The sequence below is a fragment of the Actinoplanes subglobosus genome (genome assembly GCF_042650585.1).
In the GTDB taxonomy this organism is placed as follows: domain Bacteria; phylum Actinomycetota; class Actinomycetes; order Mycobacteriales; family Micromonosporaceae; genus Actinoplanes; species Actinoplanes subglobosus.
Genome location: NZ_JBHSBL010000027.1, coordinates 103,459 through 160,457 on the forward strand (window position 1 = coordinate 103,459; position 56,999 = coordinate 160,457).

General features: G+C 70.5%; 50 protein-coding genes and 2 pseudogenes (1 of these 52 running past the window's edge). 28 read left to right on the forward strand and 24 right to left on the reverse strand.

The window, feature by feature from the left end:
- Positions 1-164: 164 nt before the first annotated feature.
- Positions 165-1,343, reverse strand: coding sequence for a fatty acid desaturase family protein (locus tag ACFO0C_RS40230; RefSeq protein ID WP_378072073.1), 1,179 nt, complete (start codon positions 1,341-1,343; stop codon positions 165-167).
- A gap of 175 nt (positions 1,344-1,518) precedes the next feature.
- On the reverse strand, positions 1,519-2,595 hold the full coding sequence (locus ACFO0C_RS40235; RefSeq protein ID WP_378072074.1) for a ferredoxin reductase: 1,077 nt from the start codon (positions 2,593-2,595) through the stop codon (positions 1,519-1,521).
- Positions 2,596-2,781: 186 nt separating this feature from the next.
- Between ACFO0C_RS40235 and ACFO0C_RS40240 the strand changes: the two genes are divergently transcribed.
- From ACFO0C_RS40240 to ACFO0C_RS40275, 8 genes and pseudogenes are all read left to right on the forward strand, one after another.
- The gene (locus ACFO0C_RS40240) at positions 2,782-3,987 is read left to right on the forward strand and encodes a PucR family transcriptional regulator (RefSeq protein ID WP_378072075.1); all 1,206 of its coding nucleotides are present in this window, start codon (positions 2,782-2,784) and stop codon (positions 3,985-3,987) included.
- Between the two features lie 106 nt (positions 3,988-4,093).
- Positions 4,094-4,792, forward strand: a complete 699-nt coding sequence (locus ACFO0C_RS40245; protein WP_378072076.1) for a YqeB family protein — start codon at positions 4,094-4,096, stop codon at positions 4,790-4,792.
- A 227-nt stretch (positions 4,793-5,019) separates the two neighbouring features.
- Complete coding sequence (locus ACFO0C_RS40250; RefSeq protein WP_378072077.1) at positions 5,020-6,873, forward strand: histidine kinase; 1,854 nt, start codon at positions 5,020-5,022, stop codon at positions 6,871-6,873.
- Positions 6,849-7,271: pseudogene (locus ACFO0C_RS40255) on the forward strand (response regulator); the annotation flags it as partial. The gene ACFO0C_RS40250 and the pseudogene ACFO0C_RS40255, both read left to right, overlap by 25 nt.
- 480 nt (positions 7,272-7,751) lie before the next feature.
- Positions 7,752-7,952: pseudogene (locus ACFO0C_RS49070) on the forward strand (response regulator transcription factor); the annotation flags it as partial.
- Between the two features lie 729 nt (positions 7,953-8,681).
- Positions 8,682-9,653: a methionine ABC transporter ATP-binding protein gene (locus ACFO0C_RS40265; protein WP_378072078.1), complete on the forward strand. Its 972-nt coding sequence runs from the start codon at positions 8,682-8,684 to the stop codon at positions 9,651-9,653.
- Complete coding sequence (locus tag ACFO0C_RS40270; protein ID WP_378072079.1) at positions 9,650-10,297, forward strand: methionine ABC transporter permease; 648 nt, start codon at positions 9,650-9,652, stop codon at positions 10,295-10,297. The genes ACFO0C_RS40265 and ACFO0C_RS40270 overlap by 4 nt, the downstream gene beginning before the upstream one ends.
- A 74-nt stretch (positions 10,298-10,371) precedes the next feature.
- A complete protein-coding gene (locus tag ACFO0C_RS40275; RefSeq protein ID WP_378072080.1) occupies positions 10,372-11,196 on the forward strand; it encodes a MetQ/NlpA family ABC transporter substrate-binding protein in 825 nt (274 codons plus the stop codon).
- 58 nt (positions 11,197-11,254) lie between these two features.
- Here ACFO0C_RS40275 and ACFO0C_RS40280 read toward each other — a convergent pair whose 3' ends face one another.
- Together ACFO0C_RS40280 and ald are read right to left on the reverse strand one after the other, a co-directional pair.
- Entirely contained in the window at positions 11,255-11,950 is a 696-nt protein-coding gene (locus tag ACFO0C_RS40280) for a lytic polysaccharide monooxygenase (protein WP_378072081.1), read from the reverse strand.
- Between the two features lie 133 nt (positions 11,951-12,083).
- Positions 12,084-13,199 carry an alanine dehydrogenase gene (gene ald / locus ACFO0C_RS40285; protein ID WP_378072082.1) on the reverse strand — a complete coding sequence of 372 codons (1,116 nt, stop codon included), beginning with the start codon at positions 13,197-13,199 and terminating at the stop codon, positions 12,084-12,086.
- A gap of 127 nt (positions 13,200-13,326) precedes the next feature.
- On the opposite strand from ald, the gene ACFO0C_RS40290 reads away from it, so the two are divergent.
- A complete protein-coding gene (locus ACFO0C_RS40290; protein WP_378072083.1) occupies positions 13,327-13,800 on the forward strand; it encodes an Lrp/AsnC family transcriptional regulator in 474 nt (157 codons plus the stop codon).
- A gap of 125 nt (positions 13,801-13,925) precedes the next feature.
- Positions 13,926-15,122 carry a hypothetical protein gene (locus ACFO0C_RS40295; protein WP_378072084.1) on the forward strand — a complete coding sequence of 399 codons (1,197 nt, stop codon included), beginning with the start codon at positions 13,926-13,928 and terminating at the stop codon, positions 15,120-15,122.
- Between the two features lie 273 nt (positions 15,123-15,395).
- Here ACFO0C_RS40295 and ACFO0C_RS40300 read toward each other — a convergent pair whose 3' ends face one another.
- The 5 genes from ACFO0C_RS40300 to ACFO0C_RS40320 are packed head-to-tail and all read right to left on the reverse strand — an operon-like array spanning position 15,396 to position 20,255.
- The gene (locus ACFO0C_RS40300; RefSeq protein WP_378072085.1) at positions 15,396-16,106 is read right to left on the reverse strand and encodes a hypothetical protein; all 711 of its coding nucleotides are present in this window, start codon (positions 16,104-16,106) and stop codon (positions 15,396-15,398) included.
- Positions 16,103-16,939, reverse strand: a complete 837-nt coding sequence (locus tag ACFO0C_RS40305; RefSeq protein WP_378072086.1) for a carbohydrate ABC transporter permease — start codon at positions 16,937-16,939, stop codon at positions 16,103-16,105. Before ACFO0C_RS40305 ends, ACFO0C_RS40300 begins: the two co-directional genes overlap by 4 nt.
- Positions 16,939-17,916 (reverse strand): carbohydrate ABC transporter permease, encoded by a 978-nt coding sequence (locus ACFO0C_RS40310; RefSeq protein WP_378072087.1) that lies wholly within the window; start codon positions 17,914-17,916, stop codon positions 16,939-16,941. The genes ACFO0C_RS40305 and ACFO0C_RS40310 overlap by 1 nt, the downstream gene beginning before the upstream one ends.
- A 5-nt stretch (positions 17,917-17,921) precedes the next feature.
- Positions 17,922-19,220 (reverse strand): ABC transporter substrate-binding protein, encoded by a 1,299-nt coding sequence (locus ACFO0C_RS40315; protein WP_378072088.1) that lies wholly within the window; start codon positions 19,218-19,220, stop codon positions 17,922-17,924.
- 9 nt (positions 19,221-19,229) lie between these two features.
- Positions 19,230-20,255 (reverse strand): LacI family DNA-binding transcriptional regulator, encoded by a 1,026-nt coding sequence (locus ACFO0C_RS40320; protein ID WP_378072133.1) that lies wholly within the window; start codon positions 20,253-20,255, stop codon positions 19,230-19,232.
- A gap of 217 nt (positions 20,256-20,472) precedes the next feature.
- Here ACFO0C_RS40320 and ACFO0C_RS40325 point away from each other — a divergent pair, with 217 nt between their 5' ends.
- The 8 genes from ACFO0C_RS40325 (at position 20,473) to ACFO0C_RS40360 (ending at position 30,064) form a co-directional block, all read left to right on the forward strand.
- Positions 20,473-21,792: a Gfo/Idh/MocA family protein gene (locus tag ACFO0C_RS40325; RefSeq protein WP_378072089.1), complete on the forward strand. Its 1,320-nt coding sequence runs from the start codon at positions 20,473-20,475 to the stop codon at positions 21,790-21,792.
- On the forward strand, positions 21,789-23,210 hold the full coding sequence (gene uxaC, locus ACFO0C_RS40330) for a glucuronate isomerase (protein WP_378072090.1): 1,422 nt from the start codon (positions 21,789-21,791) through the stop codon (positions 23,208-23,210). Before ACFO0C_RS40325 ends, uxaC begins: the two co-directional genes overlap by 4 nt.
- A gap of 64 nt (positions 23,211-23,274) precedes the next feature.
- Positions 23,275-24,738 carry a mannitol dehydrogenase family protein gene (locus ACFO0C_RS40335; protein WP_378072091.1) on the forward strand — a complete coding sequence of 488 codons (1,464 nt, stop codon included), beginning with the start codon at positions 23,275-23,277 and terminating at the stop codon, positions 24,736-24,738.
- Positions 24,735-25,853 carry a Gfo/Idh/MocA family protein gene (locus ACFO0C_RS40340; RefSeq protein WP_378072092.1) on the forward strand — a complete coding sequence of 373 codons (1,119 nt, stop codon included), beginning with the start codon at positions 24,735-24,737 and terminating at the stop codon, positions 25,851-25,853. Before ACFO0C_RS40335 ends, ACFO0C_RS40340 begins: the two co-directional genes overlap by 4 nt.
- A 197-nt stretch (positions 25,854-26,050) precedes the next feature.
- The gene (locus tag ACFO0C_RS40345; RefSeq protein ID WP_378072093.1) at positions 26,051-27,364 is read left to right on the forward strand and encodes a pectate lyase family protein; all 1,314 of its coding nucleotides are present in this window, start codon (positions 26,051-26,053) and stop codon (positions 27,362-27,364) included.
- A 137-nt stretch (positions 27,365-27,501) separates the two neighbouring features.
- Positions 27,502-28,113, forward strand: a complete 612-nt coding sequence (locus ACFO0C_RS40350; RefSeq protein WP_378072094.1) for a fascin domain-containing protein — start codon at positions 27,502-27,504, stop codon at positions 28,111-28,113.
- A 123-nt stretch (positions 28,114-28,236) separates the two neighbouring features.
- On the forward strand, positions 28,237-29,481 hold the full coding sequence (locus ACFO0C_RS40355) for a hypothetical protein (RefSeq protein WP_378072095.1): 1,245 nt from the start codon (positions 28,237-28,239) through the stop codon (positions 29,479-29,481).
- Positions 29,482-29,578: 97 nt separating this feature from the next.
- Complete coding sequence (locus ACFO0C_RS40360; protein WP_378072096.1) at positions 29,579-30,064, forward strand: DUF6584 family protein; 486 nt, start codon at positions 29,579-29,581, stop codon at positions 30,062-30,064.
- Between the two features lie 9 nt (positions 30,065-30,073).
- Here the strand turns inward: ACFO0C_RS40360 and ACFO0C_RS40365 are convergent, their stop codons facing one another.
- On the reverse strand, positions 30,074-30,703 hold the full coding sequence (locus ACFO0C_RS40365; RefSeq protein WP_378072097.1) for a hypothetical protein: 630 nt from the start codon (positions 30,701-30,703) through the stop codon (positions 30,074-30,076).
- Positions 30,704-30,919: 216 nt separating this feature from the next.
- Here ACFO0C_RS40365 and ACFO0C_RS40370 point away from each other — a divergent pair, with 216 nt between their 5' ends.
- Both ACFO0C_RS40370 and ACFO0C_RS40375 read left to right on the forward strand, forming a co-directional pair.
- Complete coding sequence (locus ACFO0C_RS40370; protein ID WP_378072098.1) at positions 30,920-31,354, forward strand: hypothetical protein; 435 nt, start codon at positions 30,920-30,922, stop codon at positions 31,352-31,354.
- The gene (locus ACFO0C_RS40375) at positions 31,351-33,537 is read left to right on the forward strand and encodes an MFS transporter (protein ID WP_378072099.1); all 2,187 of its coding nucleotides are present in this window, start codon (positions 31,351-31,353) and stop codon (positions 33,535-33,537) included. The genes ACFO0C_RS40370 and ACFO0C_RS40375 overlap by 4 nt, the downstream gene beginning before the upstream one ends.
- A gap of 434 nt (positions 33,538-33,971) precedes the next feature.
- On the opposite strand, the gene ACFO0C_RS40380 is transcribed toward ACFO0C_RS40375, so the two are convergent.
- Together ACFO0C_RS40380 and ACFO0C_RS40385 are read right to left on the reverse strand one after the other, a co-directional pair.
- On the reverse strand, positions 33,972-34,769 hold the full coding sequence (locus ACFO0C_RS40380; protein WP_378072100.1) for a class I SAM-dependent methyltransferase: 798 nt from the start codon (positions 34,767-34,769) through the stop codon (positions 33,972-33,974).
- Complete coding sequence (locus tag ACFO0C_RS40385; protein ID WP_378072101.1) at positions 34,721-34,948, reverse strand: hypothetical protein; 228 nt, start codon at positions 34,946-34,948, stop codon at positions 34,721-34,723. Before ACFO0C_RS40385 ends, ACFO0C_RS40380 begins: the two co-directional genes overlap by 49 nt.
- Positions 34,949-35,084: 136 nt before the next feature.
- Between ACFO0C_RS40385 and ACFO0C_RS40390 the strand changes: the two genes are divergently transcribed.
- Positions 35,085-35,651 (forward strand): helix-turn-helix domain-containing protein, encoded by a 567-nt coding sequence (locus ACFO0C_RS40390; protein ID WP_378072102.1) that lies wholly within the window; start codon positions 35,085-35,087, stop codon positions 35,649-35,651.
- 659 nt (positions 35,652-36,310) lie between these two features.
- Here the strand turns inward: ACFO0C_RS40390 and ACFO0C_RS40395 are convergent.
- Genes ACFO0C_RS40395 through ACFO0C_RS40405 form a run of 3 tightly spaced genes read right to left on the reverse strand, consistent with a single transcriptional unit; the run spans position 36,311 to position 39,309 of the window.
- A complete protein-coding gene (locus ACFO0C_RS40395) occupies positions 36,311-37,327 on the reverse strand; it encodes a LacI family DNA-binding transcriptional regulator (RefSeq protein WP_378072103.1) in 1,017 nt (338 codons plus the stop codon).
- 9 nt (positions 37,328-37,336) lie between these two features.
- Complete coding sequence (gene gap / locus ACFO0C_RS40400; RefSeq protein WP_378072104.1) at positions 37,337-38,308, reverse strand: type I glyceraldehyde-3-phosphate dehydrogenase; 972 nt, start codon at positions 38,306-38,308, stop codon at positions 37,337-37,339.
- Complete coding sequence (locus ACFO0C_RS40405) at positions 38,305-39,309, reverse strand: GlxA family transcriptional regulator (RefSeq protein ID WP_378072105.1); 1,005 nt, start codon at positions 39,307-39,309, stop codon at positions 38,305-38,307. The genes gap and ACFO0C_RS40405 overlap by 4 nt, the downstream gene beginning before the upstream one ends.
- Before the next feature lie 91 nt (positions 39,310-39,400).
- Between ACFO0C_RS40405 and ACFO0C_RS40410 the strand changes: the two genes are divergently transcribed.
- Entirely contained in the window at positions 39,401-40,411 is a 1,011-nt protein-coding gene (locus ACFO0C_RS40410; protein ID WP_378072106.1) for a LacI family DNA-binding transcriptional regulator, read from the forward strand.
- A 1,036-nt stretch (positions 40,412-41,447) separates the two neighbouring features.
- Here ACFO0C_RS40410 and ACFO0C_RS40415 read toward each other — a convergent pair.
- Positions 41,448-41,588 (reverse strand): hypothetical protein, encoded by a 141-nt coding sequence (locus tag ACFO0C_RS40415; protein ID WP_378072107.1) that lies wholly within the window; start codon positions 41,586-41,588, stop codon positions 41,448-41,450.
- 356 nt (positions 41,589-41,944) lie between these two features.
- Positions 41,945-43,360: a serine/threonine-protein kinase gene (locus ACFO0C_RS40420; RefSeq protein ID WP_378072108.1), complete on the reverse strand. Its 1,416-nt coding sequence runs from the start codon at positions 43,358-43,360 to the stop codon at positions 41,945-41,947.
- 174 nt (positions 43,361-43,534) lie between these two features.
- On the opposite strand from ACFO0C_RS40420, the gene ACFO0C_RS40425 reads away from it, so the two are divergent.
- The 6 genes from ACFO0C_RS40425 to ACFO0C_RS40450 all read left to right on the forward strand — a co-directional run bounded on the left by ACFO0C_RS40425 (position 43,535) and on the right by ACFO0C_RS40450 (position 50,609).
- Complete coding sequence (locus ACFO0C_RS40425; RefSeq protein ID WP_378072109.1) at positions 43,535-44,146, forward strand: hypothetical protein; 612 nt, start codon at positions 43,535-43,537, stop codon at positions 44,144-44,146.
- A gap of 134 nt (positions 44,147-44,280) precedes the next feature.
- Positions 44,281-46,119: a diguanylate cyclase domain-containing protein gene (locus tag ACFO0C_RS40430; RefSeq protein WP_378072110.1), complete on the forward strand. Its 1,839-nt coding sequence runs from the start codon at positions 44,281-44,283 to the stop codon at positions 46,117-46,119.
- The gene (locus tag ACFO0C_RS40435) at positions 46,116-48,398 is read left to right on the forward strand and encodes a putative bifunctional diguanylate cyclase/phosphodiesterase (protein WP_378072111.1); all 2,283 of its coding nucleotides are present in this window, start codon (positions 46,116-46,118) and stop codon (positions 48,396-48,398) included. The genes ACFO0C_RS40430 and ACFO0C_RS40435 overlap by 4 nt, the downstream gene beginning before the upstream one ends.
- A 20-nt stretch (positions 48,399-48,418) precedes the next feature.
- Positions 48,419-48,931, forward strand: coding sequence for a hypothetical protein (locus ACFO0C_RS40440; RefSeq protein WP_378072112.1), 513 nt, complete (start codon positions 48,419-48,421; stop codon positions 48,929-48,931).
- Positions 48,919-49,818 carry an SCO6745 family protein gene (locus ACFO0C_RS40445; RefSeq protein WP_378072113.1) on the forward strand — a complete coding sequence of 300 codons (900 nt, stop codon included), beginning with the start codon at positions 48,919-48,921 and terminating at the stop codon, positions 49,816-49,818. The genes ACFO0C_RS40440 and ACFO0C_RS40445 overlap by 13 nt, the downstream gene beginning before the upstream one ends.
- A gap of 14 nt (positions 49,819-49,832) precedes the next feature.
- Positions 49,833-50,609 carry a hypothetical protein gene (locus ACFO0C_RS40450; RefSeq protein WP_378072114.1) on the forward strand — a complete coding sequence of 259 codons (777 nt, stop codon included), beginning with the start codon at positions 49,833-49,835 and terminating at the stop codon, positions 50,607-50,609.
- 1 nt (position 50,610) lies between these two features.
- On the opposite strand, the gene ACFO0C_RS40455 is transcribed toward ACFO0C_RS40450, so the two are convergent.
- The 7 genes from ACFO0C_RS40455 to ACFO0C_RS40485 form a co-directional block, all read right to left on the reverse strand.
- Positions 50,611-51,708 carry an ABC transporter substrate-binding protein gene (locus ACFO0C_RS40455; protein ID WP_378072115.1) on the reverse strand — a complete coding sequence of 366 codons (1,098 nt, stop codon included), beginning with the start codon at positions 51,706-51,708 and terminating at the stop codon, positions 50,611-50,613.
- Positions 51,709-51,782: 74 nt separating this feature from the next.
- A complete protein-coding gene (locus tag ACFO0C_RS40460; RefSeq protein WP_378072116.1) occupies positions 51,783-52,538 on the reverse strand; it encodes an ABC transporter permease in 756 nt (251 codons plus the stop codon).
- Positions 52,535-53,293, reverse strand: a complete 759-nt coding sequence (locus tag ACFO0C_RS40465; RefSeq protein ID WP_378072117.1) for an ABC transporter ATP-binding protein — start codon at positions 53,291-53,293, stop codon at positions 52,535-52,537. The genes ACFO0C_RS40460 and ACFO0C_RS40465 overlap by 4 nt, the downstream gene beginning before the upstream one ends.
- Positions 53,290-54,132 (reverse strand): ABC transporter permease, encoded by an 843-nt coding sequence (locus ACFO0C_RS40470; RefSeq protein WP_378072118.1) that lies wholly within the window; start codon positions 54,130-54,132, stop codon positions 53,290-53,292. The genes ACFO0C_RS40465 and ACFO0C_RS40470 overlap by 4 nt, the downstream gene beginning before the upstream one ends.
- On the reverse strand, positions 54,129-55,136 hold the full coding sequence (locus ACFO0C_RS40475; RefSeq protein ID WP_449191792.1) for a TIGR03842 family LLM class F420-dependent oxidoreductase: 1,008 nt from the start codon (positions 55,134-55,136) through the stop codon (positions 54,129-54,131). Before ACFO0C_RS40475 ends, ACFO0C_RS40470 begins: the two co-directional genes overlap by 4 nt.
- 6 nt (positions 55,137-55,142) lie before the next feature.
- Positions 55,143-56,543 (reverse strand): dihydropyrimidinase, encoded by a 1,401-nt coding sequence (gene hydA / locus ACFO0C_RS40480; RefSeq protein ID WP_378072120.1) that lies wholly within the window; start codon positions 56,541-56,543, stop codon positions 55,143-55,145.
- Positions 56,540-56,999, reverse strand: the 3' portion of a protein-coding gene (locus ACFO0C_RS40485; RefSeq protein ID WP_378072121.1) for a nitrilase-related carbon-nitrogen hydrolase. 383 nt of this gene lie beyond the right edge of the window; 460 of the gene's 843 nt are visible here — the last part of the coding sequence; the start codon falls outside the window, past its right edge; the stop codon is at positions 56,540-56,542. The genes hydA and ACFO0C_RS40485 overlap by 4 nt, the downstream gene beginning before the upstream one ends.

A 56,999-nucleotide genomic window follows, 5' to 3' on the forward strand; every position in this document is an offset into this window, starting at 1 on the left:
CGGAAAGCGTCGTTGCCCGGCCGCGGGTGAGCGGCCGGGCAACGACTGGGCGGCGGATCGAGCTGCCGGGCGCCGGGATCAGCGCGGTGCGGGGTGGGTCAGACGCCGGGATCAGCGTGGTGCGGGGTGGGTCAGACGCCGGGATCAGCGCGGTGCGGGGTGGGTCAGACGGTGGCCTCGGCCGGGTGCCGCGGCGGGATCGTGTGGTCGATGGCGCGTGCCGGCTTGCGGTTGGGCAGCGCCAGCCGGAAGACCTTGGCCCACGCCGAGGCCACCTGCACGACGAACGGCCCGGTGACGTACTTCAGCTCGTACTTCTCGAACAGGGCCCGCACCTTCGGCGCGATCTCCGCGTAACGGCTGGCCGGCAGGTCCGGGAACAGGTGGTGCTCGATCTGGTGGGACAGGTTGCCGGTCATGATGTGCATGAGCTTGCTGCCGGAGATGTTCGCCGATCCGAGCATCTGCCGGAGGTACCACTCGCCCCGGGTCTCGCCGGTGATCGAGGTCCGCTCGAAGGTCTCCACGCCCTTCGGGAAGTGACCGCACATGATCACCGAGTGGCTCCACAGGTTGCGGACCACGTTGGCGACCGCGTTGGCGGCCATGGTGCCGAAGAACGCGCCGAGCGGGTTGCCGAAGGCGAAGCCGACCGGCACGGACAGGGCCGGGTGGGCGACGTAGTCCTTCAGCATCTGGTTGCGGATCTTGCGTCCGACCTGGCGCAGCCGGGCCCGGAAGTCCGGGTTGCTGCGGCGGCGCTTGCTGGCCAGGTTGCGGCCGAGCTCCAGGTCGTAGGCGGCGATGCCGTACTCGAAGAGGCACGCGTTGATGAAGTTGTAGAGCGGCTGGCCGAGGTGCGCGGGCGCCCACCTCTGCTGCTCGTCGACGCGCATGATGCCGTAACCGAGGTCGTTGTCCCGGCCGACCACGTTGGTGTACTTGTGGTGCAGCTCGTTGTGCGAGTGCTTCCACTGCTCGGCCGGCGCCGCGAAGTCCCACTCCCACGTCGTCGAGTGGATCTTCGGGTCGCGCATGAAGTCGTACTGGCCGTGGAGGATGTTGTGGCCGATCTCCATGTTCTCCAGGATCTTGGCGATGGAGAGGCCGATCGTGCCGAGGATCCAGGCCGGCGGGAGCACCGAGAAGAGCAGCACGGCCCGGCTGCCGACCTCCAGGCGCCGCTGGACGGCGATCATCCGTCGGATGTATTTCGCGTCCTTCTCGCCGCGGACGGCGAGCACCTCGTCCCGGATGGCGTCGAGTTCGCGGCCGATCTGCTCGATGTCCTCGGGGGAGAGGTGAGCGATCGGGTTGACTTCCTTGCGCTGCAGCGTCGTCACGGAACTTCCTCGTCTTTCGTGGGAGCCGGCCCGCCGGGGAGCGGCTCTCGGGGTGGGGCTCCGAGGGTTGCGGCCTCGGAGAGCGTGCGGTTCAGGTCTCGGGGGGGCGTACGGGCCAGGTTCGGAAGAGTGCGGGCCACGTCCGGGGGCGTGCGGGTCCGGGAGGCCGGAGGGGTCAGGCGTCGATCCGGCACGGGCCGGCGGCGGCCGAGATGCAGGTCTGGATCAGGGGCTTGTCGCCGTCCACCTCGGAGGCGGTGGTGATGGTGCCGTCCCGCAGGTCGCGGACGATGCCCTCGCGCATCGGCAGCACGCACTTGTAGCAGATGCCCATCCGGCAGCCGGATTTCATCAGCTGGCCGGCGGCCTCGCCGGCGTCGAGGATCGAGATGCCACCGGGGGAGTCCACGACGAGGCCGGATTTTTCGAACGTGACGGTGCCGCCCTCGCCGGCGACCAGCACGACCGTGCGGAAACGCTCGACGTGCAGCCGGTCGGAGGCGCCCGCGTCGGCCCAGTGCTCCTGGAGGTCGTCGAGGAGCTCGCCGGGGCCGCACGCCCACGTCTCCCGCTCGAACAGGTCGGGCACCAGGTCGGCCAGCCCGGCCGGCTTGAGCCGCCCGTCGGTGCCGGTGTGCCGCTCGATCAGCCGGATCCGGCCCTGGGCGGCGAGCTCGCGCAGCTCGGTGCCGAAGACCACGTCCTCGGCCGTCCGCGCCGAGTGCACCACGACCACGTCGCTCAGCTCGTGCAGGGCGCTGCGCAGCATGCCCATGACCGGGGTGATGCCGCTGCCGGCGGTCACGAAGAGCACCTTGGCGGGCCGCTGCTCGGGCAGCAGGAAGTCGCCGTCCGGCAGGTCGAGGTGGACCAGCATGCCCTTGCGGGCATTGGCGAGGAGGTACGAGCTGACGGTCCCGTTCTCGACGGCGTTGACCGTGATCGTGAACCTGCCGTCGCGCCGGTCGGCCTCGCTGCTCACCGAGTAGGCGCGCCAGAACCGGACCCCGTCGACGTCCACGCCGACCCGCACGTACTGACCCGGCCGGTTCGGCTGCCAGCCGCGGCCCGGGCGCAGCTCCAGAGTGACCGCCTTGGCGGTCTCGGGGCGCACCGCGTCGATCCGGGCGCGCAGGACGGTCGGGTTGCGCAGGGGCGCGATCACGTCCAGGTAGTCGGCCGGCACCACCGGAGTGGTGATCAGCTCGACCACACGCCACGCGCCGTCGCGCAACTTTCGGGTAACAGCCACGTGACCAAGCCTGGTGCCTGAGAAAAGCAAAGTCCTGACCAGGGGAAGTGAATCCGGAGCCGCATAATTGTTCGGCGGGGACAAGGACGCTTGTTCACGGGCTCCCTAGAGTCCGATCATGCGAGGCATCGTGAACAAGCCTGCTCGATCGGACCGGACTTGCCGAGCGGAATGTGGGGAGATCGCGTGAAACAACCGTTGCGCGACGTACGGTCGTATCGCCTGCCGACGGAGGTGATCGACCCGCTCCGGCACGGCCTGCCGAAGGTGTCCTCGCAGACCATCGACGCGATCGTCCGGGAGGTGCCGGCGTACGCGGAGCCGTTCTCCGGCGCGCTCGGGCACAAGATCGCGCGGGCGGTGCGGGCCGCGCTCGGCACCTTCCTCAACCTGGTGTCCCGGCCCGGCGCCGACCCCGGCACCCCGATGTCGTCGGCGATCGAGGCGGCGTATGCGCTGGGCAGGGGCGAGGCCCGCTCCGGCCGGAGTCTGGACGCGCTGCTCGCGGCCTACCGGGTGGGCGCCCGGGTGGCGTGGCGCGGACTGGCGGCGATCAGCGTCGAGGCGGGACAGCCGGCCGCCACCATCGCCGATTTCGCGGAGCTTGTCTTCGCGTACATCGATGAATTGTCCGCGGCCAGCGTCGCCGGACATGCCGACGAGCTCGCCGCCTCCGGCCGCATCCGCCAGCGGCGGCTGCAGGAGCTGGCCCAGGCGCTGGTCGCCGGGGAGCCTGCGCACGTCGTCCAGGGCCTGGCCGAGCAGGCCGAGTGGGCGCCGCCGCAGACACTCACCGCACTGCTGCTGCCGGAGCGTGCGGCACGCTGGGTGATCGACCTCCTCGATCCTCGTACGCTGCAGCTCGCGGACGCCGTACCAGATATGCCGGGTTTGACGGTCTTGTTCGTCCCGGATCCGCAAGGGTGCTCCCGCCCGACGCTGAACCGCCTGCTCACCGGGCACAGCGTGGTGATCGGCCCGGCCCGGCCGTGGACCGAGGCGCGGAGCTCGCTGGACCGTGCGGTGCGGGTGCACCGGCTCGGCCCACCGGACGGTGGCGCCGTGACCGACACCGAGGATCACCTGGCGGCGGTGGTCGTGACCGCCGATCCGAGTGCCCTGGAGGACCTGCGGACCTGGGCGCTGACGCCGCTCGCCGGGGAACGGGGATCCGCGGCGGCCAAGCTGATCGAGACGTTGCGCAGCTGGCTGCTGCATCACGGGCGGCGCGAGGACGTGGCCGCCGAGCTGTTCGTGCACCCGCAGACGGTCCGGTACCGGATGGCGCGGCTGCGTGAGCTGTACGGCGACCGCCTCCGCGACCCGCGATGGGTGCTCGCGCTGACCATCGCGCTGGCCATCCCCGAGTCGCTCACCGACCCTGCCTCGTGACACCGGTCACATACCAAAGTTTCGAACGGTCGACTTTCGGCAACTGGTCGCGGCCCTCCGCCGAGGCATAGCGTCGAGACATCGGTACGGCGGAGCGGGGGCGGCGATGGGCGGCGACAGGACGGGGCGTGAGCCGACCGTGCTCGCGTTCTCACCGGCCGGCCGGGTTCTCGTGCTGCTGGGCCCGGCCGCCGCCGGTGTGCTGGTGGCCGTGCTGGCACCGGCCATCGCTCGCCGGCTGGTCGACGTCGGCTTCCCGGTGCTCGGCGTGGTGTGGCGGGTGATCGCGTCCGTCGACACGTGGTGGAAGGTCGCCGTCCAAGCCGCCATCCTGGCCGTTCTCGGCGCGCTGGCCAGCGTCGAGATCATGCGCCGCAGCACCCGGGTGACCGTCGGCGTGGGCGAGGTGCGGTTGGAGACCGGCGACCGGGTGCTCTCCTTCCTCCGCCCGCAGATCGACTTCGTCTACATGGACGGCGGCTTCCTGGTGATCCTCGATCGCGACTCCCGGCACCTGTTCCACGGCGAGCCGCAGGCGGAGAGCGGCCCGTTGGGGAAGACCTTCACGGAGTATGGCTACCCCTGGCGCGACGAGGACCCTTTCACCGACCTCTACCAGCCCTGGGTCCCCGGGACGGGCCTGCTCCCGGTCGCCGTCGAGGCCGTCCTGTCCGCCAGGGCAGTCGCGTTGCGCAAGAAGGCCCCACGTGAGGCCACCGAGCTGCGCGACTCCCTGGAGAAACTCGGCTACGCGGTCCGCGACGACGGCGACCGCCAGTCATGGCGCCCACTGGTCCGCTCATGACCTCCCCGCACCGCCACACCACCGATCCACTGGCCCGGCCCTCGGATGCCCTGACCTCCGGCGAGCCACTTTCCGGCGCCGCCTCGCCTCCTGGGGCTGCGCCGCTTTCCGAAGTCGCGCAGGCTGACGCCCTTGCGTGGTCCGCGTCAGTCGCCTCTCGCGGGGGCGTTGCGGAGTCCGGGGCCGCGGTGGCGGGTGAGGGATCGGCTGCCGGGCGGCGTGGGTGGTTGCCCGGTGGGCGGGCCTGGGATGTCGCTGCGATCCTGGTGTCCTGGTTCGGTGGGTTGCTGCTGGTCGGTGACGCGGCGACGGTCCGAGGGCTCTCCGACGACGCCACCTTCCTGCATTTCGTGGCCGGGTGCGTCCTGTCGCTGGCGCTGTGGTGGCGGCGCCGCCACCCGATCACCGTGACGATCTTCCTGACGGCGGCCTCGGTGGTCGCCGACGGTGCCGGGATCGCCGCGCTGATCGGCCTCTACACCGTGATCTCCCTGCGGCGCGGCCGTCCGGTCGTCCTGTTGGTGCTGTTCAACCTGATCGGCGGGATCGCCTACGCACTGATCTATCCGGATCCGACACTGCCTCCCGCGGCGGGTCCGGTGGTCGGTTTCATGCTGACCGTCGCCATCCTCGCCGCCACGGTGGCCCTGGGGATGGCCGCCCGCTCCCGGCGGGAGCTGGTCGAGTCGCTGCGCGAACGGGCCGCCCGTGCCGAGGCGGAGGCCGCCCTGCGTGCCGAGCGGCACCGCGCCCTCGAACGCGAACGGATCGCCCGCGAGATGCACGACGCCCTCGCCCACCGGATCTCCATGGTCAGCCTGCACGCCGGCGCCTTGCAGATCCGTCCCGACCTGACCCCGGAGGAGGTGGCGAAGGCGGCGGCGACCATCCGCGACAGCGCCCACCACGCCCTCGAGGACCTACGCGAGATCCTCGGCGTCCTGCGGGCGGGCCCCGGCGATTCTCTGCGCCCACAGCCCGACGTGAGCCATCTCGGCGACCTGATCAGCGAGGCCAGGGCCGCCGGCGTGCAGGTGACGGCGACCAACCGTCTCGGCGACCGGCCACTGAGCGCGTCGCTGGGCCGAACGGTCTACCGTCTGGTCCAGGAGGGCCTGACCAATGCCGGCAAGCACGCCCCCGGCAGCCCGGTGACCCTCCTGCTGGACCAGACAACCACCGGAGAGTTACGCATCCATGTCTCCAACCCGCTGCCGCTGACCAGCCGCCGCCCCACAACACCAGGCGTCCGGCCAGGCTCCCGCTCGAGCCTTCCCGCCTCGGGTTCGTCGGCTTTGCGCTCGTCGGCCTTGGGTTCGGCCTTGGGTTCGTCGGCCTTGGGTTCGTCGCCCTCGGGTTCGTCGGCGTCGGGCCCGTCCGCGTTGGGTCCGTCCGCGCAGGGTTCATCCGCTTTGGGTTCGTCCGCCTTGGGCTCTCCCTCTCCCGCCACGAGCCCTCCCCTTTCGCCGGGTGAGACAGGCTCCCACGAGGGCGGCCCTGTCCCGTCGGGTGAGGCGGGTTTCCGGGCAGGCGGTCGCGGTTCGTCGAGTGGGGCGAGTTCCGGTTCGGGCGGCATGGGTTCGCCGGGCGAGGTTCAGTCGGGTGAGGCGGGCCTCCGCGCGAGCTGGACTGCCGGGCCGGACCGGGGGCCCGCTGTCACATCGGCGTTTCTGTCCGGCATCGGGCCTGCTGTCACATCGGCGTTCCCGTCCGGCATCGGGCCTGCTGTCACATCGGCGTTCCCGTCCGGCATCGGGCCTGCTGTCACATCGGCGTTCCCGTCCGGCATCAGGCCTGCTGTCACATCGGCGTCTCCGTTCGGCATCGGGCCTGCTGTCACATCGGCGTCTCCGTCCGGCATCGGGCCTGCTGTCACATCGGCGTTCCCGTCCGGCATCGGCCCTGCTGGTAGCGGTGCGGAGTCGGTGATCCCCGGGGCGGGCAGTGGGCTCGTCGGCCTGGCGGAGCGCGTCGAGTTGGCGGGCGGACGGTTACGGCACGGTGTCCGCGGTGACCCTCGGGCCGGACTCACCTTCGATCTGGAAGCCTGGTTGCCATGGCCGACTCCATCCGGGTCCTGATCGCCGACGACGACCCGCTGGTCCGGGTCGGTCTGTCGCTGGTGCTGGGTGCCGCCCCGGAGGTCGAGATCGTCGGCGAGGCCGGTGACGGGGCCGAGGCGATCACGATGGCCCGCGACCTGCAACCCCACGTCGTCCTGATGGATGTCCGGATGCCCCGGATGGACGGCCTCGCCGCGACCGAGGCGCTGCGCCGCGAGGGGCCGGAGCCCGCGATCATCGTGCTGACCACGTTCGACACCGACGAATACCTGCTCGGCGCGCTCCGGCGGGGAGCGAACGGCTTCCTGCTCAAGGACATCGCGCCCACCGAGATCCTGAGCGCGGTCCGCCGCGCCGCCGCCGGCGAGTCGATCCTGGCCCCGGCGGTGCTGCCCCGGCTGATCGACTACGCGGTCGGCCGCACAGGCTCCGCCCCGGCCGCCACCGAAGCAACCGGCGACGGCCGTAACCACGGCGGCGCGGCACACGGTCAGTCCGGCGGCACGAATGGCGGTCATCATCACACGACCGACGATCTGCCCGGTGGGATGACAGACGGCCTGCGTGGCGGGGTGACGGACGGCCCGTCCGGCTGCGGGCCGGACAGACTGCCCGGCGGGGTGACGGATGGTTTACGCGGCAGGGTAACGGGTGGTTCGCGCGGCGGGGTGACGGATGGTTTACGCGGCGGGGTGACGGATGGTTTACGCGGCGGGGTAACCGGTGGTTCGCGCGGCGAGGTAACGGATGGTTCGCGCGGCGGGGTAACGGATGGTTCGCGCGGCGGGGTGACGGGCGACCTGCCCGGTGGCGCTACGGAGGGTTCGCATCGCGGCGTCGGGAGCGTGGAGGCCGGTGACGGTCCGCGGGCGGCGGGGTCGGTGCGGCGGGAGCGGGCGGTGGCGACGCTGCGGCGACTCACTGAGCGGGAGCGGGACGTCGCCGAGGCCGTCGCCAGTGGATGGTCCAACGCGGAGATCAGTGCCGAGCTGCACATGAGCCTTCCGACCGTGAAGGCATACGTCTCGCGGTTGCTTGACAAGTTGGGCTGCACCAACCGGGTTCAGATCGCGATTCTCATCCACGAGGCCCGCTGACACTTCCCGGCCCGCCCGGCCCGCCCGGCCCGCCCGGCCCGCCCGGTCCGCCTGGTCCGGCCAGGCCTGGCCCCTGCCCGACCTGGCCCAGGCCTGGCCTGGCCCTGTCCTGCCCGGCCTGGCCTGGCCCTGTCCCGTCCGGCCTGGCCTGGCCCCGTCCGGCCTGGCCTGGCTCCGTCCGGCCTGGCCCGGCCCTGTCCTGTCCGGCCTGCCCTGTCCTGTCCGGCCTGGCCCGGCCCTGTCCCGTCCGGCCTGGCCTGGCCCCGTCCGGCCTGGCCTGGCCCCGTCCGGCCTGGCCCTGTCCTGTCCGGCCTGGCCCGGCCCTGTCCCGTCCGGCCTGGCCTGGCTCCGTCCGGCCTGGCCGGCCCGGTCCCGTCCGGCCTGGCCCCGCCCGACCGCCCGGTCGGTGCGGCGTTGGCAGTGCTGGTGTCGCTCGCCCATCGACCTCACCCGGCTCCGGTCGGGAGACGCCGGGGGCGCTCGGCCGGCTGGCGGCTGGTGAGGGTGAGGGGTGAGGGGGCGCTGGTGCTTGTGCTGGATGGTGTGTGACGGGATGGGGTTCTGGGGTGGGTGGGGTCCGGAAAGGACGGTGAAAGTAATGGAAGTCGTGAGGGTCGTTACATGCGGTGGCCCGGCGGCGGAACACGGGCTAACGTGGGCGCGGTCGTAATGCCCATCCAGACGGTATGCATTGCGACGCTCGTCACAACTGCTGACCAGGGTGTTTACGTGATTGAAATAAGCGGTCTTCGTAAGACGTACCGCTCCAGGAAGGTCTCGGTCGCGGCCGTCGACGGGGTTGATCTCAGCGTCGGTGAGGGTGAGGTCTTCGGGGTTCTCGGGCAGAGTGGCGCGGGCAAGAGCACCCTCCTGCGCTGCGTCAACATGCTGGAGCGGCCCGACGCCGGCACGGTCAGCGTCGGCGGGCAGGAGATGACCACGCTGCGCCGCCGGCAGCTGCGGATCGCCCGGCAGGGCATCGGGATGATCCATCAGCATTTCGCGCTGCTGTCGTCGCGGACCGTCGCCGGTAACGTGGCGTTCGCGCTGGAGGTCACCGGCACCCCGCGGGCCGAGCGCCGGGCCCGGGTCGCCGAGCTGCTGGAGCTCGTCGGGCTCACCGGGCGCGCTGACGCGTACCCCGCTCAGTTGTCCGGCGGCCAGAAGCAGCGGGTCGGTATCGCCCGGGCGCTCGCCGCCCGGCCGAAGGTGCTGCTCTCCGACGAGGCAACCTCGGCACTGGACCCGGAGACCACCGAGTCGATCCTGCGGCTGCTGCTCGACTTGAACCGGCGGCTCGGCCTCACCATCCTGCTGATCACCCACGAGATGAGTGTGGTCAAGCGGATCTGCACGTCGGCGGCGGTGATGCGGGACGGGCGGTTCGTCGAGGCGGGCACGATCACCGATCTGCTGCGGACGCCGGGTTCGGAGCTGGCCCGCGATCTGTTCCCGTTGGACGGGCCGACGGTGGTGGACGGCGCGACGGTCGTCGACGTCACGGTCAGTGGCCCTGAGGCGGAGGAGCCGATCATCGCCGAGCTGGCCCGGCGGTTCGCTTCGGACGTACGCATCCTCGGTGGGTCGGTGGAGACGCTCGCCGCGACGCGGGCCGGGCGGTGGCGGATCGCCCTGCCGGGCGCCCCCGACGACAACCGCGAGGCCCTGGAGTTCCTGCGCAAGCGTGGAGTCACGTCATGACCTGGTCCGAGGTGTTGGAACTGCTGAACGTCGGCCTTCAGGAGACGGCCTGGATGGTGGGCGTGTCCGCGCTGCTCACCGCGGTCGGCGGCCTGGTCGTCGGGGTGCTGCTGGTGCTCACCGACAAGGGCCGGCTGCGGCCGCTGAACGCGGTTCTCGGCGCGATCGTGAACGTGGGCCGGTCGCTGCCGTTCATCATCCTGCTGGTCGCGGTGATCCCGTTCACCCGGGCGGTCGTCGGCACCACGATCGGTACCGACGCGGCGATCGTCCCGTTGACGATCGGCGCCATCCCGTTCTTCGCCCGGATCGTCGAGTCGGCGCTGCGTGAGGTGCCGCCGGACGTGGTGGCCGCGGCGACCGCGATGGGCGCGACCCGGACGCAGATCGTCGGCAAGGTGCTGCTGCGTGAGGCACTGCCGGGCCTGGTCGCGGGCCTGACGATCACGGTGATCGCGCTGGTCGGCTATTCGGCGATGGCCGGTGTGGTCGGCGGCGGTGGTCTCGGTGACCTGGCGATCCGCTACGGCTATCAGCGGTTCGAGACCGAGGTCATGATCGCGACCGTGATCGCGCTGGTTCTTTTCGTTCAGCTCGTCCAGATGGTCGGTGACCTGCTCGTCCGCAGGCTGTCGCACCGCTGAGCGAAACGTCGGGCCGCCGCACGAAAGGCGGCCCGAAATCCTGCAAGTCCCATAGAAATGAAAGGTCCAAAAGAATGCGCCGCCGCTCCTTCGCTGCCGTCCTGACCGCCGCCGCGCTCACCCTTGGCCTGGCCGCTTGCGGTTCGGGTGACGACGCCGGCGAGGCGAAGTCGACCGATACCCTCAAGGTCGGCGTCAGCCCGGTCCCGCACGGCGAGATCCTCAAGTACGTCGCCGACAACCTCGCCGCCGCCGAGGGCCTGAAGATCGAGATCAAGGAGTTCAACGACTACATCCAGCCGAACGTCGCCCTGAGCGAGAAGCAGCTCGACGCCAACTACTTCCAGCACATCCCGTACCTGGAGGAGGAGATCGCGGCGAAGGGCTACAAGTTCACCGCGCTCAAGGCGGTGCACATCGAGCCGCTCGGTGTGTACTCCAAGACGGTCAAGGCGATCGCCGACGTGCCGGCCGGTGGCGTCGTCGCGATCCCGAACGACCCGTCGAACTCGGGCCGTGCCCTGAGCCTGCTCGCCAAGAACGGCCTGATCACCCTCAAGGACGGGGTCGGCGTCAAGGCGACCGAGAAGGACATCACCGCGAACCCGAAGAACCTGCAGTTCAAGGCTCTGGAGGCGGCCCAGCTGCCGCGGAGCCTGGAGGACACGGCGATCTCGGTGATCAACGGGAACTACGCGATCGAGACCGGCCTCAAGCCGTCCACCGACGCTCTCGCGCTGGAGACGGGTGACGACAACCCGTACGCCAATCTGGTCGTGGTCCGCACCGGCGACGAGGCCGATCCCCGCGTGGTGAAGCTGGAGAAGCTGCTGCACTCGGCCGAGGTGAAGAAGTTCATCGAGGACAAGTACCAGGGTTCGGTCCTGGCGGCGTTCTGACGTGGTGAAGGGGAGCCGGCCGGCTCCCCTTCGAAAAGAGAACTCAGAAACAGAGAACTCAGCAGGCGCCCTGATCGGCCCAGACGTCGGCGACGCCGGGCGTCTCGCCCTGCGTCCACCACTTGGCCCGCCAGGTGCGGCTGTTGTGCGACGCCAGGTTGCCGCCCACGTAGACGGTCCCGCTGCTCCACGCCGGCGCGGTGCACGAGCCGGACGGCGGGGGAGTGGTCGGGCCGCCGCCGCCGGTGCCACCGATGTTGACGTCGATGCACGAGTAGAACGCGTTCGTCGTGTCGGAGATGGTCCAGACGGCGAGGACCTTCTGCCGGCCCGAGAACCCGCTCAGGTTGACCGTGTGGGAGAGCGTCGCCGGCGGCTGCTGGCTGTTGCCGGCGAAGTACCCGACGCGCGTGCCGCCGATGAAGTACTCCCAGCTCGCGGTCGCGTGGCGGGCCGTGTTGATCCACGTGAACGTCTGCGTGGTGCTGACGTTGGTGGCCGGCCAGCCCTTGCTGTCGTCGTTGAGCTCGGCGAACACCGCGTTGTTGCCGTGGCAGTTGCGCAGGCCCTTGGGGCCTTCGACGCTCTGCGGCTCGTACTTGATCTGCCCGCAGGCGACCCGGCCCTGTGCGCAGAGCGCCTGCCGGCTGGGCGGCGAGGAGACGTAGCCGTGAGCCGAGGCCGGCGACACGACCAGGAGCGATCCGGCGGCACCCAGGAGGGCTACCGCGATGAGGGTGATGAGTCGGCGCATGTCACTCCCCAAAGATGAACATCGATCGATGGATGTGACAAAAATATAAAGCAAGGTTTCCTAATAGAAAAGCGCCCTCATGGAAGCGCGCCCTCCGCCATACAGGGGCGGAGGGCGCGCGAGAACGGCCGGATCAGGCGAGAACCGAGCTGACGGTCTCGGTGGGGAGCCCGAGGGCCGATCCGACCAGGTCGTTGGTGAGGACGCCGGCGTGCACGTTGAGCCCGAGGGCCAGCGCCGGGTCGGCCCGCAGTGCCTCACGCCAGCCGAGGTCGGCCAGGCGCAGCACGTACGGCAGGGTCGCGTTGGTCAGTGCGAACGTCGAGGTGTTGGGGACCGCGCCCGGCATGTTGGCGACGCAGTAGAAGACCGACTCGTGAACCCGGTAGACCGGGTCCTGGTGGGTGGTGGCCCGCGAGTCCTCGAAGCAGCCGCCCTGGTCGATCGCGATGTCGACGAGCACCGAACCCGGCTTCATCCGCTTCACCAGGTCGTTGCTGACCAGCGTCGGGGCCTTGGCGCCCGGCACCAGCACCGCGCCGATCACCATGTCGGCGGCGAGCACCGACTGCTCGATCGTGTACGCGTTCGACACCAGCGTCCTGACCCGCCCGCCGAACTGCGCGTCGATCTGCCGCAGCCGCGGGAGGCTCAGGTCGAGGATGGTGACGTCGGCACCGAGACCGAGCGCGATGGTCGCCGCGTTGACCCCGGAGACGCCGCCGCCGATGACCGTCACGCGAGCCGGGGCCACACCCGGGACACCGCCCGGCAGCACGCCGCGCCCGCCGCTGTTGCGCATCAGGCTGTACGCGCCGACCTGCGGGGCGAGCCGGCCGGCCACCTCCGACATCGGGGCGAGCAGCGGGAGCGATCCGTCGGCGAGCTGCACCGTCTCGTACGCGATCGCTGTCGTCCCGCTGTTGAGCAGTGCTTTAGTCCCCTCGGCGTCGGCCGCCAGGTGCAGGTAGGTGAAGAGCACCTGATTCTCGCGCAGCCGGTGGTACTCCGGCGCGATCGGCTCCTTGACCTTGAGGATCATGTCGGCCGAACCCCACACCGCGTCCGCGTCGGGCAGGATCGCCGCGCCCGCCGCCGCGTAGTCCTCATCGGTGATGGAGGATCCCAGTCCAGCGCCGGCCTGCACCGACACGGTGTGCCCGTGTCGCACCGCCTCGACCACTCCCGCCGGGGTGATCGCCACCCGGTACTCGTGGTTCTTGACCTCTGCCGGCACGCCGATGTGCATGGGACTTTCCCTCCGTCACCAAGTGATGGCGATAGAGTGAAACGATGTGCAGTAGACAGGCAAGTCGAGCGAAGAAGATTCTGTCCGAAACGCTATCGGTGCAGATCATTCGCGCCGGTGGCTCGCAGTGACCGATCTACCGAAGGATGTTCGAGGGCTCGACAACATCGACCTGGAGCTGCTCAGCCTCCTCCAGGCCGACGGCCGGATGCCCAACAACGCCCTCGCCGACCGGGTCGGTATCGCCCCGTCGACCTGCCTGACCCGGATCCGCCGCCTCCGCGAGCTGGGTGCCGTCCGGGGTTTCCACGCCGACGTCGACCCGGCCTGGATCGGCCGTCCCATCCAGGCGATGATCGCCGTCCGGGTCCGCTCCGACGCCCGCGAGGCGATCGGCCGTTTCGCCGAGTCGCTGGCCGGCATCCCCGCCGTGCGGGACGTCTACTTCGTCTCCGGCTCCTACGACTTCCTGCTGCATGTGGCCTGCGCCGACGTCGACGATCTGCGTGCGGTCATCACCGAGCGCCTGAGCGGCACCCGCCTGATCGCCGGCACCGAGACCTACCTGATCTTCGAGCACCGACGCGGCGGCATCGCCTGAGGTGCGGATCCGGCTGTCGACCGGATCCCTGGGCGCCTGGCGGGTGGCCGCCGGGTGGATGTGGCGGCGCTGATCTGGCCGGTCGGCGGGCATCGGGCCGGAACCATCCGCCGTAGCATCTGCCGGTGCTGTTTCGACGGATCGCTCTGACCCTGCTCGTCGCCGGCGGTCTGGCCGCCTGCCAGTCCGGTGGGACGCCGGCCGGCACGGTCGCCGCGACACCGGCGCCGCCGTCGGGGAGAGCGGAGTCACCGGCGGTCACGTCGGCCGGGCCGGCACCGTCCGCGCCGGCCTCCGGGTCGCCGTCCCCGTCCGGGTCGCCGTCGGCGCCGGTCAAGGCCCTTCCCAAACCCGGCAATCCGTCGGGCAAGGCGGCGATCCCGGCTGCGGCGAGGCCGGTCGACACGAGCGATCCCGATCGTACGATCGGCGACGGCACCCCGGCGAGCTGCACCTCCGCGGCCGTGGTGAAGGCGGTGGCGGCCGGCGGCATCATCACGTTCGACTGTGGCCCGTCACCGGTGACGATCACGATGACGGCGACCGCGAAGGTCCGTAACCCGGTGGCGAAGGTCGTCCTCGACGGCGGTGGCCGGGTCACGCTCAGTGGCGGCGGCAAGCGCCGGATCCTCTACATGAACGTCTGTGACACCGCGCAGGGCACGAGCCCGGCGAGCGGTCATTGCCACGACAAGGTGACCCCGCGGCTGACCGTGCAGAACATGGTGTTCACGAAGGGCAACGCCACCGATCCGACCGATGAGCTCGGCGGCGGGGGTGCGATCTTCGTCAACGGCGGCGGGCTCCGGGTGATCAACTCGAGGTTCACCGGCAACCGATGCGCCGGTACGGGCCCCGACCTCGGTGGCGGCGCGATCCGGGTCCGGTTGCAGGGTGGCAATCAGCCGGTCTACATCGCGGGCAGCACGTTCACCGGCGGCGTGTGTTCCAACGGCGGCGCGCTGAGCAGCATCCACGTGTCGTGGACCATCCTGAACAGCGTCTTCTCCGGTAACACGGCGGTCGGCAACGGCGCGAACCCGGCCCGCGACGGCACTCCCGGCGGGGGCAGCGGTGGCGCGATCTACCAGGACGGCGACACGTACCAGCTGACCCTGAACGGAACCGTGGTGGAGAAGAACCGGGCCAACGAGGGCGGCGGTGCGATCTTCTTCGTCAGCAACGACCGGACCGGCACGCTGGCGATCCGCAACTCGACGCTGCGCAACAACGTGAGCAGGGGTTTCGAGACCGACGGGCTGCCCGGCATCTTCTACCTGGGCAGTGGCGACCCGGTGACCAGCGGCTCGAAGCTGAGCTGAGGACCGTCAGCCGTCGCTCCGGTCGCGCTTGTCGCGGTGCGATAAGGCGGGTGGGCGACGGCTCGCGGTTTCAGCGGTAACCGGACGGGCACTGGGGTGACGCCGGGCGCCGTGGCGGAGGCGGTGGCCGGCGGGGCCGCGAGGGACCGGGCCGGGCCACGCGGAAGGCGGAGGCGGAGGTCGGGTGCACGTGTACCTCAGGGGCGGGAGGGGCGGGCCGATCGGCCCGTAGTGTCCCCATCGGCCCCCGAGGTTGCTTCACTGTGACCCAGGTCATGCCGATGGGTGGTGGCCGCCGCGGATCGACGACGGCGGGGCCAGCCGGTCGCTGATCACGTGTGCCGCGAACAGGTGGAACCCGATGACCAGCGGGATCGTCGCCGGCACCGACAGCGCCAGGAAGAACGCGAGCACCCCGGCCAGTGCGGGTGCGATCGCCGACCAGGGGCGGGCCGACATCCGGCTCCAGGCCCAGGAGAGCGCGGCCCGCCACGGGGTGTCCGGGTCACGGCCGACCGCCACCAGGGCGAGCGTGGCCATCCCGGCGAGCAGGCACGCGACACCTCCGGTGATCAGCAGGACCGGCGTGCCGCCGGGCACCAGGCCGCGGGCCAGCGCCATCAGGTCGATCAGCAGGAGTACGGCCACCACCACGAACGGGATGCCGGGGAGGACCGAGCGGCCGTACTGGCGCAGCAGCGGGCGGAACGCCGGCAGCCGGCCCTCCCGGTACCGGTGGTGCACGGCGGTCGACCCGGCGGCCAGCGCGGCGGTGAGGGTCAGCACCGGCAGGGCGGCGGCGGTCACCACGATCCCGATCAGGGCGAGATCGGTGCCGAGGGCGAACCGTTCGCGCCAGTCGGGCCGGAGTTCGGGCTCGTCCTCCCGCGGCCAGTCCATGCCCGCGGGCTCGGGTGTGCTGGTGAGAGCGGGCGCACCGCCCGCCGCCGAAGCGGCGAGCGGGCGGCTGAAGAAGCGTGTCATCCCTTGAGGCCTGACGTGTTGATGCCTTCGACCAGCAGGCGCTGGAAGGCGACGAAGAACAGGAAGACCGGGGCCAGGGACAGCACCGACATGGCGAACATCGGGCCGACCGAGGACTGGCCGCTGGAGTCGATGAACAGCGTCAGCGCCACCGGTGCGGTGTACTTCTCCAGGTCGGAGAGGTACACCAGCTGGCGGAAGAAGTCGTTCCAGGTCCAGATGAACGAGAAGATCGCCGTCGACACCAGCGCCGGCCGCGACAGCGGCAGGATCACGTGCCGGAACACGCCGAACGGCGTGCAGCCGTCGATGATGGCGGCCTCGTCGAGCTCGCGGGGCACCCCCCGCATGAACTGGACCATCAGGAAGACGAAGAACGCCTCGGTGGCCAGCAGCTGCGGGACGATCAGCGGAGCGTACGGCCAGTCGCCGCCCACCCAGCCGAAGGTCTTGAACATGACGAACTGGGGGACGATCAGCACGTGCCCGGGCAGCAGCAGCGTCCCGATCATGATCGCGAACCAGAAGCCGCGCAGCTTGAACTTGAGACGGGCGAACGCGTACGCCGCCAGCAGGCAGGAGACGCAGTTGGCGACCACGGTCAGCCCGGCGACGACCGCGCTGTTGACGAAGAACCGCCCGAAGCTGACGTCGAAGTTGGTCCAGCCGGCGCTGTAGTTGCCGGGCGTCCACACGTTCGGGAGGATCCCCATGTTGTTGAGGACCTCCTCCTGGCTCTTGAAGGAGCTGCCGAGCATCCACACCAGCGGGTAGAGCACCACCGCCGAGAGCAGGACCAGCGTCAGAGGCCGGGCCAGGCGCTGGAGGGTCATCAGTCTTCTCCGTCCGAGTAGTGCACCCAGAACCTGCCGGTCCGGAAGACGACGGCGGTGACCAGGCCGATGAAGAGCAGGAACACCCAGGCCATCGCGGAGGCGTAGCCCATCTGGTACTCGTTCCAGCCCTTGATGTAGAGGTGCAGCGTGTACATGAGGGTCGAGTCGACCGGGCCGCCGGTGCCGTTGGACAGCACGAACGCCGAGGTGAAGCCCTGGAAGCCGTTGATCGTCTCGAGCACCAGGTTGAAGAAGATGACCGGGGAGAGCATCGGCAGCGTGATGTTGAAGAACTTCCGCACCGTGCTCGCGCCGTCCACCGACGCCGCCTCGTAGAGCTCGACCGGCACCTGTTTCAGACCGGCCAGGAAGATCACCATCGGGGCGCCGAACTGCCAGACGGCCAGCAGGATCAGCGTGCCGAGCGCGAAGTCGGGGTCGTTGACCCAGGCCTTGCCCTCGATGCCGAACCAGCTCAGGAACGAGTTGAACGCGCCGTCCCGGTTGAACATGTTGACCCAGACGATGGCCAGCGCCACGCTGCCGCCGAGCAGCGACGGCAGGTAGAACAGGCCGCGGAACAGGCCGGAAGCCTTGAACGAGCGGTTCAGCAGCAGGGCCACGCCGAGCGCGGCGGCCAGCTTCAGCGGCGTGGCCACCAGCGCGAACACCAGGGTGGTACGGACCGCGTGCCAGAACGACGGGTCCTGCGTGAACATCGTCCGGTAGTTGTCCAGCCCCACCCACTTCATCGACTCCCAGTCGGAGAGGACGTCGTAGTTGGTGAAGCTGAGGTAGAGCGACATCAGCATCGGGACGGCCGTGATGGTCAGCAGCCCGAGCAGCCAGGGGGAGAGGAAGAGGTAACCGGCGACGCCGTCGGTCCGGTGCTTGGCGGGACGACCCCGCCGCTGGGAAGCGGCGGGGCCGGCCGGCGGCCGGGTCGACGAGGGCCGGGCCGTCGTTGTTGCCATCGGACTCACCGCTTGATCGCGGCCTGGCTGGCGGCGAAGAACTGCTCGGCGGCCTGGGCGGGAGTGGCGCGCCCGTACTGGGCCTCCTCAGCGGCCTTGATCAGCTCGGAGCGCACCGTGCTGTGACCCTTCGGCGGAACCGTCGGCGCCGGGCCGAAGTTCTTGCCCAGCTCGTCCATCACCTTGATGGTCTCCTTCATCGCCTCGTTGTCCGTCGAGGCGGCGACCTGCGTACGGATGTCGAGGTTCGACGGCAGACCCCGGTCGGTGCCCAGGATCTTGCCCGCCTCCGGGTCGTTGACCAGGAAGTTGAGCACGTCGGCGGCGACGTCCTTGTGCTTGCTGCCGCGGTAGACCGAGAAGTACATCGAGGCGCGGGCCCACTGCTTGGTCGCGTCACCCGGGTAGGCGATCACGGCCAGGTCGTCCTTGGTGTTCTTCTGCAGCTCGGGCAGCTGGTTGGCCCACACCCAGGAAGTGAGCGCCTTGTTCGTCACGACCAGCTGCTTGGTGACGTCGGTGGCGTTGCCCTCGTGGATGACGTCCGGGGTCGGCGTGGACTGGCCGTCGCGGGCGCCCTTCCACAGCTCGAACCAGGCCTGCACGTCGGCCTGGGTGAAGCCGAGCTCGCTGCCGTTGTAGAGCTCCTTGCCCTGCTGGCGCAGCCACAGCCAGAACGCCTTGTAGTCGGCGCTCGGGTCCATGGTGCCGGCCACCTTGGTCTTCGCTCCGGCGTCCTTGGCCCAGGCGATGTGCTGCTCCCAGGTCTGCCCGGTGGTGGGCACGGCGACGCCGGCCGCGTCCAGCTTGGCCTTGTTGTAGACCAGGCCCTGGGTGTTCTCGCCGGGCGCGAGGCCGGCCAGCTTCCCGTCCACGGTGCCGTAGTCGATCAGGCCCTTCTGGAACTTCGAGGTGTCGATCTTGCCGGACTTGGTGTACTCCGACAGGTCGGCCGTGACGTTGCGGGTCGCGTACTCGGCCAGGTAGTTGTCGTCGATCTGGAAGATGTCCGGGGCGTCGTTGCCGGCCGTGAGGGTGGCCAGCTTGTCGAAGTAGCCCTGGTTGGCCTGCCACGTCTTCTTGAACGTGACCTCCGGGTGCTTGGACGTGTAGAGGGCGAGGGCCTGCTCGGTGAGCTGGGCCCGGGCCTCACCGCCCCACCAGAAGAAGCTCAGCTCGATCTTGCCGTCGTCGGCGGCACTGTCGTCGCTGCTGCACGCGCCGAGGGCCAGGGGAAGGGCCAGCATGGCGGCGACGACACCGCTGAGCACGCGGCGGCGGGGAAGGGGGTGGTATGCGGTCATGGGGTCTCGTCACTCCTTGACGGTTGCGGCAACCTCAGCGTTGAGCGCGACGGCCGGGGCGTACGGCCCCGGGCCGGTGGAGTTGCGAATGATCAAGTCGGTGCGCAGGGTGACCTGCCCGGTCGCCCCGTCGTCGCCCTGCTGGAGCAGCATGTCGACGGCGGTACGGCCGGCGGCCGCGGTCGGGTTCGCCACGGTTGTCAGCCGTGGGCGGACCAGCCCGCTGTATGCGATGTCGTCGATCCCGACGACACTCACCTGCCCGGGAACCTCGACACCGCGGTCCTGCAACGCCTGGAGCAGGCCGATCGCCATCAGGTCGTTGTAGGCGAGCACCGCGGTGGCACCGGTGCGCAGCACCGCCTCGGCGGCCGCGGCACCGGTCTCCTCGACCGGCTGGTTCGGGCCGAGGACGGTGAGCTCCGCGCCGGCTGCCCGGGTGGTGGCCCCGGCGGCCCGGCGGATCTCCCGGTTGGTCCATGAGCCACGCGGCCCGGCCAGGTAGACCAGGTGACGGTGACCCATGTCGAGCAGGTGGCGCACCGCTTCCCGGGCGCCGTGTCCCACGTCCATGACCACCGCGGGCAAGCCGGTGATCATGCGGTTGATGACGACCAGTGGCACCTCGCGGCGCACCTGTTCTATCTGGTCGTCACTCATCCGGGGACTGCACAGCAGGATCCCGTCGACCTGCTTGGCCAGTGCCTGCACCAGGTCGAGCTCGACGATCGGATCCTCGTCCGTGTCGGCGACGAAGACGTGGTAGTCCCGCCGCCGGGCGTGGGTCTCGGCCGCCTTGATCAAGGGCGGGAAGAACGGGTTCGCGATATCGGCCACGATCAGGCCGATGTTGTGGGTTCGTCCGGTGATCAGTGCCCGGGCCGCCCGGTTGGGGCGGTAGCCGAGCTGCTCCGCGGTGGCCAGGACCCGGGAACGCGTCTCGGGGTTGACCAGATGCGGGGCGGAGAACGTGCGCGACACCGTGGAGATGTGCACTCCGGACGCTCTGGCGACGTCCCGGATCGTCACGGCCACGGTGCCCTCCTTGATGGCGATCCGGTGTGACCCGGATCTCTCGGTGAGAGCCATTAATGCAAACGGTTGCGGTGGTGTCAACGCCCTTCTATGTCGCGGTCATTTCAAGATCGTGTTCGGGTCGGGTCAAAAGCGGACAAATATGTGTTACGCATTGACTTCGCTCGTGCTTCCGTCCCTAATCTGTTGCAAACGTTTGCCGAATGGAGGCGACGGAATGCCCCCGTCCCCACCCCGCCGGTACGCCCTCGTGGGCGCCGGCGCACGGGCTGGAATGTTCGTCCGGGCGATCACCGGTGACCACGCGGACGTGGCCGAGCTGGTGGCCATGGCCGACACCAATCCCGCCCGGCTCGCCGCCCACAACAGGCGGCTCCCGAAGCCCGTCCCCGTCTACGACGCGGCCGACTTCACCGAGATGCTCAAGCGGGAGCGCGTCGACGTCGTGCTGGTCGCGACCGTGGACCGCTATCACGACCACTACGTGGTGGCCGCTCTCGAAGCCGGCTGCGACGCCATCACCGAGAAGCCGATGACCGTCGACGCCGCCGGCTGCCGGCGCATCCTGGAGGCCCAGCGGCGCACCGGGCGCGACGTCCGGGTCACCTTCAACTACCGCTACAACCCGCTGCACGAGGCGGTGAAGCGGGTCATCTCGTCCGGCGAGATCGGCGAGGTCGGCTCGGTCCACTTCGAGTGGCTGCTCGACGTGCGGCACGGCGCCGACTACTTCCGCCGCTGGCACCGGGCCAAGGAGAACTCCGGCGGCCTGCTGGTGCACAAGGCCGGGCACCACTTCGACCTGGTCAACTGGTGGCTCGACGACAGCCCCGACCAGGTGTTCGCGTCCGGGCGCCTGTTCTTCTACGGCGACCAGGGCCGGCGGCACGGCTACGCCCGCGACTACGACCGGGCGCACGGCGCGACCGACGCCGACGGCGACCCGTTCGCGCTGCGGATGGCCGACGAGCCGGCGATGAAGGAGCTCTACCTCGACGCCGAGGACCACGACGGCTACCACCGGGACCGCAACGTCTTCGCACCCGGCGTGACCATCGAGGACGACATGGCGGTCCTGGTCCGCTACACCGGTGGCGCGTCGATGAGCTACCACCTCACCGCCTACGCCCCCTGGGAGGGCTACCGGGTGATGTTCAACGGCAGCCGTGGCCGCCTCGAACTGGAGGTGGTGGAGAGCGACCACGTCGCACCGGGCGCCGCCGCCGGCGTCAAGGGCGAGCCGGGCGCCGAGTCGACCGCTGAGAAAGGCTTCAAACGGCTTCTGGTACGGCCGTTCTGGGCCCCGCCACGGGAGATCACGGTGGACGGGCTGGCCCGCCACGGGCACGGCGGCGCCGACGTCCGGATGCTCGCCGACCTGATCCGCCCTGACGCGCCGGCCGACCCGCTCGGCCGTACCGCCGGCGCCGTCGACGGCGCCCGGGCCCTGCTCACCGGCCTCGCCGCCAACGAGTCCCTGGTCCAGGGCCAGGCCATCCGCGTGCACGACCTCCTCGATCTCAAGGACAACAGGTGACCGACGAGAACCACCTCCTCCCCGCCGAGCCGGCCCAGCGGCAGATCGCCCGCGAGCTGTACCAGCATGCGAAGGACCTGCCGCTGATCAGCCCGCACGGGCACGTCGACCCGCTGCTGCTCGCCGACGACCAGCCGTTCCCCGACCCGGCCCGGCTGTTCGTGGTCCCCGACCACTACGTCACCCGGATGCTGGCCAGCCAGGGCATCCCGCCGGCCCGCCTCGGGGTGCCCAGCGTGGACGGTTCGGAGGTGGAGACCGACGGCCGCGCGATCTGGCGGCTCCTGGCCGCGAACTGGCGGCTCTTCCGGGGCACCCCGTCCCGGCTCTGGACCGAGAAGGTCCTCGCCGACGTCTTCGGCATCTCCGCGCGGCTGGGCGCCGACACCGCCGACGAGATCTACGACGAGCTGTCCGCCCGGCTGGCCGAGCCCGGGTACCGGCCGCGGGCCCTGTTCACCCGGTTCAACATCGAGGTCCTCGCCACCACCGAGAGCCCGCTGGACGAGTTGCAGGCGCACGCCAAGCTCGCCGCCGACGGCTGGGGCGGCCCCGGCGGACGGGTGATCACCACCTTCCGCCCGGACAACCTGGTCGACCCGGAGTGGCCGGGCTGGGCCGAGCGGGTCGCCGAGCTGGGCGCGCTCACCGGCCTGGACGTCGGCACCTACTCCGGTTTCCTGGCCGCGCTGCGCAGCCGCCGGCAGGCGTTCATCGAGGCCGGCGCGACGAGTTCCGACCACGGTCATCTGACCGCACGGACCGTGGTCCTGGACGACGCCGACGCCGCGGTCCTCTACCGCAAGGCCCTGGGTGGCGGCGCGAGCGCGGCGGACGCCGAGACGTTCCGCGGGCACATGCTCGTCGAGTTCGCCCGCATGTCGCTCGACGACGGCCTGGTCATGCAGCTGCACCCGGGTTCGGTCCGCAACCACAACCGCGACCTGTACGAGCGGCACGGCCGGGACACCGGCGGTGACATCCCGGCGGCCACCGACTACGTGCACGCGCTGCGGCCACTGCTCGACGCCCACGGCACCGACCCCCGCCTGCGGATCGTGCTCTACACCCTGGACGAGACCGCGTTCAGCCGGGAGCTCGCCCCGCTCGCCGGCGGCTACCCGTCGCTCTACCTGGGTGCGCCCTGGTGGTTCCTGGACAGCCCGAACGCGCTGCGCCGGTTCCGCGAGTCGGTCACCGAGACGGCCGGTTTCTACAACACGTCCGGCTTCGTCGACGACACCCGGGCGTTCTGCTCCATCCCGGCCCGGCACGACGTGGCCCGCCGCGTCGACGCCGGTTACCTCGCCAAGCTGGTCGCCGAGGGCACGCTGCCGCTCGACGAGGCCGCCGAGACCATCGCCGACCTGGCGTACCACCTGCCGAAGCGGGTCTTCCGGCTGGGTGAGAAGTCATGAGCGACCGGAGGGAGCTCATGGCTTCGGTCAACTGCGCTTTTGACTCCCGAGTGGGGGAAACGCCATGACGGTGACCTACCGCCTCGACCGCGGTGCCCTGGCGTCGCTGCCCGGTGCGTCCCGTCCGGCCGTCGCGCCCGGCTCGGTGCGGCCCGGGATCGTCCACCTCGGACTCGGCGCGTTCCACCGGGCCCACCAGGCCGTCTTCACCGAGTCGGCGGTCGCCGCGTCGGGTGGCGACTGGGGGATCATCGGGGTGGCGCCGCGCTCCCGGCAGATCCTCGACCGGCTGCGGGAACAGGACGGGCTGTACAGCGTCCTGACCGTCGGCGACGGAGCGGACCGGGCCAAGGCGGTCGGCATCCTGGCCGGGTTCGGGCACGCGGCCGGCGATCCCTACGGGGTGGTCGCGGCGATCGCCGACCCCGGGGTGCGGATCGTGTCGATGACCGTCACCGAGAAGGCGTACCGGCTCGACCCGGGCGGGCGGCTCCTCCTCGACGACGAGCTGCGGGCCCAGCTGACCGGGCACGCGCCGCCGACGGCCGTACCGGCGCTGCTCGTCCGTGGTCTGCTGCGGCGGCAGGCCGCCGGTGGCGGACCGCTGACCGTGCTCTGCTGCGACAACCTGATGGGCAACGGCCCGCGCATCCGCGGGATGGTCGAGCAGGCGCTCGACGTCGCCGGCGCGCAACTGCCGGGCGGGGTGGCGTTCCCGGCCACCATGGTGGACCGGATCGTCCCGGCCACCAGCGCCGAGCACATCCGGCGGACCGCTCTCGCCCTCGGCGCCGACGACGCGGTCCCGGTCGTCGCCGAACAGTTCACCCAGTGGGTGATCGAGGACGACTTCCCCGGCGGGCGGCCGGACTGGGACGGCGTCGGCGCGATCATGACCGACGACGTCACCTCGTGGGAGAAGCTGAAACTGCGGGCCCTCAACGCGGTCCACTCGGCATGCGCTTATCTCGGGGCACTGGCGGGCCGCGAGCTGATCGCCGACTCCCTGGAGATCCCCGGACTGCCGGCGATGCTGCGCCGGTTCGTCGCCGAGGACATCGCGCCGACCTTCGCACCACCCCCGGGCGTCACCGTCACCGGTTACGGCGAGACCGCCCTCGGCCGGTTCGCCAACCGTGAACTCGGCCACCGCAACCTCCAGGTCGCGATGGACGGCACCCAGAAACTGCCGCACCGGCTGCTCGGCACCATCGCCGACCGGCGGCGAATCGGCGCCACTCCCGGTTGGGCGATCCTCGTCCTGGCCGCATGGATGCGCTTCGCGAGGGGGTACGCCGACAGCGGCGCTCCCCTCCACCTGGACGACCCCCTGGCGAACCGGATCCGGGAGGCGCTCGCCGCCGCCCCGGACACCGCGCCCGGCGTGGTCGGCGCGCTGCTCGCCCTGCCCGAGGTCTTCCCGCCGCACCTGGCCGGCGACGAGGTGCTGCGCACCGAGCTGATCCGCTGGTACGGCGAACTGGAACGACACGGGGTCGAGGCGACCATCGGAGGTCTCGGGCGATGACGATCAGGGTCGCGCTGATCGGGGCCGGTGGGCACGGGCTGTCGCACCGGCGGACGCTGCAGCGGCTTCTCGACGCCGGGCGGATCGAGGTGGCCGGGCTCTGCGACCGGCAGCCGGTTCCGGCCCACCCGGACGCGCCGCTGGACGGGGTGCCGTTCTTCACCGACCACACCGAGCTGCTCGCGGCCACGCGACCCGACGTCGTGGTGATCTGCACCCCGCCGCACACCCATCTGGCCCTCGCGCTGGACGTGTTCGCGGCCGGCGCCGATCTGCTGCTGGAGAAGCCGCCGGTGATGTCGCTGGCCGAGCACGAGAAGCTGGCCGAGGCGGCGTCGTCCGGCGGGCGGATCCTGCAGATCGGGTTCCAGGCGCTCGGCTCGGTGGCGCTCGCCGAGCTGTGTGCCACCGAGCCGAGCGGGGACATCGGGGTGACCGGGGCCTGGTGGCGGCCGGACACCTACTACCAGCGGGCGCCGTGGGCCGGGAGACGCCTGGTCGACGGGCGGCCGGTGCTGGACGGGGCCCTGGTCAACCCGTTCGCGCACGCGCTCATGCAGGCACTCGTGGTGGCCGGCCGGTTCGAGCCGGTGACCCTCGAACTGGAGCGCTACCGGACCCGGGCGATCGAGACCGACGACACGACGTTCCTGCGGCTGACCGGAACGGACGGCAAGCGGATCACCGCGGCCGTGACCCTGGCGTCGCCGGTCTTCATCGCCGGGGAGATCCGGGTCGGCGACGCCGTCCTGGAGTACCCGACCGACCGCCTCCGGCTGTCCGGTGAATCGGAGTTCCGGCACGTCCCGGGCCGGGCCGGGCTGCTGGAGAACCTGCTCGACCACCGGCGCGATCCGGCCGTGCCCCTGCTGGCACCGCTCGGGCGGACCGCCGGGTTCACCGCCGTGGCCGAGGCGATCGTGGCCTCGCCCGCTCCGGAGGAGATCGGCCCGGAGTGGCTGACACCGCACCCGGACGGGGGCGGCTCGGTCGTCGCCGGCATCGACTCGCTGGTCCGGGAGGTGGCCGATACGGGGCGGCTGCCCTCCGAGACCGGCGTGCCGTGGGCGCGGCCCGGCCACCGGGTCGCGCTCGGCGCACTACCCACCCGCTAGCGCCACGCGGAACCACCGGATCAGCCCGGCGGTCGCGGTCCGGTCCGGTGTGCCGCCGGCGTCGCGGGGGAGCCACGGGAGGGAGCGGCCTGCGTTCGCGGGCTTTTCCTGCCGTACCGGAAAAGGGTTTCCGTCTCTGAGAGAAAGGGTTTGACGAAGTGAATGTCATATCGGGCCGGGAAACGGCCGGGTAGGCCGTGCGTACCGCTCTCGCCGCGACCATCGGCCTCGTCCTCGCCGCCGGTGTCGCCACTGTCCCCGCTTCCGCGGCACCGGTGAAAACGCCGGCCGGGGCGCGGGAGGTCCTTCCCGTCAACGACGGCTGGGCCGCTTCCACCACCGGGACCACCGGTGGCGCCGCGGCCGACGACGCGCACGTGTTCGTCGTGAGCAATCGCGCCGAATTGGCCGCCGCATTGGCCGGGGGCACCGATCCGACGCCTCGGATCGTGCTGATCAAAGGCACCATCAACGCCAATGAGGACGACGCCGGCAATCCGCTGACGTGTGCCGATTACGCGGATCCGGCTTACAGCCTGGACGGTTATCTCGCCGCCTACGACCCCGCGGTGTGGGGCCGTGCCAGCCGGCCGACCGGGCCGCTGGAGGAGGCGCGGGTCCGTTCGCAGCGCAACCAGGCGGCGCGGGTCCAGCTCAAGGTGGGCGCGAACACGACGGTCTACGGGCTGCCGAACGCGCGGCTGGTCGGCGGCAACCTGCTGATCCAGAACGTGGACAACGTGATCGTGCGCAACGTGCGGTTCGAGGACGCGGCCGACTGTTTCCCGGCCTGGGATCCGACCGACGGTTCGCTCGGTAACTGGAATTCCGCCTACGACATGGTGACCCTGACCGGGGCGACGCATGTGTGGGCGGACCACAACACGTTCAGCGACGGGAACAACGTCGACGAGAACCAGCCGCTCCACCTCGGACGGCCCTATCAGGTGCACGACGGCGCGCTCGACATCATCCGGGCCTCCGATTACGTCACCGCTTCCTGGAACGTCTTCCAGGAACACGACAAGACGATGCTGATCGGGTCGAGCAACACCGTCGGCGCGGATGTCGGGAAACTGCGCGTCACCCTGCACCACAACAAATTCGCCAATGTGGGGCAGCGCGTTCCGCGGGTGCGTTTCGGTCAGGTCGACGTGTACAACAACTACTACTACCAGACCGACGAGGACGACTATTCGTACTCGTGGGGTGTGGGGGTCTACTCGGCCATCTACGCCGAGAACAACTTCCTGCTGCGCAGTGCGGACATCGCCCTCGACAACGTCGTCTACGACTGGGGCGGCACGGCGATCACCGAGATCGGCACGCTGACCCGGGTCGGTACCGGGCCGGTGCGGGCGGTCGATCTGGTCGGCGAGTACAACGCTCTGCACGACCCGGATCTGGGCACCGACGCGGGCTGGATCCCGGCCCTGCGGGCCGGCCCGGTCACGCCCACCGCCGCGGTTCCGGCGCTGGTCAACAAGGGTGCCGGCGCGGGCCGGTGCTGAGTCGCTGATTCCCGGCCCGTCACCGGCGGGCCGGGAATCGGTCTCCGCGCGGATTCTCCAACGTCCGGACCGGCGTGTTCAGCCTCGACTACGCTGACGCCTATTCCCGACATTTCCGTATTTGCGGAGTGGTTCTCATGAATAGTGCTGTCCGCCGCCTGGCGGCGGTCCCGGTCGGAATCCTTCTTCTCGCCAGTCTCGCGGAACCGGCCGGCGCGTCCGCTTCCACGGCGATCCTCACCCCGTCCGGTGCCGGTCCGGCCGTGATGGAGCAGATGCGCCACGACGTGGCCGCCGCGACCGGCGCGGCCGACGTGCCGTGCTGGCGCGACCTCACCATCAAGTCGGTGGCCAACGGCCGCTTCGTCTCCGCCGAGATCGGCTGGGACGGCGCCAACTACGGCGCGCTGCGGGCCCGGGCGGCCGCTCCCGGCAAGTGGGAGAAGTTCATCGTCTGCCGGGACGCCGACACCGGCGTCACCAAGATCCGTGCGCAGGCCAACAACGAGTTCGTCTCGGCGGAGCTCGACTACGCGGGCGCCCGGTACGGCATGCTGCGCGCGCAGGCCGAGAAGGTCGGCGGCTGGGAGCGCTTCTACTCCAACAGCGCACCCGGTGGGCAGTTCTCGTTCTACACGAAGGACACCCGGCGATGGGTCGCTGCGGAGACCACCTTCACCGGCAATCTGTACGGCGTCCTGCGTGCCCGGGCCACGAGCGTGAGCGCCGAGGAGACGTTCGCATGGTGAGGTTCCTTTAAAGTGGAAGACCTCGAACCTTAAGTTTTTCTTTATTTCGATCAAGGGTGATCCGCCACTGGGAGCGTTCCCGTATGGACCGGCGAGAAGGTGGTCCAAGAGGAAGGCACGCAGATGAAGCGGTACCAGAGCTACCGGAGCAACGCCGGGGGATCCAACATCCGACGCTGGCGCGTGGCCGGTGTGGCGGGTGTCGCGGTGGCCGTGGTCAGCGTCGGACTGGGTGTGGCCGCCGCGGCCGAGAACGGCGTTCCCACGGTGAACTGCCCGACGGTCGCGGACAAGCTGGGTGCCGTGCCGGCCCAGGCGCAGGCGGAGATCGCCCGTAACCTGCAGCTGCTGAACACCCAGATCCAGGAGGCGAACACCCGGATCGCCAACACGCAGGGTCAGGGTGGCAACAACTTCATCCAGAACGCGATCCTCGGCCCGCTGAAGGACAAGCGGTTCGCGACCATCAACCGGATGGAGACGGCGATCGGCCGGGTCCTGGACAAGCCGAACCTGAACGCCGAGGGCCTGTCGACCTGCTCGCTCAACGCCAACGGCGGCGGCAACGCCTCGCCGGAGCCGGCCAACGTACCCGCCGCCGCCGTGTCGGCCGGTGCCGCCGCGGTCGCCAACGTCGGCACGATCGTCTGCCCGAACGTCGTCATCAACGTGGCGATCCCGTCCCAGGCGCAGGCCGAGATCGACCGGAACCTGGCTCTGCTCCAGACCCAGATCAACGAGGCCAACGCCCGGCTGAAGAGCTCGGTCGGCCAGGGCGGCAAGAACTTCGTCCAGAACGCGATCCTCGGCCCGCTGAAGGACAAGCGCTTCGCCACCATCAACCGGATGGAGACGGCGATCGGCCGCAACGCCGCCAAGCCGAACCTGAACGCCGAGGGTCTGTCGACCTGCTCGCTCAACGCCGCCGGAGGTGGCGCCGCGGCCGAGCCGACCGCTGCCCCGACCACGCAGGCCCCGGCCGGCAACGCGGGCAACAACGGCAACGCCGGCAACGCGGGCAACAACCAGGCCGCGGCCAGCCGGAACACCGGCAACGTCGGCATCAATGACGGCACCGCCCAGGTGGACTGCCCGGACGTCGTGATCAACGTGGCGATCCCGTCCCAGGCGCAGGCCGAGATCGACCGGAACCTGGCTCTGCTCCAGACCCAGATCAACGAGGCCAACGCCCGGATCAAGAGCACGGCCTTCCAGGGTGGCGTGAACTTCATCAACAACGCCATCCTCGGCCCGCTGGCGGACAAGCGCTTCGCGACCATCAACCGGATGGAGACGGCGATCGGCCGCAACGCCGCCAAGCCGAACCTGAACGCCGAGGGCCTGTCGGCCTGCAACCTGAACAAGTGACCTGTCACGCCTGATCGACGAACGCCCGGCCNNGTTCTCGTTCACCAGCGGTGAGGTCCCGCGGTTTCGCCGGTATCGGTGCGCGAGAATATCGATCATGGCGAAGACCGACGTTCTGGCCCGTGTTGACAGCGATCTCGAACGCGGTCACACCTACCTCGCGATCCAGCGGCTGAGCAGCCTGGCCGCCGCCGATCCGGGCGATCTCGACATCCGTGCCCGGCTCGCCGCCGTCCACCGGGCCACCGGCAACCTCGCCGAAGCCGGCCGGTGGGGCTTTCTCACCGAGGACGCCACCGACGCCGAGATCGCCGCGTTCGAGAGGAGCCGGCGCGCCGCCTGGGAACAGGTCAACACCCTGCGCGGCGTCCACCCGTCCGGTCTCGGCCCGCGCGCGTCGGCACGCTACCTCGCCCTCACCGAGCGGGCCGGTGCCGAACACGGCATCCCGGTACCGATGACCGCCGTCGAACCGGACACCTGGCTCGACCGCCTCTTCTTCGGGCTGGTCCTCACACTGATCGGGGCCATTCCGGTGCTGGCGGTGATCGGCCTGGTCACCGTGGTCAGGTGGCTCCTCTGACCGAACCGCCTACGCGCTCTCCTCCTGGAACAGCTTGTCGCTCTCCTCCTGGAAGAGCTTGTCCAGGGTGGGGCGGGCCGCCTCCCGGGCCTCCCACGCCTCCAGCACGTCGACCTCGGCGTTACGGGCCTCCTCGATCAGCACCTCGGCGGCCACCGACGCCACGTGCACCTGCTCGCGGGACTGCACGGTCTCCGCCACCGCCGCCTCGTAGGCGCGTCTCGCGTCACGGACCCGGCCGTCGTCGAGCTGCTCGGCCGGCGGCCCGGCGTGGTGCCAGATGCCGTTGAGCTGCTCCACCGACAACTCCCCGCGCCGGTACGCCGCCAGGGCCGCCCGCTGCACCAGCAGATGCGCCTCGTCCGCCGTCGCCACCCGGGCCTCCCATCGGGCCTCCAGGAAACGGTCCTCCGCCTGGTCCCGCACCCCGGCCGACCGCTCCGCCTCCAGGCGCGCCTCCTCGGCGGCCTCGGCGGCCCGCTCGGCGGCGGCCCGCACCGCCCCCGCGTCGGCCAGCAGCTGCTCCACCTCACCCGGACCCGACGCCCGCCGTGGCCGCTGCCAGATGGCCACCGCCGCGACACTCGTCAGAACCGCGACGACGGCCGCGACCGCGATGGCGGCCCACGTCCAGACCATCGCTCCTTACCCCTCCCCGCGCACGATCCCCATCGATCCGACCGTAGGGCGACATCTCGATCTTCGCCACTCGGGTCCGTCCGGCGGGACGCCGGCCACATCGCAGTCGGATAGCACTATCGGATAGCCTCCTCTCCCGCGCGTGGCGGTTCGAGTCCTTAACGCGGACGTGGTAGAAAGCCCGCCGACAGCGATCGACACAGGGGAGGACCGGCAGTGCCAGGGAGCACACACACGATCACCGACGGCGAGGGCGGTGCCGTCCGAGCCGGCGGAAGCGTCGTCGTCTACCTGCCCGTCGGCGTGCGTTCCCGGCTGCGCGAGCGGGCCGCCGCCACCGGCCGCTCCCACACCCAGCTGGTGTTCGACGCGCTCAACGCCACCCACACCCGGCTCGCCGAGGTCGTCGGCGAGGACGGCGAGCCCGGCGGCGGGACCGACGGCATCTTCCTCACCCAGCGGTCCGGGCGACGGCGGCACCGCGAGGACCGGGTCCAGGTGTCGATCCGGCCCCATCCGGCCAACCTCGCCGTCATCGACGAGCTGGCGGCACGGCACACTACCGGCAATCGTTCGGCGCTGATCGCCGCCGCACTCGACGAGTTCCTCCCGGCTTCCCCTTCGGCAGCTTTGAAAGGCGTCACCTCGTGAAGCAGTTCAACGACCTGATCGCCGACTTCTGGCAGGACTATGCGGCGCTCGTGCTGCTGGCCGGCGGCCTGCTCGGCGTGGTGCTGCTGATCAGCTTCGCGATCTGGGCCAAGCGGTCGAAGAAGCCGCTGCGGCCGATCGCGCTGGCCTTCAGCATGAACCTGGCGCTGCTGCTCAACGCCGAAGGCATGTGGGTCATCGCGATCGACCAGCTGCGACTGCCGCCGATCTTCGCGGTGCTGGTGTTCGCGGTGTTCGAGATCTGCTTCCTCACCGCCACATCACTCGCCGCCGAGCAGTATCGGCGCACCTCGACCTATGCGCCGGACGGGACGATCGTCACGCCCGGTCATCCGGGGCCGATGCTGTGGATCGCGGCGCTCATCGCGGGACTGTCCGGTGTCATCGTGGCCAGCAACGCGGTCACCTTCACCGAGAAACTGCTGCGGCTGGCCGTACCGTGCATGATCTTCCTGATGTGGTGGGCGGCGCTGACCGCCGCCGGTCAGCGGGTGCGGCGCGGGCGCTTCGCCTACAGCCCGCGCCGGCTCGCCGAGCGCTGGGGATGGCTCATTCCCGACGACGACCCCGATCTGGTACGGATGGGGGCCGAGCGTCAGGTGCGGCGGATGGTCGTCAACTACCACCGGGTCAGTGCCGGGCGATTCCCCAAGCCGTGGTGGCGTAACCGGCTGCTCAAGGACGCGCGGACGGCGGGGGAGCCGGTCGTCGACGAGGTCATCGAGCAGCTGGCCCGGATCCAGCGGGTGATGGATCTGCTCGTGCCCGGTGCCGTGCGGATCAATGTGCCCGTCAAGAGTGCGGCGCCCGCGGCGGCTGTCCTCGCCGGACTCGACTCGTCTCCGCCGCTGCCCTCTCCTGTCGAGCCTGTTCCGGCGTCGGTGCCTGCCGCGCCCGCGGCTGTCTCGCCGCCGGCTGAGTCGGCGCAGACGGCCTCGTTGCCGGCTGTCTCGTCTCCCGTCGTTTCGCCTCCGGCCGTCCCGTCCGTTTCGTCTCCCGTCGTTTCGCCTCCGGCCGTCCCGTCCGTTTCGTCTCCCGTCGTTTCGCCTCCGGCCGTCCCGTCCGTTTCGTCTCCCGCTGGGCAGGCTGTTCAGTTCGTGGAGCCGGTCCAGTTCGTTCGCCCGGCCGCCGAGGTTTCTTCGGCCCCGGCCCCGGCCCCGGCCCCGGCCCCGGCCCCCGCTCGGGCTCCGGCTCCGGCTCCGGGCCTGGCCTCCGGCTCTGTGCCCGTCCCGGCTTCGGATGAGCCGACGATGGCCGTCGAGCGGCGATCCACGGTCAACGGCCAGTCCGTGGAACCGGTCGAGCCGCCCGTCTCCGGGCGGGCCACCATCGTGGAGCGTGCCGTCGCCGCCGGGAACGGCGTGCTGCCGGTTCCCGTGCAGCGGGCGGCTGTGCCGTCCGCGCCCGTGTCGCCGGCTCCGGCCGCCACCCCGGCCTGGGCGTCCACCCCGACCGGGGCACGGCCGGCCGTCAGCATCGCCGGTTCGCCCTGGTGGCGGCTCGCCGTCGACCGTCTCAGCAAGATGGTCGCCGAGGAGATCACCGCCGAGGACCTGCCCGAGATGAACTACATGCGGCGCACCGAACTCGCCCGCAAGCTCGCCCCGCGCGTGCAGGAACTCGGCGAAGGCGTGGTCCGCACGTTCATCAACGAGTACATCAGTGAGCTGGACGGCGAGCACGTCGAATCCGCCTACCCCTGGCGGGACTTCCTGCCCTCCCCGGCCCTCGCCCAGCCCGGCTCCGAGGCGTGGCACAACGCCCTCCTCGACCTGCGCGCCGCCCTCGAGGAGGAACTCGGCGACGGCCAGCCCCTCGACCCGGAGGAACTCGCCGACCTGCTCGCACCCAGCGCGCCCCGCCTCGACGACGGCACGATCCGCCGATTTGTCGGCGACTACGTGCTCGCCCTCAGCGGCATGATCGCCCCCGGCAGCGCCCAGCCCTGGGCCGAACTCCTGCCCCGCCCGCAGAGCGTCCGTCCCGCCAGCGACGAGGACCTCCTGGAGATGCACGGTGCCGAACTCTTCGAGCATCTGCGCAGCACCGGGCGGTTGAGTCGCTACAAGGTGCAGGCCGTGACCGGGATCAAGAGCCGGGTCCAGGCCGATCGCATCAAGTCGATCATCGAGGAGCGTGCGGCGGAGACCGCTACCGCCTGACCTGTCCGTGGCCGGCTCCCAGCGCTGCCTCCGGGGCGGTGCTGGGGCCGGCTTCGTCAGTTCCTGAGCCCGTCCGGGGTCGTCGGGACCGACACTCGAACCGGTCCCGGTCACCGAGCCGCCTACCGAAACTGTCCCTGGTGTGGCCGGTGCGTGTGGCCCTCGCCGAGCCGGGCGGTTCTTGGTGGGCGGCGGACGCACCCGGTGGTGTGTTGGGTGTTGTGGCGGCCCTTGATGGGGCGGTGGATGCGCCCGTTGGTGGGTTGGGTGTTCGGGTAGGCCTTGGTGGGCGGTGTGGCGGCCCTTGATGGGGCGGCGGATGCGCCCGTTGGTGAGTGGGGTGTTCTGGTAGGCCTTGGTGGGCGGTAGATGCGCCCGTTGGTGGGTTGGGTTCGGCAGTCGCCTTCATGAGGGCGGTGAGGTGCTCGGTTTCGTTACCGGGTGCGGGTGGTGATCCAGACCGAGCGGGTGCTGTGAACCCTCAGGTCGGTCCGGGTTCTGAGGGCCTGCGGGCCTTCCATGGTGAGCAAGGCGTCCAGGGTTGCCGCGTCCTCGGGGGAGAGCTGGTCGGCCAGGGCGGATCGGATGCGGCTCAGGGTGGCGTGGGCGTAGCGGATCGCGGTCTCCGGCAGTGGTGACGGGATGTCGACGGTCAGGTCACGGGACTCGAGGATCGTGAAACCGGCGGCGGTCAGGCGGGACGGCCAGTCGGAGCCGATGTGCGGGAGATGCGCGGTTCGGGCCTCGTCCAGCAGGGAGTGGCAGCGGGCCTCCATGCCGGGCGTGCCGAAGCCCAGGTCGTCGGGGAGGAAGCGGGGCATCCGTTCCATCTCGATCACGGTCAACAGGCCGCCGGGTCGCAAGGTGGTGTGGATGTCACGGAGCACCCGGTCGGGGTCGGCCATGTGGTGCATCGAGGATGATGCCCAGATCAGGTCCGCCCTGGGAGTCGTCGGCCAGCCCTCGTCGAGGTCGGCGCGGAGCGGGTGGATCCGGTCGGCCAGGTTGTGGCGGGCGGCGCTTGCCCGCAGGTGACTCAGCATCTCGTCGGAGGTGTCGATCGCGGTGACGGTCGCCTCGGGGAAGCGGCGGAGCAGGGCGAACGTGCCGGTCCCGGTGCCCGCGCCGATGTCGAGGATGTCGCGGATCGGGTGATCTCCGGCCAGGTGGGCGGCCCGCGTGGTCAGCTCGGCCAGCTGGGTGGCGGCCACCTCGGCGTCCAGATCGAGCATCTCTTGCAGCCCGTCACTGCTCCCGTGACGGTGCCCACCATGCCCGTGCTGATCACCGTGTCCGTGTCCATGTCCATGTCCATGTCCATGTCCATGTCCATGTCCATGTCCATGTCCATGTCCATGTCCATGTCCATGGTCGTGATCGCCGCCGTGACCGTTTCCGCGTTGGTGCTCACCGCCCTGTCCGTGTGTGGGGCTGTGGCCCTCATCGCTGAGCGGGGCTGAGGTGCTGTGTTTGCTGCTGTGCTGGTGAGCGTGTGCCATGTGAACGACTGTAGGTTGAGATTGCGGCTGGCGCATACAATCTTGCGTATGACGCAAGACGCTGAGATTGATGCGATCGTTCGGGCTCGTATCCGGGGGCTTCGGATCGCCAAAGGGTGGTCGCTCGATGAGTTGGCGGGGCGGTGCTTTCTGAGTTCGTCGACGCTGAGCCGGATCGAGACGGGGCATCGACGGATCGGGCTCGACCAGCTCACGGCCATCGCGCGGGCGCTCGGGGCCAGTCTTGATCAGCTGGTCGAGACTGCGGGGGATGCCGTGGTCATCAAGCCTCATCACCATCCCGAGCGGGGGATGACTACGTGGGTGCTCAGCGGGGACGACGGGCGCAACGGGCTCACCGTGGCTCGCATCAGGGTCAGTCGGCCGGCGTCGCGGCGGCCCGAGGATCAGCGAGTCCATCCGGGGCGGGACTGGTTCACGGTGCTGTCGGGGACCGTGGAGCTGCTGCTCGGGGAGCGGGAAGTGCTGGTTCAGGAAGGGGAGGCGGCGTCGTTCTCGACGATGACACCGCATGCGTTCGGGGCGCGGGGCGGGCCGGCCGAGGTGATCGCCGTGTTCGATCCGGACGGTGAGCGTAACCACGTCGACGCCTGACGATCGTTTCGGACGGTGAGTGCAACTATGTGGACGCCTGACGATCGTTTCGGACGGTGAGTGCAACTATGTGGACGCGTGGCGATCGTTTCGGACGGTGAGCGCAATTATTTCGACGCGTGGCGATCGTTTCGGACGGTGAGCGCAACTATGTCGACGCGTGGCGATTGTTCCGGACGGTGAGCGCAACTATGTCGACGCCTGACGATCGTTTCTGTCCGGCAGTCGCTGAAGGGTCGGTCCGGCCCGACCTGCTTCACGCGAGGATTCCTCTTTCGTGGACCGGTGCATGGGTGGCCGTATCAAATGAAAAACCGGAAATGAGCGACATTTCGGAAATGCCTTAGAAGGCGTTGGGGATTTCGACGGTGAGCCCGCCGGAACCGTGCAAGGAAGGCGTCGGGGTCTGGGTTCGTGCCGGGCCGCCGGAAGGGCGCGGAAAAGGTGTCAGCGTGAGGCCGCCGGAAGGGCGCGGGAAGGGTGTCGGCGTGAGGCCGCCGGAAGGGTGTCAGCGTGAGGGCGCGGGAAGGGTGTCGGCGTGAGGCCGCCGGAAGGGCGCGGGAAAGGTGTCGGCGTGAGGCCGCAGGGCGTCAGGGTGAGGCCGGTGAGCTCGCGAGAGGGCGCCGGGGCCGGTGATGAAAGGCGCGGGGAACGGCGGGTCAGCGGGGTGGGGGGACGCAGGAGGAGCGCCAGGCGAGGGTGGCGTCGGCCGGCTCGGCGTGCGGGATGTGGTCGTCGTCGAGGGCCAGGGCCATCGCTCGCTCGCCCATCTCGACCAGCGGCAGGCGGACCGTCGTCAAGGCGGGGGTGACGTCGCGGGCGATCGGCATGTCGTCGAAACCGGTCACCGAGACGTCCTCGGGGACGCGGATGCCTCGCTCGCGGAGGGTGGCCATCGCGCCGACCGCCATCGAGTCGTTCAAGGTGATCAGGGCGGTCAGGCCGGGCTGTGCGTCCATCAGGGTGCCGGCCGCGGCGGCGCCGCCGTCGCGGGTGAAGTCGGAGTAGATGAGCCTCGACGACGGCAGCTCGACTCCGGTGTCGGCGAAGGCCCGGCGGAAACCGGTCAGGCGGTCGGTCGTCGTCGTCAGGTAGCGCGGGCCGGCGATCACGCCGATCTCGCGGTGACCCAGCTCCAGGATGCGCAGGCCCAGCTCGTGCGCGCCGGCCTCGTTGCCGGGCAGGACCGCGGTGCCGACCAGGCGGTGCCGGCCGATCACGGCGACCCGGCCGCCGGCCTGCTGATACGCCTCCAGCTCGCCGTTGAGCCGCTCGGTGAACTCGTCGTCGTGGTAGCCGGAACCGGCCAGGATCAGCGCGTGCACCTGCTGGGCGCGGAGCAGGCCGACATAGGCCAGCTCACGCTCCGGCTCCCGGTAGCTGTTGCAGATCACCAGGAGCCGGTCGTGTGCCCCGGCCTGACGCTGCAGGCCGCGGGTGATCTCGGCGAAGTACGGGTCGGAGACGTCGTGGACGATCACACCGACCGCCGACTTGCGGGGACGCGCCACGTTCTGCGCGTGCGCGTTGGGCACGTAGTGCAGCTGCCGCACCGCCGCGAGGACCCGCTCCCGCAGGTCCTCGTTGACCTTTTTCGCACTGTCGTTGATGACGCGGGAGACGGTCGCCGGGGACACCCCGGCGAGCCGGGCAACATCCGCCAGGGTGACCGCCATCCGCACAGGTTAACGGGCCAGGAGCGTCAATGTGTCGACGACCCGGTTCGCGAAGCCCCATTCGTTGTCGTACCAGGCCACGAGCTTGACCAGTCGGCCGTTCGCGGCGGTCAGGAGGGAGTCGAGGACCGACGACGCCGGGTTGCCGGTGATGTCCGACGACACCAGCGGGTCGGACGAGAACTCCAGCACGCCGCGCAGCGGTCCGGACGCTGCCGCCTCGAACGCCGCGTTGATCTCCTGGACCGTCACCTCACGGCTGACCAGGGCGTTCAGTTCGACCAGTGAACCGACCGGAACCGGCACCCGCACCGAGTATCCGGACAGCTTCCCGTCGAGCCGGGGGAGGACGGCGCCGATGGCGGTCGCCGCGCCGGTCGTCGTCGGGGCGATGTTGACGCCGGCGGCCCGGGCCCGCCGCAGGTCACGGTGCGGGCCGTCCTGCAGGTTCTGCTCCTGCGTGTAGGCGTGCACCGTGGTCATCGAACCGGCCTCGATGCCGGCCAGGTCGTCGAGCACCGACGCGACCGGGGCCAGGGCGTTCGTGGTGCAGGAGGCGTTCGAGACGACGCGGTGGCGGGCCGGGTCGTACGCGTCGTGGTTCAGGCCGTAGGCGATGGTCACGTCGGCGCCCTTGGCCGGGGCGGTGACCAGGACTTTCCGGGTGACATGGACGCCGGCGCCGGCGGTGAACCGGCCCGTCGACTCGATCGCGACGTCGATGTCCTGCCACGGAAGCCGGGACGGGTCGGACTCGGCGGTCACGGCGATCTTGTGACCGTTGACGATCAGATGATCATCTGCGGCTTCGATCGTTCCGGGGAAGCGGCCCAGGGTGCTGTCGTAGCGGAGCAGGTGGGCGAGAGTGCGGGCGCCGGTCAGGTCGTTGATCGCGACGATCTCGATGCCGTCGTCTCGTCCGGCGGCGACTCGGAGGACATTTCGTCCAATGCGGCCGAAGCCGTTGATGGCAGCTCTCATGCTGACAATTCTCCGGCCGGCGGCGAAGGAACGGCCGCTGGAGAACCGCCGGATCCCGCAAGCTTTCCGCCAAACGCCCTCCGATAACCGGTCGGCGTCATGTCCAGGATCCGCTGGAAGTGCAGCCGCAGATTCGCGCCGGTGCCCAGCCCCGTCTCCGCGGCGATCTGCTCCACGCTCAGCGCGCTCGCCTCCAGGAGTGAACGCGCCATATCGATCCGGGCCCGCAGGATCCAGTGCATCGGCGTGTACCCGGTGTCCTCCACGAACCGCCGGCCGAACGTGCGCGTCGACACCCCCGCGTGCCGGGCCAGGTCGGCCACCCCGATCGGCTCACCCAGCCGGTGCAGCGCCCACTCCCGGGTCGCCGAGAACAGTTCACCCAGCTGTTCCGGCACGGTACGGGGCACGAACTGCGACTGGCCGCCACTGCGGTACGGGGCGGCCACGATCCGCCGGGCCACCGTGTTCGACGCCTGCACGCCGTGGTCACGCCGGATGATGTGCAGGCACAGGTCGATCCCGGCCGCCACCCCCGCCGACGTCAGCACCCGCCCCTCGTCGACGAAGAGCACCCCCGGGTCGACGTCGATCTTCGGATACTCCCGGGCCAGCACCGGTGCCATCGACCAGTGCGTGGTCGCCCGCCGGCCGTCCAGGATCCCCGCCGCGGCCAGCGCGAACGCACCCGTGCAGATCGACACCGTCCGCGCGCCACGGAACGCCGCCTCCCGCAGCCCGTCGAGAATCCGCTGGTCCAGCCGCCGCGTCGGATTGCTGAACCCGGGCACGATCACAGTGTCCGCGTCGTCGAGCGCCTCCGGCCCGTGCCCCACCACGAACCCCAGTCCGTCCCGGCCCTCGACCGGACCCGCCGCGAGCGAACAATGCCGCGTCTCATAGGGCAGACCGTGCCGCGGGGCGAAGATCTGCGCGCTGATGCCGACGTCCAGCGGTGCGGCACCCGGTAGCACCAGAACCGTGATGCGGTGAACTGTCACCCCGGTAACTCTGCCGCAGCGCCGCCACCACCCTGGAAAGCCGCAGGCCGCACGTGTACCGTGGGTCGGTCGCGGAAAGGACGGTTCAGCGATGAATCAAGATCGGAGCCGCTCCACCGGGCGGCCGACTCTGGAAGAGGTCGCGGCCAGGGCCGGCGTCGGCCGTGGCACCGTGTCCCGAGTGGTGAACGGGTCGGCACAGGTCAGTCCCAAAGCGCGGGAAGCCGTCCAGGAGGCGATCGACGCGCTCGGCTACGTCCCGAACAGGGCGGCCCGCGCGCTCGTCACCCAGCGAACCGATTCGATAGCCCTGGTGATCTTCGAGTCCGGGGAGCGGTTCTTCGCCGAGCCCTTCTTCGGCCGCATCGTGCAGTCCATCTCATCGGTGCTGGTCGCCCGCAACCTGCAGATGGTCCTGATGATCGCGCAGGCCCCCGAGGAGCGCCGCCAGCTGGAGGGATACCTCACCCGCCAGCACGTCGACGGCGCACTGCTGCTCTCCCTGCACGGCGACGACCCGCTCCCGGCCATCCTCGAGGAGCGCGGCGTCCCCACGGTGCGGGCCGGGCGCCCCTACCACCCGGAGCCGGTCAGCTTCGTCGACGCCGACAACCGCGCCGGGGCCCGCGCCGCCGTCGCCTACCTCCGCGACCAGGGCCGCCGCTGCATCGCCACGATCACCGGCCCGCTCGACATGGCCGTCGGTATCGCCCGCTACGACGGTTACCGCGACGTCGTCGGTGAGGGCCCGGCCGCCCGCGGCGACTTCGGCGAACTCTCCGGCGCCGCCGCCATGGAGTGGCTCCTCCAGCAGTACCCGCAGATCGACGCCGTCTTCGCCGCCTCCGACATGATGGCCGCCGGTGCCCTCCGCGTCCTGCGCCGTGCCGGCCGCCGCGTCCCGCAGGACGTCGCCGTCGTCGGCTTCGACGACTCCGTCATCGCCCGCCACACCGACCCGCCGCTGACCAGCGTCTACCAGCCGGTCGAGCAGATGGGCCAGGAGATGGTCCGGCTCCTCCTCGCCAAGATCGACGGCGACGAGCCAGCCGACTTCGAAACGGTGCTGCCCACCCGCCTGATCCTGCGTGGTTCCGCTTAATCCTTTATTTGTACGCCGCACGCCACTCCCGTGGCTGTCCCCGCGACGCGGGCGGCTGGTCCAGCCGCCCAGCGCGCCGCACGGGCGTAGCCGTTGCCCACCGTCAAACCCCGATCGCACCGCCAAACCACGCTCCCCGGCCGTCCGTCCTTGATCGTGTTGCTGTTGCAGGCTGCGCGGCGGTCCGTCGTTGATCGTGTTGCTGTTGCAGGCTGCGCGGCGGTCCGTCGTTGATCGTGTTGCTGTTGCAGGCTGCCCGGCTGTCTGTCCTTGATCGTGTCGCTGTAGCAGGCTGCCCGGCGGTCCGTCCCTGATCGGGCTCGCCTTGATGCGCGCCCGTTTCGCGCGGGCGTCCCGTGCACCCACAAGCCAATCGGTTGCTCTCACCGCCTTCGGGGCGGCGGCAGGTGAACCCGGACCTGATATGGGGTGCTTGCGCTGCCCTTCCGCACTGTCGTGTTTTCGTGCGGGCGCCCGGCGCGTCCTCAGGCGGATCGGTTGCTCTTACCGCCTTCGGGGTGGCGGTAGGTGGACCCGGGTCTGGTATGGGGTGCTTGGGTCGCCCTTCGGGACTGTCGCGTGGGCGCCCGGCGCGCCCACAAGTGGATTGGTTGCTCTTACCGCCTTCGGGGCGGCGGTAGGTGGGCCCGGACCTGGTATGGGGTGCTTGCGTCGCCCCTTTGCGGGCTGTCGTGGGCTTGCGTGGGTGCCTGGCGCGCCCACAAGTGGATTGGTTGCTCTTGCCGGCCTTCGGGGTGGCGGTAGGTGGGCCCGGGTCTGGTATGGGGTGCTTGCGTTGTCCCTCTTTGCGGGCTGTCGTGGGTTTGCGTGGGTGCCTGGCGCGCCCACAAGTGGATTGGTTGCTCTCACCGCCTTCGGGGTGGCGGTAGGTGAGCCCGGACCTGGTATGGGGTGCTTGCATCGCCCTTCGGGTCGTCAGGGGCGCTCGGATTGGTTGTGGGTGCGCTTGTCGCCGTTGCTGGGGTCGCTGAGGGCGTCCGGATTGGTTGTGGGTGCGCCTGTCGCCCGTGGTGGGTCATGGGGTGACCCGTGAGCGCCGCATCTGCCCGGCGGCCGCGATGGAGGGCTGTAGCCGCTGGGGCATCGCGCGGTAGTTCGGGACGGTGCTGGTGCGGTTGAGGGCGGGGTGGCCGTACCAGAGAAGGGGGTTGATCATCGGGGTTGTGAGAAGGGTTCGACCTTGTGAAGGGGACGCGAGCAGGGGCTCTGAAGGGGACGCATGCAGTGCTGTGAAGGGGACGCAAGCAAAGCTGTGAAGGGGACGCAAGCAAAGCTGTGAAGGGAACGCAAGCAAGGCTGTGAAGGGGACGCATGCAGTGCTGTGAAGGGGACGCATGCAGTGCTGTGAAGGGAACGCAAGCAAGGCTGTGAAGGGGACGCATGCAGTGCTGTGAAGGGGACGCAAGCAAAGCGGTGAAGGGGCGCATGCAGTGCTGTGAAGGGGTGCAAGCGAAGCTGTGAAGGGGGTGCGGGGAAGGGGAGTGGGGGACGGCAGTGGGGGAAGCTGCTGGTTCAGGGGGTTGAGGCGGAGCGTAGGTCGTTCAGGCGCTGGCGTAGCAGGTCGGCTTGGGGCTGGCTCAGGCCGCCCTCGTTGAGGCGCTGGCGGACCTTGCCCAGCAACTGGTCGACCTGGTCGGTCACGTTGTCGGCTCCGGGGTCGATGAGGCGTAGCAGGTTCTGGAAGTCGAGGGCCACGTCGGCGCGGATCTCGCCGGACTGCTGGCCCTGTTCGACGGTGTCCTGGACCCGGTTCAGGGCGGCCTCGACCGTCAGGATCGGGTCGGTGGGGGTGATCCTGGTGGGCTCCGCCGGGGACGGCGGCACCGTGGCCGCGGCCGACGGTGACACCGTCTGCTTCGGAACCAGGGACTCGGTGCGAGGCGTCGTGGGGGACGGTGACGCCGGCGGCTGCGCGAACTCGACCGGGTCGTCGGGGGCGTTGGCGGCGTAGAGCAGCGCGACGACGATGGCGGCGAAACCGGCCAGGGCGGCGCCGAAGGCCACCCGCCGGGCGCCGGGGGACGTGACCCGCTGCTGGGCCGGCAGCACCTTGGCGTGGCCGGTCGGCGGCGGCTTGGGCAGCGGAATGGTGAGGCGGGCCGGCGCGGACGGGACCAGCCGGGTCAACGCACGGCGGGCCTGGGCTGCGGTCGGGCGGCGGCTCGGATTGTCGTCGAGGCAGCGCAGGATCAGCTCGCGCAGGCGGGCCGGCAGGGTGTCCGGCAGCGGGGTCGGGCCGTGGGCCTGGGCGGCGGCCAGCTCCTCCCACGTGTTCACGTCGTAGGGTGGGTCGCCGGTCACCATCTCGAACAGCAGGACACCCAGGCCGTAGAGGTCGGTGGCCGGCTCGGCGGGCTTGCCGTCGAGACGCTCCGGCGCGGCGTAGGCGGGTGTGCCGAAGCTGAGACCGGTGTCGTCGTCGTCGGGCTCGCCGGCGGCCGCGCTGATCCCGAAGTCGAGGAGCTTGACCCCGCCGGGGCACAGCATCACGTTGCCGGGCTTGATGTCGCGGTGCACCACCCCGGCGGCGTGCGCGGCGGCCAGCGCCTCGGCGACGGCGGCCCCGATCGACACGGCCTCGCCCCAGGGGACCGGGCCGTCGGCGTCGCACAGCCGGGCCGCGACGGTCTCACCGTTGAGCAGCTCCATCACCACGAACGGGGCGACCGAGCCGTCCGGCCGGACGGCCTCACGGTAGTCGTGAACAGCGGCGATGCCCGGGTGGGAGAGCCGGGCCGCGAGCCGTGCCTCACGCCAGGCCATGTGTGCGGCGCGGGTGTCGCCGGCCGGCAACTTGACGGCCACGGGCCGGTCGAGCAGCTCGTCGGTGGCCCGCCAGACCTGCGCCATGCCACCGGTCTCGAGGAGCGTGACGAGGCGGTACCGCGAGGCGAGCAGCACTCCCGAGTCCGGCCAAACTTCGTGCATCCCAGGACATTCGCCCAGTCCGGCACAGCATGTCAACTCCCGGATTCGCGGGGCGCGGCGCATCTCACCGTCCGTGAGAAAACCCGTAGCAACCGATCCGCAACCGGCGACGCACCGGACTGAACCCGGAACGGCGAACGATGATCTCACCCCCGAGCTGAGGAGTTCCGTTCGATGCGTATGCGCCGCAGCGCCGCCGCCGTCGCCCTGGCCGTGGCGGTCGCCGTCCCGACCGCCGTCACCGGCGTGGCCGCCTATGCCCAGAGTGCGACGCCCGCCACCAGTGTGGTCGCGGCCAAGAAGCCAAAACCTGACAAACCATCCAAGAAGCAGAACTTCCAGGCGAGCGGCTCGGTGACCGCCGTGGATGCCGCCGCCGGGACGATCACGGTGGCCGTCCGCAGCGGCACCAAGGACGTCCGCGGCAGGACGGTGACCATGAACGTCGCCGACAGCGCCCGGATCGTGCTGAACGGCCGCAAGGTGAAGCTGGACGCCCTCAGCGCCGGCCTCAAGGTGTCGGTGACCGGCTCCCGTGCCGACGGCGTGTACACGGTCGCCAAGATCCAGGCGGCCGGAAAGAAGAAGCCGCGGCCCACGCCGGTGCCGACCCCCACGGCGTCCCCCTCACCGTCGGAGACGCCGGCACCGGAGCCCTCCGAGTCGACCGAACCGACCGAGTCCCCGGAGCCGACGCACTCCGCATCCCCGGAGCCGACGCACTCCGCATCCCCGGAGCCGTCGCACTCCGAGTCCCCGGAACCGGAGCACACCGAGGACGACTGAGAGACCACCGGCGACCGGTACGCCCCATCCGCCATGACAAGCCGGGGCGTGCCGGTCGTCGGCGTTAAAACTAAGACCCCGGGCGTTGCGGCCGATTGCTGGCGGGGAGGGCCCGGAGCAGGACGGAGAGTTGCATGCCACCAGCGGTGCGCGCCGGCTTGTGGCGCGATCCGGTGCTGATCGCGCTGGCCGTGTCCGCCGTGATCGTGGTCGGTGCCTTCCTGCTGGACGTGGGTACGCCCCGCGCCCAGATGATCGCCTGCTGGGTGATCAGCCCGATCCTGGACTTCGCCCTGTACTGGCTGTCGCGGCAGGTGTGCCGTACCCCGGGCCTGCCGCCGCACGTCCGGCGGTTCTGGGGCGCCGTCGGTGTGGGCGGGCTGCTGTTCATGGCCGGCGACCTGGTGCAGCTGTTCTCGATCGTCGCCGATCCGGCGATCAACCGGATCACGTTCCATCCGGTGCAGTCGGCGACGATGATGCTCGGCGTGGTGGTCATGATGGTCGGCCTGCTGCTGCCGCAGCGCGCGGCGAGCCGGTCGCCCCGTGAGCAGACCCGGTTGCTGCTGGACACCGCGATCCTGATGTCCGCCTCGGCCGTGGTGGCGTGGTGCCTGATGACCCGGCCGGGAATGGCCGGCGCCCCGCCCGAGGCGCTCTTCCTGGCCGTGTTCGGCTGCGGCGTGGTCCTCTGCGGGATCTTCGCGGCGGTCCGGGCCGGCCTGACCGGGGTGTCCCCGATGAGCCGGATCGCGGCCGTCCCGATGGTGACGGCGCCGGTCGGCCTGGCCCTGTCGAGCGTGCTCCTGCCCAGCGGGAGCGTGCAGAACACCGGCGTCCAGATGGCCGCGGTGGTCTTCCCGTGTTTCCTGGTGCTGGCCGGGCCGCGGCTGCAGTTCCTGCACGGGGTGGACGGCCTGGACGGGGGCGAGTGGTTCAACCGCCGCCGCCGTTACAGCGTCCTGCCGTACTCCGGGACCCTGGTCTGTGCGATCGCCCTGGTGTACGTGCTCGCCTACCGCGGGCTCGGGGTGTCGGCGTGGGGTGCGCTGGCCGGCCTGCTGATCAACGTCGGTCTGGTGATCGCCCGGCAGGTGCTGGCGCTGGCCGAGAACGACGACCTGGTCGGCGCGATCCGGCACCGCGAGCAGCGCCTCACCTCCCTGCTGGAACACTCGTCGGAGATCATCTCGATCGCGGGCACCGAGGGCGGGTTCACCTACGCCAGCCCGGCCGTCGAGCGGGTCCTGGGTTTCCCGGTGGCCGATGTCATCGGAAAGTGCTCGCTGGACATCCTGCACCGTGAGGACCGGGCCCGGCTCGCCGCCGATCTGGACGAGTTGTACGCGACCCCGGGCGCCGAACTGACCTTCCAGGGCCGGTACCGGCACGCCGACGGGTCGTGGCGCTGGCTGGAGGTGGTGGCGGTGAACCTGTCCCGGGAGCCCGGCATCGACGGCGTGGTCTGCAACTCCCGCGACGTCACCGAGTCCCGGGAACTGCACGAGCGGCTGCGTTTCCAGGCCGGGCACGACGACCTGACCGGGCTGGCGAACCGGCGCGAGTTCACCGCGGCGATGGACGCGTGCCCGGGTGACGCCACGGTGCTCCTCATCGACCTCAACGGCTTCAAGCACATCAACGACACGTACGGCCACGCCGCCGGCGACGCGGTGCTCAGGCACGTCGCGGACCTGCTGCGGGACTGCACCGGCCCGGACGACGTGCCGGCCCGGCTCGGCGGCGACGAGTTCGCGGTGCTGACCAGTGGGGACCGGCCCGCGGCGGAGCTGACGGTGGCGCGGATGAGGGCCGCGTTCGCCCGTCCGGCGATGATCGACGGCCGGGAGCTGACGGTCGGCGCGAGCATCGGCCTGGCGACCGGCCCGGCGGGCGGCGGCGACCACCTGCTGAACACCGCCGACCTGCTGATGTACGAGGAGAAGCAGCACAGCCGGACGTTGACGTCATGAGGCGTTACGTCATCACGGCCGCACTGATCTGCCTGCTCGGCACCCTCTGGTACGGGTTGTGGACGGCCGTGTCCCCGGGCACGGTGGCGGTCGGCTACCTGTTCATGCCGCTGTCGATGGCCGTCGGCGGCCTGTCGGTGCGCGCGCTGCGGCGGGCGGTCCCGCTGGCCCCGGCCGGCCACCGGTTCTGGCTGCTGCTGGAGATCTGCTGCTACCTGTTCGCGGCCGGGTTCTCGGTGCTCGCCGTCGACGCGTTCCGGATGGCGCCGGACCTGCCGGAGATGCCTCCGGCAGGTGCCGTGCTGATCGGCGCCGGGGTGCTCGTCGCGATGTGGGGTGTGGCCCAGGTCCCGCTCGGCGTGACCAGCTGGTACGAACGTGGCAAGCAATGGCTGGACCGGACCATCGCGTTCCTCGGCTGCGCGACGGTGCTGTGGCATTTCGGTATCTCCCCGATGTTCTGGTCGGCCGACCCGTGGAGCACCTCGGCGCTGTCCGTGCTGCTGCTGGCGTGCCTGTTCGCGGCCGGGTCGATCACCAAGGTGGCGTACATCGCGGGTGGCCCGGTGGACCGCCGGGCGATGCGGCTGGTCGCCTCGACCGGCCTGATCGCGGCCCTGGTGGCACTGCTCGCCGTCCTCGGCGGCTATCTCGGGATCCTGCCCGGCCAGGCCGTGTGCATGCCGGTGTGCGGGCTGCTGATCGCGCTGGGTGTCCGCCGTCAGGCCTCGGCCACCCGGAACCCGCGGGCCGTGGGCAAGGGCAACCTGTGGCTGCCGTACCTGGCGGTCCTGGCGGTGGACGTGCCGGTCGCCGACGTGCTGATCCGCTCGTGGCACTGGGCGCCGGGCGTCTGGGAGGGCCGGCTCGTGGTGTCGGCGGCGGTCGTCGTCACCGGCCTGGTGGCGTTGCGCCAGTTCGTCGTCTACCGGGAGAACGCCCGGCTGCTGCGGGAGAAGCAGCAGTCGGAGGAGCGGCTGCGGCACGAGGCCACCCACGACCCACTGACCGGGCTGGCCAACCGTTCGTTGTTCCGGTACTCCCTGGACCGGGTCCTGGAGACCGCGCCGGCCACCGTCCTCCTGGCCGACCTGGACGAGTTCAAGACGGTCAACGACTCGCTCGGCCACGACGCCGGCGACAGCCTGCTGTTCGCGTTCGCGCGGGTGCTGCTGGACGCGGCCGGCCCGGGTGCCGAGGTGGCCCGGCTGGCCGGCGACGAGTTCGCGGTGCTGCTGCCGGGCGACACCACCGGCGCCGAGGTGGCCGAGCGGATCGCCGCCGCCACCGCCGTGCCGATCAGTGACCAGCGGCTGCTGGTGAAGTTCAGCGCCGGGCTGGCCACCGCCCCGCCCGGCACCCCGGCCAGCGACGTGCTGCGCCAGGCCGACGCCGCCCTCTACGCGGCGAAGGAGCGCGGACGCGGCAACTGGGTCCGCTACGCCGGCGGCATGGAACGCCCGGCGTCGGCGCACGCCCGGCTCGGCGGAGACCTGCGGCGGGCGCTGGACGCCGGCGAGTTCCGGATCGTCTACCAGCCGATCGTGTCGCTGGACGACAGCCGGATCGTCGGTGTCGAGGCGCTGGTCCGCTGGGAGCATCCGGAACGCGGCATGGTGTCGCCGATCGACTTCATCCCGGCGGCCGAGCGGACCGGCCTGATCGTGCCGCTGGGTCGCTGGGTGCTGCGCGAGACCTGCCGGCAGGCGGCGGCCTGGCTCGCCGAGTTCGGCCCGGACGTGCTGGACAAGGCCGCGCCGAACGTGTCGGTCCGTCAGCTGCACGACCCCGACTTCGTCAACGACGTGGCGGCCGCCCTCGCCGACTTCGGCCTGCCGGCGAACCGGCTCGTCCTGGAACTGACCGAGTCGGCGGTGCTGCGCGGCCAGCACGTCTCCCGGGTGCTGCACGAGCTGCACGACATGGGGGTGCGGCTGGCGCTGGACGACTTCGGCACCGGCGAGTCGTCGCTGAGCCTGCTGCGCGCCTTCCCGGCCGCGATCGTCAAGCTCGACAAGTCCTTCGTCGACGGCATCGAGCTCGACGAGCCGGACACCCCGGAGGCACACGCCCGGCAGGCGGTGGCCCGGGCGGTCGCGCAGCTCGCCGACGCGCTCGGCCTCGACACGGTCGCCGAGGGCATCGAGAACCAGGAGCAGGCGGACCGTCTGCGGCGCCTCGGTTACCACGTCGGTCAGGGCTATCACCTGGGGCGGCCGATGCCGGCGGAGAAGATCACCGAGATCTTCGCCGCCGGGCGGGTGAAGGCCGCCGCTTAAACCCCCGATATCGTACGGCGATGAGCGGCGCCGACGACGGAACAGAGACCGCCCGGTCGCTCACCGAGTGGCTGGATCAGCTGGCCTTCGCCGACCTGGCCGAGGGCGAAGCCGCCACGCGGATCGCCGACTCGGTGCAGCGGTGGGCACAGTGGCAGGGGTGGCGGGTCTACCGGCGGGCGCCGAGTGTCTTCCCGTTGCCGCCGCCGCTGAAGGGCAGCTCGGTCATCGACGTGGCCTGCGCCCGCCCCGACGGCCCGCCGCTGGCGATCGAGATCGACCGCACCGACCGTCAGCGGACCGTCGACAAACTGCTGGCCGAGGCGGCCGCGGGCCGGGTCGCGATCTGGGTGCGCTGGGGGACCGGCCCGTTCCCGCCGCCCCCGCTGCCGGTGCATCTGGTGGTGCGGGAGGCCACCCGCCGGTCCGGCCGATGGCATACCGTGTCGGCGGCGCCACCCGCGCCGCGCCACTCCGGGGCCGTGCCCTCCGGGGACGCCGTCCACGCCGAGGAGCTGCCGTGGGAGCTGTGACCGAGAGTCCGTACCGTCTGGCCTGGCGGGTCACCGAGCCGCTGCACGCGATGGTCTACTTCGTGCCGGAGGCTCCGGAGCGTTACGCGAGGTTCGGCATCCGCCCGATGGACGGCTACTTCGCGTCCCGGGGTGCCGCGTTCGGCCCGGTGGGGCCGGAGATCGTGGCCGCCACCTTCTACAACTTCAACCCGGCCCGGGTGGCCCGCGCGCTGCCCGCCGTCTGGTCGAAGGCGTCGCCGGAGCAGATCATCGAGGCCCGCCTGGAGGCCGTCGACGCCGCTCTGACCCGGGGCCTGGGTGCTGACGTGGTCAACGGCCCGGAGGTCGCCGAGGCGGCGGCTCTGGCCCGTGTGGCGGCGGAGAAGGCGGCGACCCTGCCGCACGGCCGTCCGCTGTTCGCCGCACACGCCGCGCTGCCGTGGCCGGAGCGACCGCACCTGGTGCTCTTCCACGCGCAGACGCTGCTGCGCGAGTTCCGTGGGGACGGTCATGTGGCGGCGCTGCTGGCCAACGGGATCAGCGGCCTGGACGCGATCGTCATGCACGAGGCCAGCGGCGACTCCCCGGCGGGCTTCCTGCGGGCCAGCCGGGGCTGGAGCGCCGAGCAGTGGGCCGAGGCCGAGTCCGACCTCCGTCGCAGTGGCCTGCTGGACGCCGAGGGCCGGCTGACCGAGGCCGGGGTGGCGCTGCGGGCCCACGTGGAGGACCGCACCGACCAGGTGGCCGAGGTGGCCTACCGGGCGATCGGCGAGGACGGCTGCCGGCGGCTGGCGGAGCTGACCCGTCCGTTGAGCAGGACCGTCGTCAAGGGTGGCCTACTTAACCCGATGAGTCTCGACACGCATTCCTCTCGGCCGAATCATTTGCCGGAGGGTAATCGGTAGGCCACGCTAGGTGCGTGACACAACATCTGCGGAGACACCCGGCGTCCTGGTGGGCGCAGTTCCAAGAGGCCTCCGAGCGGTTCGACACCGCGTATCTGACCGAGGGGTTGGGTGACCTGATCACCCCTAAGATCGGCTCGCCGCTGCTGCGGCGGGAGGCGGAGATCGCCGCCGACGTCGTGGTGCGGCACCTCAACAAACCGCAGGCCGAGGAGTTGGCGGACCGGGCTCGCAAGAGTGCCCAGCGGCTCGTCGAGACGGTGGCGCGGCTGGAGGAGCGTTCCGGTGACGGGTTCTCGCTCACCGAGGCGCACGCGCTGTGCCATCTGCTCGAGGGCCGCTTCGGTGAGGCCGCCAACGCGGCCGAGGAGTTCGTCAAGACCCAGCAGATTCTGCGGGTCTTCGTCGGCGCCATGCGGATGGAGCGGTTCGACGCGGACCTGGCGGTCAAGATGCTCGCGGCCGGGCACCAGCCGGCCGCCGCGATGCAGTCCGGTCTGGTCGTCGGGAAATACAGCTGGTGGCCGTCCTGGCTGCTCAAGATCGTCACCGAGCGGGCCATGGACGGGCATCTCGACCAGGAGACCGTCGAGGCGCTGGACAAGTGCGCCTACGCCGAGCTGAGCCCGGCCCAGTCCCGGATCGCCCGTCGCCTGCTGGCCGGTGAGGACGCGCTGATCGACGCGTCCGCGGTCCGGCTGGAGGGCCTGGGTGAGACCGACGCGGCCGAGAAACTGCGCAAGGGCGACCTGACCGCGGTCGCCCTTGCGGCTCGTCTCATCCCGGTCTAGCTCAGGCGCCGCCCTCGGTGAGGGTCACCGTGGCGGGCTGGAACGCCGAGCCCGTCACGTCGACGCCCGCGGCCTTGGCCTGCTCGATCGCCTGGTTGATGTAGTCGTTCGTGTAGGCCAGGCCCTCCGGCGCCGCCTTCAGGATGGTGTCGCCGGTCTGGTTCTTCGCGGTCTGCGAGATCTCCACGGTCTGCTTCCAGGCCGCCTCGTCGATCACGCCGATCCCGGTGCCGGCGGCCGGCCAGACCAGCTTGTTGACCTCGTTCATCTGCCACAGCTGGTGGCTCTTGCCGAGCTTGGAGCCTTTGGCGACGACCAGGTCACGGCACTTCTCCGCGTTGTCCCGGCAGTACGCCCAGCCCTTGATCGTGGCGGTCAGGAACTTCACGGTCTGCGCCTGGTAGTTCGGGTCGCTGAGCTTCTCGGTGTTCGCCCACACGGCGTCCTGGAGCATCGACGACCCCTCGGTCTTCCAGTCGATGATCGCGAAGTCGTCCGGCGTGTAGAGCTGCCCGGTCGCCGGGTTCTTGGCTTCGAGGAGCTGGGCGTACTCGTTGTAGCTCATCGCCTGGGCGGCGTCGATCTCCTTCTTCAGCAGCGCCTGCATGTCGAACTGCTGCTGCACCAGGGTGACGTCCTTGCTGGGGTCGAGCCCGGCCTTGGTCATGCCGGCGAACAGCTCGAACTCGTTGCCGAAGCCCCAGTTGCCGACCTTCTTGCCCTTGAGGTCGGCGGCCTTGGTGATGCCGCTGTCCTTCCAGGCCACCTGGTAGGTGCCGGAGCGGGCGAAGATCTGCCCGACGTCGGTGATACCGACCCCCTCCTCGCGGGAGGCCAGCGCCTTGGGGACCCAGGCGATCGCGTAGTCGGCCTTGCCGGTGGCCAGGACCGTCTGCGGGACGATGTCGACGCCGCCCTCGAGAAGCTCGACGTCGAGGCCCTGCTCCTTGTAGAACCCCTGGTCCACGGCGGCGATGTAGCCGGCGAACTGGGCCTGGTAGAACCACTGCAGCTGGAGCTTGATCGGGGTGAGGGCGCCGCTCGCGCCGGGGGCCGGGGTGCTGGGGGTGTCGGCGGTGCCGCAGGCGGTCAGAATCAACGCCGAAGCGGTGACAATAGAGGCAAATATCCGGTTTCGTCGCACAAAAACCTCCGGGAGTATCGGGGAGATCGTCAGGAGATGAGGCGCTGCCGCCACGGCATGGCGAGCCGTTCCAGCAGCAGCGTGACCAGGTAGAAGGTGAGTCCGAGGAGGCAGGCGCCGGCCACGAAGGCCCAGGCACGGGGATAGGCGGTGAACGCCGCGGCGGAGGTGATCCGCGCGCCGAGACCGTCCTGCAGCCCGCCGAAGTACTCGGCGACGACCGCGGCGATGACGGCCAGCGACGACGCCTGCCGCAGGCCGGTGAACAGATGGGGGAGCGCGCCGGGCAGCCGCACCTTCCGGGCGAAGGTCCACCCCGAGGCGGCGTACGTGCGCATCAGCTCCTGATGGACCGGGCTCACCTCGCGCAGCCCCCGCAGCAGGTTGAGGAAGACCGGGAAGAACACCACGATGCCGGTGACCAGGCGGCGCGGGACGCTGCTGGTGGACTCGAACATGTTGTTGAGGATCGGGGCGAGCGCGATGATCGGCAGCGCGTTGGCGACCGCCGCGAACGGGATCGACACCTCGCCGAGGAACCGCGAGCGGCTCGCCGCCAGCGCGGCCAGCACCGCCAGCAGGGTGCCGCCGATCAGGCCGAGGAGCGCGTTGGCGCCGCTGGCCAGGGCCGCGTCCCAGATGTTCTGCTTCTGCTCGACGATCTGGGCCCCGATGGCCGACGGCGCCGGGAGGATGAACGGGGCCACCCGCCCCGCCGTCACGAAGACCTCCCACAGGACCAGGGCGAGGACCCCGACGATCAGCGGCGGAAGTACGCGTCTCATGAGCGCAGCGCCTGTCGTACCTCGGTGATCTTCTCGAAGTAGACCGGAGCCTGCCGGCCCGCCTCGTCCCGGGAGGGAAGTTTGACCTCGATCGACGCGGTGATCCGGCCCGGGCGGGCCGACATGACGACCACCCGGTCGGAGAGGAAGACCGCCTCCGAGATCGAGTGGGTGACGAAGACCGTGCTGGTGCCGGTCGTGGCGCAGATACCGAGCAGCTCGGACTGGAGGCGCTCGCGGGTCATCTCGTCGAGCGCCCCGAACGGCTCGTCCATCAGCAGCAGTGGTGGCTGGACGGCCAGGGCCCGGGCGATCGCGACCCGCTGCTGCATGCCGCCGGAGAGCTGGCCGGGGTAGTGGCCGGCGAAGTCGGCGAGCCCGACCAGCTCCAGCATCTGCTCGGCCTTGGCCCTCCGGTCGCTCTTGGACATGCCGCGCAGTTCGAGGGGGAGTTCGACGTTGCGGCGCACGGTCCGCCACTCGAAGAGGCCGGCCTGCTGGAAGGCGATGCCGTACTCCTGCTCGCGGCGGGCCTGCGCGGCCGGCCGGTCCGCCACCGTGACGGTGCCGGTGGTCGGCTCGATCAGGTCGGCGATCAGGCGCAGCAGGGTGCTCTTGCCGCAGCCGGACGGCCCGATCAGCGACACGAACTCGCCGTCACCGACGGTCAGGTCGACATCGGAGAGGGCGAGGACCTCGTCACCGCGCCCCTGGTTGAAGATCTTGGTCAGCCCGTCGACGACCACGGCGGTCATAGAGTCACCACCTCCACGTGGCGCCGGTGCCGCATCAGCGGCAGTTCGAGAAGGGAGACGGCCCCGGCGACCAGCAGGCCCAGCAGGGCCGCGCCGAGCATCGCCGTGTAGACCTTGGCGGGATCACTGGTGGCCTCCCGCGAGTACTCGATGAGCAGCCGGCCGATACCGCCGCGCGTGCCGGTCGAGATCTCCCCGACCACCGCGCCGACCACCGCCGCCGCCCCGGCCAGCCGCAGTGCCGGGAAGAGGTACGGCAACGCGGCCGGGAACCGGAGTTTCACCGTCGTGCGCCACCAGCCCGCGGCGTAGCTGCGCATCAGCTCGACACCACTGGCCGACGGCGACTGGAGGCCGCGCAACATGCCCACGGCGACCGGGAAGAACGCCAGGTAGGCGGCGATCACCGCGACCGTCGCCCAGGCCGGCATCAGGGTGCCGCCCCAGCCGGCGATCAGCGGCGCGAGCGCCACCAGCGGCACGGTCTGGGAGAGGATGACGTACGGCAGCAGCCCGCGCTCGACGATCCGGAACCGTTGCATGGCCGCCGCGAGGACGAGCCCGATCACGGCCCCGGCCAGGAACCCGGCCGCGGTGATGCCGAGCGTGAACAGGCACGCGTCGAGCACCACGATCCACACCGGCCGGCCGCCGGTCATCTCCGGGTCGGCCAGCCGGCGCGCGATCGTCCACAGGTGTGGCATGGAGAGGTCGTCGGCGCGCGGGAGCACCCGCACGCCGAACAGCACCGTCCCCTCGGGATCGCCGGCCAGTTTGTACCCCTCCCAGAGGAGGGCTGCCGCGACCAGTCCGGCGATCACCGAGAGGACGCGCCTCACGAGAACGCCGGGATGATCTGCTCACCGTAGGCGGCGAGCGTCTGTTCCTTGCCGTCGTGCTGCAGGTAGACCGAGAACTGGTCGACGCCCAGTTCGCGTAGCTCCGTCAGCTTCTTGACGTGGCTCTCCACGGGACCGAGGACACAGAACCGGTCCACGATCCCGTCCGGCACGAAGGTGGTGTGACTGTTGCCGGCACGACCGTGCTCGCTGTAGTCGTACCCCTGCCGTGCCTTGATGTAATCGGTGAGGGCCTGCGGCACCGCGCCGCCGTCGCCACCGTAACGGGCCACGATGTCGGCGATGTGGTTGCCGACCATGCCGCCGAACCACCGGGTCTGCTCCCGCTGGTGCGTCAGGTCGTCGCCGACGTAGGCCGGCGCCGCCACGCAGAACTTGATGGCGTCCGGGTCCCGTCCGGCCTTGACCGCCGCGGCCTTCACCGCCTTGATCATCCACTCGGCGATGTCCGGGTCGGCGAGCTGCAGGATGTATCCGTCGCCCACCTCACCGGTGATGGCCAGGGCCTTCGGGCCGTAGGCCGCCACCCAGACCTCCAGGCGGCTGTCGGCCGCCCACGCCAGCTGGAGCTCCTGCCCGCGGACCGTGACCTTCTCGCCGTTGCCGAGACCCTTGATCGCCAGGACGCTCTCGCGGAGCTGGCCGAGGGTCTGCGGGGTGAGGCCGAGCACGCGCAACGCCGAGTCGCCGCGGCCGATGCCGCAGACGGTCCGGTTGCCGTACATCTCGTTGAGGGTCGCGAAGGTCGAGGCGAGGACCGTCCAGTCCCGGGTGCCCGGGTTGGTCACCATCGGCCCGACGACGATCCGCTCGGTCGCGGCCAGGATCGCCGAATAGACGACGAACGGCTCCTGCCACAACACGTGCGAGTCGAACGTCCAGAAGTGGCTGAAGCCGGCCGCCTCGGCCTTCTTCGCCCACTCCACCACCTCCAGAGCGGGTGGGTCGTTCTGCAGTACTACACCGATGTCCAATTGGCCCACCCCTTTCTAGATCAGGTAGTCGCTGAGGCCGCGCTTGACGTACTGCCCGCGCCCGGCCCGGCCGGTGTACTCGCCGCCGGACGCGATCACCTCGCCCCGGGACAGGACCGTGTCGACCCGGCCGTCGATCTCCCAGCCCTCCCAGGCCGAGTGATCCATGTTCATGTGGTGGGTCTCGGCGCTGATCCGGGTGCGCCCGTTCGGGTCGTAGATGACGATGTCGGCGTCCGAGCCGGGCGCGATGACACCCTTCTTCGGGTAGAGGCCGAACATCCGGGCCGGGGTGGTCGCGATCGTCTCCACCCAGCGGCTCAGCGACAGCTTCCCGTCGACGACGCCCTGATAGAGCAGGTCCACCCGGTGCTCGACGCTGCCGATCCCGTTCGGGATCTTGGAGAAGTCGCCGAGGCCCAGTTCCTTCTGGTCCTTGAAGCAGAACGGGCAGTGGTCGGTCGACACCACCGACAGGTCGTTGGTGCGCAGGCCCTGCCACAGGTCGGCCCGGTGCGTCTCGTGCTTACTGCGCAGCGGCGTCGAGCAGACCCACTTGGCGCCCTCGAAACCGGGTGCGCCGAGCTGGTCCTCCAGCGTCAGGTACAGGTACTGCGGGCAGGTCTCGGCGAACACGTTCTTCCCCGCGTCCCGGGCCCTGGCCACTTGCTCGAGGGCCTTCGACGCGGACAGGTGCACGATGTAGAGCGGGCAGTCGGCGGCGACCGACGCGAGCCAGATGGCCCGGCTGGTGGCCTCCGCCTCCAGCTCCTGCGGCCGGGTCAGACCGTGGTGGATCGGGTCCGTCTCGCCGCGCTCCAGGGCCTGCTTGACCAGCACGTCGATGGCCGGGCCGTTCTCCGCGTGCATCATGATCATGGCGCCGTTGTCGCGCGCCTTCTGCATCGCGCGCAGGATCTGGCCGTCGTCGGAGTAGAAGACGCCCGGGTACGCCATGAACAGCTTGAAACTGCTGATGCCCTCGTTGGCGACCAGGTAGTCCATCGCCTTGAGGGACTCGTCGTCGACCCCGCCCATGATCATGTGGAAGGCGTAGTCGATGTGGCAGTTCCCGTCGGCCTTGCCGTGCCAGGCGGCCAGGCCGTCCTGGATCACCTCACCGGTCCGCTGCACCGCGAAGTCGATGATCGTCGTGGTGCCGCCGATCGCCGCCGCCCGGGTGCCGGTGTCGAAGGTGTCGCTGGCGTGGGTGCCGCCGAACGGCAGTTCCATGTGGGTGTGCGCGTCGACGGCGCCGGGGATCACGTACTTCCCGGTCGCGTCGATGACCTCCGGCCCGTCGGGTGCCTGCCCCGGCGCGAAGATCGCGGCCACCGTCTCGCCGTCGATCAGGACGTCCGCCTTCACCGCGCCGATCGGGCCGACGACCGTCCCGCCCTTGATCAGGGTGGTCACGGCGCCACCAGCCCGTCGTAGCTGTCCGGGCGGCGGTCGCGGTAGAACTGCCACCGGTCGCGGACCGTACCGAGCAGGCTCAGGTCCAGGTCACGGATGACCAGCTCGGGGTTGTGGGTGTCGGCCACCTCGCCGACGAACTTCCCCTCCGGGTCGACGAAGTACGTCTGCCCGTAGAAGTCGTTGTCGCCCAGGTCCTCGACGCCGACCCGGTTGATGGCACCGATGAAGTACTCGTTGGCGACCGCGCTGGCCGGCTGCTCCAGCTGCCACAGGTAGGACGACAGGCCCCGGCTGGTGGCCGACGGGTTGAACACGATCTGCGCCCCGTTCAGGCCGAGCGCGCGCCAGCCCTCCGGGAAGTGCCGGTCGTAACAGATGTAAACGCCGACCCGGCCGACCGCGGTGTCAAAAACGGGATAACCCATGTTTCCCGGACGGAAGTAGAACTTCTCC

Coding starts and splice junctions, on each gene's coding strand:
- ACFO0C_RS40245 (WP_378072076.1), top strand. CDS start 4,094: ATGGGCGGCGACAGGACGGGGCGTGAGCCGACCGTGCTCGCGTTCTCA.
- ACFO0C_RS40270 (WP_378072079.1), top strand. CDS start 9,650: ATGACCTGGTCCGAGGTGTTGGAACTGCTGAACGTCGGCCTTCAGGAG.
- ACFO0C_RS40275 (WP_378072080.1), top strand. CDS start 10,372: ATGCGCCGCCGCTCCTTCGCTGCCGTCCTGACCGCCGCCGCGCTCACC.
- ACFO0C_RS40280 (WP_378072081.1), bottom strand. CDS start 11,950: ATGCGCCGACTCATCACCCTCATCGCGGTAGCCCTCCTGGGTGCCGCC.
- ald (WP_378072082.1), bottom strand. CDS start 13,199: ATGCACATCGGCGTGCCGGCAGAGGTCAAGAACCACGAGTACCGGGTG.
- ACFO0C_RS40300 (WP_378072085.1), bottom strand. CDS start 16,106: ATGACACGCTTCTTCAGCCGCCCGCTCGCCGCTTCGGCGGCGGGCGGT.
- ACFO0C_RS40305 (WP_378072086.1), bottom strand. CDS start 16,939: ATGACCCTCCAGCGCCTGGCCCGGCCTCTGACGCTGGTCCTGCTCTCG.
- ACFO0C_RS40310 (WP_378072087.1), bottom strand. CDS start 17,916: ATGGCAACAACGACGGCCCGGCCCTCGTCGACCCGGCCGCCGGCCGGC.
- ACFO0C_RS40315 (WP_378072088.1), bottom strand. CDS start 19,220: ATGACCGCATACCACCCCCTTCCCCGCCGCCGCGTGCTCAGCGGTGTC.
- ACFO0C_RS40325 (WP_378072089.1), top strand. CDS start 20,473: ATGCCCCCGTCCCCACCCCGCCGGTACGCCCTCGTGGGCGCCGGCGCA.
- ACFO0C_RS40335 (WP_378072091.1), top strand. CDS start 23,275: ATGACGGTGACCTACCGCCTCGACCGCGGTGCCCTGGCGTCGCTGCCC.
- ACFO0C_RS40340 (WP_378072092.1), top strand. CDS start 24,735: ATGACGATCAGGGTCGCGCTGATCGGGGCCGGTGGGCACGGGCTGTCG.
- ACFO0C_RS40350 (WP_378072094.1), top strand. CDS start 27,502: ATGAATAGTGCTGTCCGCCGCCTGGCGGCGGTCCCGGTCGGAATCCTT.
- ACFO0C_RS40355 (WP_378072095.1), top strand. CDS start 28,237: ATGAAGCGGTACCAGAGCTACCGGAGCAACGCCGGGGGATCCAACATC.
- ACFO0C_RS40360 (WP_378072096.1), top strand. CDS start 29,579: ATGGCGAAGACCGACGTTCTGGCCCGTGTTGACAGCGATCTCGAACGC.
- ACFO0C_RS40365 (WP_378072097.1), bottom strand. CDS start 30,703: ATGGTCTGGACGTGGGCCGCCATCGCGGTCGCGGCCGTCGTCGCGGTT.
- ACFO0C_RS40380 (WP_378072100.1), bottom strand. CDS start 34,769: ATGCTCGATCTGGACGCCGAGGTGGCCGCCACCCAGCTGGCCGAGCTG.
- ACFO0C_RS40390 (WP_378072102.1), top strand. CDS start 35,085: ATGACGCAAGACGCTGAGATTGATGCGATCGTTCGGGCTCGTATCCGG.
- ACFO0C_RS40395 (WP_378072103.1), bottom strand. CDS start 37,327: ATGGCGGTCACCCTGGCGGATGTTGCCCGGCTCGCCGGGGTGTCCCCG.
- gap (WP_378072104.1), bottom strand. CDS start 38,308: ATGAGAGCTGCCATCAACGGCTTCGGCCGCATTGGACGAAATGTCCTC.
- ACFO0C_RS40410 (WP_378072106.1), top strand. CDS start 39,401: ATGAATCAAGATCGGAGCCGCTCCACCGGGCGGCCGACTCTGGAAGAG.
- ACFO0C_RS40415 (WP_378072107.1), bottom strand. CDS start 41,588: ATGATCAACCCCCTTCTCTGGTACGGCCACCCCGCCCTCAACCGCACC.
- ACFO0C_RS40420 (WP_378072108.1), bottom strand. CDS start 43,360: ATGCACGAAGTTTGGCCGGACTCGGGAGTGCTGCTCGCCTCGCGGTAC.
- ACFO0C_RS40425 (WP_378072109.1), top strand. CDS start 43,535: ATGCGTATGCGCCGCAGCGCCGCCGCCGTCGCCCTGGCCGTGGCGGTC.
- ACFO0C_RS40430 (WP_378072110.1), top strand. CDS start 44,281: ATGCCACCAGCGGTGCGCGCCGGCTTGTGGCGCGATCCGGTGCTGATC.
- ACFO0C_RS40435 (WP_378072111.1), top strand. CDS start 46,116: ATGAGGCGTTACGTCATCACGGCCGCACTGATCTGCCTGCTCGGCACC.
- ACFO0C_RS40440 (WP_378072112.1), top strand. CDS start 48,419: ATGAGCGGCGCCGACGACGGAACAGAGACCGCCCGGTCGCTCACCGAG.
- ACFO0C_RS40460 (WP_378072116.1), bottom strand. CDS start 52,538: ATGAGACGCGTACTTCCGCCGCTGATCGTCGGGGTCCTCGCCCTGGTC.
- ACFO0C_RS40465 (WP_378072117.1), bottom strand. CDS start 53,293: ATGACCGCCGTGGTCGTCGACGGGCTGACCAAGATCTTCAACCAGGGG.